General features: G+C 64.0%; 54 protein-coding genes and 3 tRNA genes (2 of these 57 cut by a window edge). 40 read left to right on the forward strand and 17 right to left on the reverse strand.

The features are described from left to right. The 6 genes from AC097O_RS08255 to AC097O_RS08280 all read right to left on the reverse strand — a co-directional run. Positions 1–385 carry the beginning of a BPSS1780 family membrane protein gene (locus AC097O_RS08255; RefSeq protein WP_479592329.1) on the reverse strand. The gene continues 413 nt to the left of window position 1, outside the view, so 385 of the gene's 798 nt are visible here — the first part of the coding sequence; the start codon lies at positions 383–385; its stop codon lies beyond the left edge, outside the window. A gap of 14 nt (positions 386–399) precedes the next feature. Continuing rightward, positions 400–1,365, reverse strand: coding sequence for a homoserine kinase (locus AC097O_RS08260; protein WP_479592330.1), 966 nt, complete (start codon positions 1,363–1,365; stop codon positions 400–402). A gap of 2 nt (positions 1,366–1,367) precedes the next feature. Continuing rightward, entirely contained in the window at positions 1,368–1,673 is a 306-nt protein-coding gene (locus tag AC097O_RS08265; RefSeq protein ID WP_479592331.1) for a hypothetical protein, read from the reverse strand. Positions 1,674–1,702: 29 nt separating this feature from the next. Then, on the reverse strand, positions 1,703–2,548 hold the full coding sequence (locus tag AC097O_RS08270; protein ID WP_479592332.1) for a sulfurtransferase: 846 nt from the start codon (positions 2,546–2,548) through the stop codon (positions 1,703–1,705). A gap of 7 nt (positions 2,549–2,555) precedes the next feature. After that, positions 2,556–3,467, reverse strand: coding sequence for a DMT family transporter (locus AC097O_RS08275; RefSeq protein ID WP_479592333.1), 912 nt, complete (start codon positions 3,465–3,467; stop codon positions 2,556–2,558). A gap of 72 nt (positions 3,468–3,539) precedes the next feature. Continuing rightward, positions 3,540–4,682 (reverse strand): aromatic ring-hydroxylating oxygenase subunit alpha, encoded by a 1,143-nt coding sequence (locus AC097O_RS08280; protein WP_479592334.1) that lies wholly within the window; start codon positions 4,680–4,682, stop codon positions 3,540–3,542. 212 nt (positions 4,683–4,894) lie between these two features. Between AC097O_RS08280 and AC097O_RS08285 the strand changes: the two genes are divergently transcribed. From AC097O_RS08285 to AC097O_RS08310, 6 genes are all read left to right on the forward strand, one after another. Further along, a complete protein-coding gene (locus AC097O_RS08285) occupies positions 4,895–5,149 on the forward strand; it encodes an exodeoxyribonuclease VII small subunit (protein WP_479592335.1) in 255 nt (84 codons plus the stop codon). Further along, complete coding sequence (locus AC097O_RS08290) at positions 5,146–6,099, forward strand: polyprenyl synthetase family protein (protein ID WP_479592336.1); 954 nt, start codon at positions 5,146–5,148, stop codon at positions 6,097–6,099. Before AC097O_RS08285 ends, AC097O_RS08290 begins: the two co-directional genes overlap by 4 nt. 26 nt (positions 6,100–6,125) lie before the next feature. Further along, positions 6,126–8,033 (forward strand): 1-deoxy-D-xylulose-5-phosphate synthase, encoded by a 1,908-nt coding sequence (gene dxs / locus AC097O_RS08295; RefSeq protein ID WP_479592337.1) that lies wholly within the window; start codon positions 6,126–6,128, stop codon positions 8,031–8,033. 96 nt (positions 8,034–8,129) lie between these two features. Beyond that, positions 8,130–8,930, forward strand: coding sequence for a hypothetical protein (locus AC097O_RS08300; RefSeq protein ID WP_479592338.1), 801 nt, complete (start codon positions 8,130–8,132; stop codon positions 8,928–8,930). Positions 8,931–8,968: 38 nt separating this feature from the next. Then, positions 8,969–9,589: a sigma-70 family RNA polymerase sigma factor gene (locus tag AC097O_RS08305; RefSeq protein ID WP_479592339.1), complete on the forward strand. Its 621-nt coding sequence runs from the start codon at positions 8,969–8,971 to the stop codon at positions 9,587–9,589. Then, entirely contained in the window at positions 9,586–10,461 is an 876-nt protein-coding gene (locus tag AC097O_RS08310) for an ankyrin repeat domain-containing protein (RefSeq protein WP_479592340.1), read from the forward strand. The genes AC097O_RS08305 and AC097O_RS08310 overlap by 4 nt, the downstream gene beginning before the upstream one ends. 40 nt (positions 10,462–10,501) lie before the next feature. Here the strand turns inward: AC097O_RS08310 and AC097O_RS08315 are convergent, their stop codons facing one another. Continuing rightward, entirely contained in the window at positions 10,502–11,392 is an 891-nt protein-coding gene (locus tag AC097O_RS08315) for a TauD/TfdA dioxygenase family protein (RefSeq protein ID WP_479592341.1), read from the reverse strand. Positions 11,393–11,715: 323 nt separating this feature from the next. On the opposite strand from AC097O_RS08315, the gene AC097O_RS08320 reads away from it, so the two are divergent. Continuing rightward, on the forward strand, positions 11,716–12,798 hold the full coding sequence (locus AC097O_RS08320; RefSeq protein WP_315186141.1) for a TRAP transporter substrate-binding protein DctP: 1,083 nt from the start codon (positions 11,716–11,718) through the stop codon (positions 12,796–12,798). Positions 12,799–12,859: 61 nt separating this feature from the next. On the opposite strand, the gene AC097O_RS08325 is transcribed toward AC097O_RS08320, so the two are convergent. From AC097O_RS08325 to AC097O_RS08335, 3 genes are read right to left on the reverse strand one after another with little or no spacing between them, the layout of a single operon-like run. Next, positions 12,860–13,330, reverse strand: coding sequence for a hypothetical protein (locus AC097O_RS08325; RefSeq protein ID WP_479592342.1), 471 nt, complete (start codon positions 13,328–13,330; stop codon positions 12,860–12,862). A gap of 2 nt (positions 13,331–13,332) precedes the next feature. Then, positions 13,333–14,862: a TRAP transporter large permease gene (locus AC097O_RS08330; protein WP_479592343.1), complete on the reverse strand. Its 1,530-nt coding sequence runs from the start codon at positions 14,860–14,862 to the stop codon at positions 13,333–13,335. A gap of 43 nt (positions 14,863–14,905) precedes the next feature. Next, complete coding sequence (locus tag AC097O_RS08335; RefSeq protein ID WP_315186152.1) at positions 14,906–15,445, reverse strand: TRAP transporter small permease subunit; 540 nt, start codon at positions 15,443–15,445, stop codon at positions 14,906–14,908. 402 nt (positions 15,446–15,847) lie between these two features. On the opposite strand from AC097O_RS08335, the gene AC097O_RS08340 reads away from it, so the two are divergent. The 7 genes from AC097O_RS08340 (at position 15,848) to rimO (ending at position 23,838) form a co-directional block, all read left to right on the forward strand. After that, on the forward strand, positions 15,848–16,996 hold the full coding sequence (locus AC097O_RS08340; RefSeq protein ID WP_479592344.1) for a carboxylate-amine ligase: 1,149 nt from the start codon (positions 15,848–15,850) through the stop codon (positions 16,994–16,996). 41 nt (positions 16,997–17,037) lie between these two features. Then, entirely contained in the window at positions 17,038–18,264 is a 1,227-nt protein-coding gene (locus tag AC097O_RS08345; RefSeq protein ID WP_479592345.1) for an SUMF1/EgtB/PvdO family nonheme iron enzyme, read from the forward strand. Between the two features lie 146 nt (positions 18,265–18,410). After that, positions 18,411–19,331 carry an alpha/beta fold hydrolase gene (locus AC097O_RS08350; RefSeq protein ID WP_479592346.1) on the forward strand — a complete coding sequence of 307 codons (921 nt, stop codon included), beginning with the start codon at positions 18,411–18,413 and terminating at the stop codon, positions 19,329–19,331. A gap of 13 nt (positions 19,332–19,344) precedes the next feature. Further along, complete coding sequence (locus AC097O_RS08355; RefSeq protein ID WP_479592347.1) at positions 19,345–21,588, forward strand: RelA/SpoT family protein; 2,244 nt, start codon at positions 19,345–19,347, stop codon at positions 21,586–21,588. 50 nt (positions 21,589–21,638) lie between these two features. Then, positions 21,639–21,715 (forward strand) — tRNA-Val (locus tag AC097O_RS08360). A gap of 166 nt (positions 21,716–21,881) precedes the next feature. Beyond that, entirely contained in the window at positions 21,882–22,418 is a 537-nt protein-coding gene (gene phaR, locus AC097O_RS08365) for a polyhydroxyalkanoate synthesis repressor PhaR (protein WP_315186167.1), read from the forward strand. A gap of 28 nt (positions 22,419–22,446) precedes the next feature. Beyond that, complete coding sequence (gene rimO / locus AC097O_RS08370; protein WP_479592348.1) at positions 22,447–23,838, forward strand: 30S ribosomal protein S12 methylthiotransferase RimO; 1,392 nt, start codon at positions 22,447–22,449, stop codon at positions 23,836–23,838. Between the two features lie 93 nt (positions 23,839–23,931). On the opposite strand, the gene AC097O_RS08375 is transcribed toward rimO, so the two are convergent. The 3 genes from AC097O_RS08375 to AC097O_RS08385 form a co-directional block, all read right to left on the reverse strand. Next, positions 23,932–24,016 (reverse strand) — tRNA-Leu (locus tag AC097O_RS08375). Between the two features lie 93 nt (positions 24,017–24,109). Next, a tRNA-Leu gene (locus AC097O_RS08380) sits at positions 24,110–24,194 on the reverse strand. 7 nt (positions 24,195–24,201) lie between these two features. After that, positions 24,202–24,480 (reverse strand): hypothetical protein, encoded by a 279-nt coding sequence (locus AC097O_RS08385; RefSeq protein ID WP_479592403.1) that lies wholly within the window; start codon positions 24,478–24,480, stop codon positions 24,202–24,204. Here AC097O_RS08385 and rnr point away from each other — a divergent pair. Both rnr and AC097O_RS08395 read left to right on the forward strand, forming a co-directional pair. Continuing rightward, complete coding sequence (rnr, locus tag AC097O_RS08390; protein WP_479592401.1) at positions 24,361–26,628, forward strand: ribonuclease R; 2,268 nt, start codon at positions 24,361–24,363, stop codon at positions 26,626–26,628. The genes AC097O_RS08385 and rnr overlap by 120 nt on opposite strands. A gap of 13 nt (positions 26,629–26,641) precedes the next feature. Then, positions 26,642–27,397 (forward strand): SDR family oxidoreductase, encoded by a 756-nt coding sequence (locus AC097O_RS08395; RefSeq protein ID WP_479592349.1) that lies wholly within the window; start codon positions 26,642–26,644, stop codon positions 27,395–27,397. On the opposite strand, the gene AC097O_RS08400 is transcribed toward AC097O_RS08395, so the two are convergent. From AC097O_RS08400 to AC097O_RS08410, 3 genes are all read right to left on the reverse strand, one after another. Continuing rightward, entirely contained in the window at positions 27,394–28,872 is a 1,479-nt protein-coding gene (locus AC097O_RS08400) for an NAD(P)H-hydrate dehydratase (RefSeq protein WP_479592350.1), read from the reverse strand. The genes AC097O_RS08395 and AC097O_RS08400 overlap by 4 nt on opposite strands. 17 nt (positions 28,873–28,889) lie before the next feature. Beyond that, positions 28,890–30,143 carry an FAD-dependent oxidoreductase gene (locus AC097O_RS08405; RefSeq protein ID WP_479592351.1) on the reverse strand — a complete coding sequence of 418 codons (1,254 nt, stop codon included), beginning with the start codon at positions 30,141–30,143 and terminating at the stop codon, positions 28,890–28,892. Positions 30,144–30,236: 93 nt separating this feature from the next. After that, on the reverse strand, positions 30,237–31,604 hold the full coding sequence (locus AC097O_RS08410) for an amidase (protein ID WP_479592352.1): 1,368 nt from the start codon (positions 31,602–31,604) through the stop codon (positions 30,237–30,239). Positions 31,605–31,781: 177 nt separating this feature from the next. Here AC097O_RS08410 and rpsB point away from each other — a divergent pair, with 177 nt between their 5' ends. From rpsB to AC097O_RS08510, 20 genes are all read left to right on the forward strand, one after another. Beyond that, entirely contained in the window at positions 31,782–32,540 is a 759-nt protein-coding gene (gene rpsB, locus AC097O_RS08415) for a 30S ribosomal protein S2 (RefSeq protein ID WP_315186185.1), read from the forward strand. A 92-nt stretch (positions 32,541–32,632) separates the two neighbouring features. Next, positions 32,633–33,556 carry a translation elongation factor Ts gene (gene tsf, locus AC097O_RS08420; RefSeq protein ID WP_315238140.1) on the forward strand — a complete coding sequence of 308 codons (924 nt, stop codon included), beginning with the start codon at positions 32,633–32,635 and terminating at the stop codon, positions 33,554–33,556. Positions 33,557–33,698: 142 nt separating this feature from the next. Further along, positions 33,699–34,421 carry a UMP kinase gene (gene pyrH / locus AC097O_RS08425; RefSeq protein ID WP_315186191.1) on the forward strand — a complete coding sequence of 241 codons (723 nt, stop codon included), beginning with the start codon at positions 33,699–33,701 and terminating at the stop codon, positions 34,419–34,421. A gap of 24 nt (positions 34,422–34,445) precedes the next feature. Next, positions 34,446–35,006, forward strand: a complete 561-nt coding sequence (gene frr, locus AC097O_RS08430; RefSeq protein WP_367849125.1) for a ribosome recycling factor — start codon at positions 34,446–34,448, stop codon at positions 35,004–35,006. A 14-nt stretch (positions 35,007–35,020) separates the two neighbouring features. Beyond that, on the forward strand, positions 35,021–35,743 hold the full coding sequence (gene uppS / locus AC097O_RS08435; RefSeq protein ID WP_479592353.1) for a polyprenyl diphosphate synthase: 723 nt from the start codon (positions 35,021–35,023) through the stop codon (positions 35,741–35,743). Positions 35,744–35,752: 9 nt separating this feature from the next. Further along, the gene (locus AC097O_RS08440) at positions 35,753–36,604 is read left to right on the forward strand and encodes a phosphatidate cytidylyltransferase (protein ID WP_479592354.1); all 852 of its coding nucleotides are present in this window, start codon (positions 35,753–35,755) and stop codon (positions 36,602–36,604) included. A 9-nt stretch (positions 36,605–36,613) separates the two neighbouring features. After that, complete coding sequence (gene ispC, locus AC097O_RS08445) at positions 36,614–37,792, forward strand: 1-deoxy-D-xylulose-5-phosphate reductoisomerase (RefSeq protein WP_479592355.1); 1,179 nt, start codon at positions 36,614–36,616, stop codon at positions 37,790–37,792. 13 nt (positions 37,793–37,805) lie between these two features. After that, the gene (rseP, locus tag AC097O_RS08450) at positions 37,806–39,167 is read left to right on the forward strand and encodes an RIP metalloprotease RseP (RefSeq protein WP_479592356.1); all 1,362 of its coding nucleotides are present in this window, start codon (positions 37,806–37,808) and stop codon (positions 39,165–39,167) included. Positions 39,168–39,215: 48 nt separating this feature from the next. Then, positions 39,216–41,513: an outer membrane protein assembly factor BamA gene (bamA, locus tag AC097O_RS08455; RefSeq protein WP_479592357.1), complete on the forward strand. Its 2,298-nt coding sequence runs from the start codon at positions 39,216–39,218 to the stop codon at positions 41,511–41,513. Continuing rightward, entirely contained in the window at positions 41,513–42,031 is a 519-nt protein-coding gene (locus tag AC097O_RS08460) for an OmpH/Skp family outer membrane protein (RefSeq protein ID WP_479592358.1), read from the forward strand. Before bamA ends, AC097O_RS08460 begins: the two co-directional genes overlap by 1 nt. 20 nt (positions 42,032–42,051) lie before the next feature. Beyond that, the gene (gene lpxD / locus AC097O_RS08465; RefSeq protein ID WP_479592359.1) at positions 42,052–43,050 is read left to right on the forward strand and encodes a UDP-3-O-(3-hydroxymyristoyl)glucosamine N-acyltransferase; all 999 of its coding nucleotides are present in this window, start codon (positions 42,052–42,054) and stop codon (positions 43,048–43,050) included. Beyond that, entirely contained in the window at positions 43,047–43,487 is a 441-nt protein-coding gene (gene fabZ, locus AC097O_RS08470) for a 3-hydroxyacyl-ACP dehydratase FabZ (RefSeq protein ID WP_295957720.1), read from the forward strand. The genes lpxD and fabZ overlap by 4 nt, the downstream gene beginning before the upstream one ends. A gap of 11 nt (positions 43,488–43,498) precedes the next feature. Further along, positions 43,499–44,281, forward strand: a complete 783-nt coding sequence (lpxA, locus tag AC097O_RS08475; RefSeq protein WP_479592360.1) for an acyl-ACP--UDP-N-acetylglucosamine O-acyltransferase — start codon at positions 43,499–43,501, stop codon at positions 44,279–44,281. Continuing rightward, entirely contained in the window at positions 44,281–45,438 is a 1,158-nt protein-coding gene (gene lpxB / locus AC097O_RS08480; RefSeq protein WP_479592361.1) for a lipid-A-disaccharide synthase, read from the forward strand. Before lpxA ends, lpxB begins: the two co-directional genes overlap by 1 nt. Next, positions 45,401–46,018, forward strand: coding sequence for a ribonuclease HII (rnhB, locus tag AC097O_RS08485; RefSeq protein WP_479592362.1), 618 nt, complete (start codon positions 45,401–45,403; stop codon positions 46,016–46,018). The genes lpxB and rnhB overlap by 38 nt, the downstream gene beginning before the upstream one ends. Beyond that, complete coding sequence (locus AC097O_RS08490; RefSeq protein ID WP_479592363.1) at positions 46,015–46,788, forward strand: TrmH family RNA methyltransferase; 774 nt, start codon at positions 46,015–46,017, stop codon at positions 46,786–46,788. The genes rnhB and AC097O_RS08490 overlap by 4 nt, the downstream gene beginning before the upstream one ends. Before the next feature lie 191 nt (positions 46,789–46,979). Beyond that, positions 46,980–48,143, forward strand: coding sequence for a glutamine-hydrolyzing carbamoyl-phosphate synthase small subunit (gene carA, locus AC097O_RS08495; RefSeq protein WP_479592364.1), 1,164 nt, complete (start codon positions 46,980–46,982; stop codon positions 48,141–48,143). After that, positions 48,143–51,394: a carbamoyl-phosphate synthase large subunit gene (gene carB / locus AC097O_RS08500; RefSeq protein WP_479592365.1), complete on the forward strand. Its 3,252-nt coding sequence runs from the start codon at positions 48,143–48,145 to the stop codon at positions 51,392–51,394. The genes carA and carB overlap by 1 nt, the downstream gene beginning before the upstream one ends. Positions 51,395–51,415: 21 nt before the next feature. Then, complete coding sequence (gene greA / locus AC097O_RS08505; protein WP_315238110.1) at positions 51,416–51,892, forward strand: transcription elongation factor GreA; 477 nt, start codon at positions 51,416–51,418, stop codon at positions 51,890–51,892. A gap of 5 nt (positions 51,893–51,897) precedes the next feature. Next, the gene (locus AC097O_RS08510) at positions 51,898–52,311 is read left to right on the forward strand and encodes a DUF4149 domain-containing protein (RefSeq protein WP_479592366.1); all 414 of its coding nucleotides are present in this window, start codon (positions 51,898–51,900) and stop codon (positions 52,309–52,311) included. Between the two features lies 1 nt (position 52,312). Here the strand turns inward: AC097O_RS08510 and AC097O_RS08515 are convergent, their stop codons facing one another. Next, entirely contained in the window at positions 52,313–52,795 is a 483-nt protein-coding gene (locus AC097O_RS08515) for a YhbY family RNA-binding protein (protein WP_367849140.1), read from the reverse strand. A gap of 21 nt (positions 52,796–52,816) precedes the next feature. On the opposite strand from AC097O_RS08515, the gene AC097O_RS08520 reads away from it, so the two are divergent. The 4 genes from AC097O_RS08520 to glmM form a co-directional block, all read left to right on the forward strand. Next, positions 52,817–53,536, forward strand: coding sequence for an RlmE family RNA methyltransferase (locus AC097O_RS08520; RefSeq protein ID WP_479592367.1), 720 nt, complete (start codon positions 52,817–52,819; stop codon positions 53,534–53,536). Positions 53,537–53,643: 107 nt separating this feature from the next. Beyond that, positions 53,644–55,569: an ATP-dependent zinc metalloprotease FtsH gene (gene ftsH / locus AC097O_RS08525; RefSeq protein WP_479592368.1), complete on the forward strand. Its 1,926-nt coding sequence runs from the start codon at positions 53,644–53,646 to the stop codon at positions 55,567–55,569. A gap of 100 nt (positions 55,570–55,669) precedes the next feature. Further along, entirely contained in the window at positions 55,670–56,518 is an 849-nt protein-coding gene (gene folP, locus AC097O_RS08530; RefSeq protein WP_479592369.1) for a dihydropteroate synthase, read from the forward strand. 99 nt (positions 56,519–56,617) lie between these two features. Further along, a protein-coding gene (gene glmM, locus AC097O_RS08535) for a phosphoglucosamine mutase (RefSeq protein WP_479592370.1) crosses the window boundary here: on the forward strand, positions 56,618–57,061 show its 5' end (the start). Its footprint extends 912 nt past the window's final position; the window shows 444 of its 1,356 coding nt (coding positions 1–444); the start codon lies at positions 56,618–56,620; its stop codon lies beyond the right edge, outside the window.

The raw sequence follows: 57,061 nt of genomic DNA on the forward strand, positions 1-57,061 counted from the left end.
CCAGGAAGACGCGGGCGAATTCGCCGCCATCGGTCAGCGCCGAGATGGCCAGCACAGCCATGAAACCCGCCGCGTACATCGCGCCCAGCACCAGCATCGGGCGGATGCCTTGTTGTCCGGCGCGCAGGGCGCTGAGCAGGATGCTGGGGGTGGGGAACTTGCCCTTGGCGGCCTCTTGGCTGGCGGCCATCATGGCCAGCGCCATGGTGGGCAGGAGCACCATGGCGGCGATGCTGCCCAAAATGGGCACCAGGCTGATGATGCTGAGTGTGGCCATGCACATGAAGAACAGCCCGGTCAGCGCCAGCGGCTGCTGGAAGAAGGTCTGGATGCCCAGCCGCACCCACAGGGTGCCTGTGCGCGCGGGGACGATTTGGAGTTTCATGGGGGTTTAAAGATTCACGATAGGGTGACGGGGTGGGCTATGCGTTGGCGCAGCACACGCTCAAAGTGCGTCGGGTCGTGGGCCTGCAGCAGCGCGGCTTCGCGGGGCAGGTGGAAGTCCCACAGGCGTGAAATCCAGAAGCGCAAGGCCCCGGCGCGTAGCAGGGCGGGCAGCAACTGGCGCTCGGCGGCGGCCAGCGGGCGCACTGCCTGGTAGGCGGCCAAAAAGGCATCGTAGCGGGCCGCGTCGTGGGCCCCGCTGGGCAGGGCTATGCACCAGTCGTTCAGGCACACGGCGATGTCGAACAGCCAGGCATCCGTGCCCGCAAAGTAAAAGTCGAAAAAGCCGCTTAGCTGGGGCTTGCCGTCTACCGTGTCGAACATCACGTTGTCGCGGAACAGGTCGGCGTGGATGGCTCCCTGGGGCAGGGCGGCGTAGGCGCTGGAGGCGGCGATGTGGTTCTGGTAGGCCAACTCACTCTGCAGCAACTGGGCCTGGGCGGGCTCCAGAAACGGCAGCACCACGGGGGTGGTATCAACCCACCAGGCCAGGCTGCGCAGATTGGGTTGGTCCATGGCGAAGTCGCGCCCGGCGAGGTGCATGCGCGCCAGCATGTCGCCCACGGAGGCGCAATGCGGCACACCGGGGGCCAGCTCGCTTTTGCCGCGCAGCTTGGTGACCACCGAGGCAGGCTTTTTCTTGACCGTGTGCAGGATGTTGCCCGCCTTGTTGCCCATGGGGTCGGGCACCGGAATGCCGCGCTGGGCCAGGTGCTTCATCAGATGCAGGTAGTAGGGCAACTGCTCGAAGCCCAGGCGCTCGAACAGGGTGAGCACGTACTCGCCGCTGTCGGTGGTGGCGAAGTAGTTGGTGTTCTCGATGCCGCCCTGGATGCCGCGCAGCGCGGTGACATCCCCTAAATCCAGCTGGCGCAGCAGCGCTGTGGCCTCTTTCAAAGAGACATTTGTATAAACCGCCATGCTCAGAAGTTGATCAGTTTCCAGACCCGCGTGCCCACGCTGCCCTGGCCGCCGTCGCGCCCGTCGATGGTGCGGTTGCGGGCCGCATTGGCGGGCACCACTTCATACGCGGGCAGGCCGTTGCTGGGTTTGACGGTGATGGTTTGCGTCTCGCCGCCCACGCGCAGCTCGTTGATGCGGGCACCCGCGTCCTGCACTTCAATGTGCTGGATGCGCTGGTCGATCGGTGGTGTGGGGGCCGCAGGGGTGGCGGCCCAGGCTGGGGATAGACCGAGCAGGAAAAAGGGGAGGATGTGGTAAGCGCGCATAAACGGATTGTAGAGGGCTAGCCTTGAGCCTAACCTTGGGCAAAGGGGCGTGTGGGGTCGCTGCACCAGTCGCTCCAGCTCCCGGCGTACAGGCCGGTGCGGCCCAGTCCGGCGATTTCCATGGCGATCAGGTTGGGGTTGGCGCTGACACCGCTGCCGCAGTGGTGTACCACGCTGGCCGGGTCGCGGCTGCCCAGCAGGGCGGTGAATTCGGCGTGCAGCACTTCGGCAGGCTTGAACTTGCCGTCTGGCCCCAGGTTGTGGCTGAACGGGCGGTTGAGTGCACCGGGGATGTGGCCCGCCACCGGGTCTAGCGGCTCGACCTCGCCCTTGAAGCGCGGCGTGGCCCGGGCATCGACGATGGTCTGGCTGGCGCGGCCCAACTGGTTTACTACGGTTTCTGTAGCTACCAAGCTAGACAGCGTGGGCGCTAGCATGAAATTTGTTGGGGTTTTTGTGGGCTCGGCCCCAGCGCTCACCGCACCGCCCGCCGCCTGCCAGGCCTGCAGGCCACCGTCCAGCACGGCCACGGCCTCCACGCCCACCCAGCGCAGCATCCACCACAGGCGGCCCGCGTAGTTGACACCGTTGCGGTCGTACACCACGGCCTGCATGCCGTTGGCAAAGCCCACGCTGCCCAGCCAGGCGGCAAAGGCTTCCTGTGTGGGCAGCGGGTGGCGGCCGCCGGACATCGCCGGGCCGGTTTTGGCGCTCAAGGCCGTGTCCAGGTGCGCGTACACCGCGCCGGGGATGTGGGCGGCCCGATAGGCCTGCTGGCCTGCGTCGGGCTGCATCAGATCGAAAGTGCAGTCGAACACCATGTGCGGCGTGGCCAGCGACTGGAGTTGCTCTACGGAAATGAGGGGTGTGTACATGGTCATCCTAGTGTTCTTCGGCCGGGGCGTTGGGTGCCGCGCGGGCGCGCAATACCGTGGCGGCAATGCCGCTGGCGGTGATCAGCGCCATGCCCGCCCAGCCCATGGTGGTAATGCGGTCGCCAAACAGCACCAGGCTGTAGATGGCCGCAAACACAATGCCCGAATACTGCAGGCTGGCCACGGTGAGCATCGCGCCCTCGGTCTTGGCACCCGAGTAGGCGCGGGTCATGAACAACTGGCCCAGGGCCGCCAGCAGGCCGATGGGCAGCAGCCACAGGGCGGCCATCCAGTCCCAGGTGGACTGCTGGCCCACCAGCAGCATGCCGATGCCGCCCGCAATGGCCGAGCCCATGGCAAAGTAAAACACGGTGCGGGCCTCGGGCTCGCCAATGCGTGACAAGGCCATCACCTGCATATAGGCAAAGGCCGCGCCCAGGCCGGAGAGCAGGCCGATCAGCCCGGCAAACATCTCGTTCTGGTCCAGGCTGGGGCGCAGCACCATCACCACGCCCACAAACCCGGCCATCACGGTGAGCACCAGCGGGCCTTGCTGCAGCGGGCCTGCGCCCTGGCCGGGCCGCCAGGCCAGCAGCGCGCCGCCCACCAGAAAGGCGGCAATCCACACGCTGCTCATGTAGTTCAGCGTCATGGCGGTGGCCAGCGGCAGGTGGGCGATGGCATAGAACCACGCGCCCAGCGAGGCCACGCCGATGGTGCTGCGCCAGGCGTGCATGCCGGGGTAGGCGGTTTTCAGGGCCACGCCCTGGGCCCGGGCCAGCACGGCCAGCAGCGCCATGCCGATCAGCCCCCGGTAGAACACCAGCTCGGCCGAGTTGAAGTGGGCCGAGGCAATCTTCACGCAGACCCCCATGCTGGCAAATACAAACGCCGCCAACACCATCCAAAGTGCCTGCATGGGCTGCTTTCTAGAAATTTATAGGAAAAATGCCACTAGCGCCCATTCCATGAGCGCAAGCAGCTACTATTTTTATAGTGTTTCGCCGGTCATTGCCTTGCGGTACCACTCGTGGAAGTGCTGCATGCCGTCTTCCATGGGGCTTTGGTAGGGGCCGACTTCGTTGTCGCCGCGCTGCAGCAGGGCCTTGCGGCCCGCGTCCATGCGCAGGGCGATTTCGTCGTCTTCCACACAGGTTTCCATGTAGGCGGCCTGCTGGGCCTCGACGAAGTCGCGCTCGAAGCAGGCGATTTCTTCGGGGTAGAAGAACTCCACCATGTTCAGCGTCTTGTTCGGGCCGATCGGGTGCAGGGTGGACACGGTGAGCACGTGCGGATACCACTCGACCATCACGTTGGGGTAGTAGGTGAGCCAGATCGCACCGTGCTTGGGCGGCGTGCCCTGGTTGTAGGTTTTGAGCGCATCCTGCCAACGCTGGTAGGCCGGGCTGCCTGCCACGCCCAGGCGCTGCGCCAGGCCTACGGTTTGCACCGAATACTGTTCCTTGAACTCCCATTGCAGGTCGTCGCAGGTGACAAAGCCGCCCAGTCCGGGGTGGAAGGGGCCGACGTGGTAGTCCTCCAGATAGACCTCGATGAAGGTCTTCCAGTTGTAGTCGCACACGTGCATCTCCACGTGGTCGAGCACGTGGCCGCTGAAGTCCAGGTCGGCCAGCGGGCCCATGTGGGCCAGGTCGGCTTTGACATCGCGGCTGCCTTCAAACAGCAGCCCATTCCACTCTTGCAGCGGGTACTGGTTCAGGTTCAGGCAAGGGTCCTGGGCGAAATGCGGCGCGCCCAGCAAGGTGCCGGTGGGGGCATGCGCACCGCCGCTATAGGTCCAGCGGTGCAGCGGGCAGACGATATTGCCGCCCGCGCTGCCCTGCTGGGTGGTGTTCAGCGAACCCCGGCCCTTGAGCATCACCGCCTGGCGGTGGCGGCAGACGTTGGACACCAGCTCCACGCCGCGCGGCGTGCGGGTGAGCACGCGGCCCTCGCCCTCCTGTGGCAGGGCGTAGTAGTCGCCCACTTCGGGCACGGCCAGTGTGTGGCCGACATAGCGTGGCCCCCGCTGGAACAGGGTGGCGACTTCGCGCTGGAACAGCGCTTCGTCAAAGTAGCTTGAAACTGGTAGTTGGCTTGCGGCCTGCTGCAGTTGAAGACTTAAATCAGACATGGGTTGTCCTGACAAGACTCCCCCTATGAAGGGGCAGGGTAGGCGCGAGAAACTCGCGCGGAAGAGGCTCCGGCAGGGTTGGAGGGGCTCCAGCCGTTGGCGAAAAGAGGGGCGATTGTAACCGGCGGGGTGGTTTTTGCCGGGCCACGCCGCCGTGCCGTGCCTGCCCGTAAAATCGGCCCTTCTTTACCTATCCATCCTTCTGCCCCTCCATGCCCAAGGCCGCTGCCCCAACCGATAAAAACGCACCTTCCCAGGCCCTGCCTGCCAGCTACGAGGCTGCGCAGACGGAGCTGGAGCAACTGGTCGGCCAACTCGAATCGGGCCAGATGCCGTTGGAGCAGCTGCTGGGCGGTTACCAGCGCGGTGCCCAGTTGTTACAGTTTTGCCGCGACAAGCTCGATGCGGTGGAGCAGCAGATCAAGGTGCTGGACCAGGGTGTACTCAAACCCTGGGCCCTGGAATGAGCGCGGCGGCTTTTGATTTGCAGGCCTGGAGCACCCAGGCGCTGGCGGTGGTGGAGCAGGCGCTGAGCGACTGGGTGGCCGCCGGTGGCGTGGTCGATGCCGAGCATCCCGCCCCCGCCGCCTTGCGCGAAGGCATGCGCTACGCCGTGCTGGACGGTGGCAAACGCCTGCGCCCGCTGCTGGTGCTGGCTGCCCGCGAAGCCGTGGCCAGCTTTGATCCTGCGGGTGTGGCCGCCGGGCTGGATGACGCCGCCTTGCGCGCCGCCTGTGCCGCCGAGCTGATCCACGCCTACTCCCTGGTGCACGACGACATGCCGTGCATGGACAACGACATCTTGCGCCGCGGCAAGCCCACGGTGCATGTGCAGTTTGGCGAAGCCCAGGCCCTGCTGGCGGGCGATGCCCTGCAGGCGCTGGCCTTTGAAATACTCACCCCTGAAGCGGCCGAGGCCCCGGCCAGCGTGCAGGCCACGCTGTGCCGCCTGCTGGCCCAGGCTGCGGGCTACCAGGGCATGGCGGGCGGGCAGGCGATTGATCTGGCCAGCATCGGCATGGCCTTGACGGAAGAAGAATTGCGCTGCATGCACCGCCTGAAAACCGGTGCCCTGCTGCAAGGCAGCGTGATGATGGGCGCGGCCTGCAGCGCCCGCCCGCTGCCCCCGGCCACCCGCAACGCCTTGAACACCTACGGCGCGGCCCTGGGCCTGGCCTTCCAGGTGGTAGACGACATCCTGGACGTGACCGCCGACTCGGCCACGCTGGGCAAAACGGCGGGCAAGGATGCCGCCCAGGACAAACCCACTTACGTCTCCTTGCTGGGGCTGGACCGCTCCCTGGCCTATGCCCAGGAACTGCTGGCCCAGGCCCTGACCGCGCTGGATGCCAGCGACTTGCCCAACACCCGGGCCCTGCGCGCTTTGGCGGATATGGTTGTGAACCGCTCCAGCTGAGACCGCGCCCGCCCCAGAAAAAAATTATGAACCCTGCGTCCTACCCACTGCTGGAAACCATCAACGACCCGGCCGACCTGCGCCGTTTGCCGCGGGCCGATCTGAAGCCGCTGGCCGACGAGCTGCGCGCCTTCGTGATCGACAGCGTGTCCAGAACCGGCGGCCACCTGAGCTCCAACCTGGGTACGGTGGAGTTGACCGTGGCGCTGCATTACGTGTTCAACACCCCCGAAGACCGGCTGGTGTGGGACGTGGGCCACCAGACCTATCCGCACAAAATCCTCACCGGGCGGCGCGACCGCATGGCCAGCCTGCGCCAGTTGGGCGGCCTGTCGGGCTTTCCCACGCGGGCCGAGAGCAAATTTGACGCGTTTGGCACGGCGCACTCCAGCACCTCCATCTCGGCCGCCCTGGGCATGGCCATGGCCGCCAAGCAAAAGGGTGACAAGCGGCACAGCGTGGCCATCATCGGCGACGGTGCCATGAGCGCAGGCATGGCGTTTGAGGCGCTGAACAACGCCGGTGTGTGCGACTGCAACCTGCTGGTCATCCTGAACGACAACGACATGAGCATCAGCCCGCCCGTGGGCGCGCTGAACCGCTACCTGGCGCAGCTGATGAGCGGCCAGTTCTACGCCGCGGCCAAAAACGTGGGCAAACAGGTGCTCAAGGGCGCGCCGCCGCTGTTCGAGCTGGCCCGCCGCCTGGAACAGCACGCCAAGGGCATGGTGGTGCCCGCCACGCTGTTCGAGCAGTTTGGCTTCAACTACATCGGCCCCATCGACGGCCACGACCTCGAATCGCTGATCCCCACGCTGGAAAACATCAAGCACCTCACCGGCCCACAGTTCTTGCATGTGGTCACCAAAAAAGGCCAGGGCTACCAGTTGGCCGAGGCCGACCCCGTGGCATACCACGGCCCGGGCAAGTTCGACCCTGCCGTGGGCCTGCAAAAAGCCGCTGCGCCGGGCAAAGCCACCTTCACCCAGGTGTTTGGCACCTGGCTGTGCGACATGGCCGCGCAAGACAACCGCCTGGTCGGCATCACGCCCGCCATGCGCGAAGGTTCGGGCCTGGTGGAGTTTGAAAAGCGCTTTCCCCAGCGCTACTTTGATGTGGGCATTGCCGAGCAGCACGCGGTGACCTTCGCCGCCGGCATGGCCTGCGAAGGCCTGAAGCCGGTGGTCGCCATCTATTCCACCTTTTTGCAGCGCGCCTACGACCAATTGATCCACGACGTGGCCCTGCAAAACCTGCCCGTCGTGTTTGCCCTGGACCGCGCCGGGCTGGTGGGGGCCGACGGTGCCACCCACGCCGGGGCCTACGACATTCCTTTCCTGCGCTGCATCCCCAATATGGGCGTGGCCTGCCCGGCCGACGAGAACGAATGCCGCCGCCTGCTGAGCAGCGCCTTTGCCCAAGACAACCCGGTGGCCGTGCGCTACCCGCGCGGTGCTGGGGCCGGTGCGGCGATGGAGCTAGGCCTGCAGCCGCTGTCCTACGGCAAGGGCGAAATCCGCCGCAGCTCCAGCCAGGCTTCGGGCATCGCGATTCTGGCCTTCGGTACCCTGCTGTACCCCGCGCTGGCCGTGGCCAACAAGCTGGATGCCACCGTGGCCAATATGCGCTGGGCTAAGCCGCTGGATGTGGAGCTGCTGCTGAAAATCGCCGCCACGCATTCCGCTCTGGTCACGGTAGAAGACGGTGCCGCCCTGGGCGGTGCGGGCAGCGCGGTGCAAGAGGCCTTGCAGGCCGCGGGCATTACCCTGCCGGTGCTGACGCTGGGCCTGTCCGATGTGTTTATCGAACACGGCGACCCGGCGGTGCTGATGGCCCAGCAAGGGCTGGACGCGGCGGGTATCGAAAAATCTATAGAAAAACGCTTCCCCGCGCTTGTACATCAAGCACAAGCAGCTCTTAAATTAGTAGCATAAGGCGGTTGCAGGCTCCCTATTTTTAGCCTGCTTTAACCCCATCGCCGCGTCGGCAACGTTTCAGTCAGCTCCAACACTTATTTCTGGAGCTGACCAATGAAACTCACATCGCTGGGTCTTTCCGTCCTGCTGGCCTGCGCCAGCCTGCACGCGCAAGCAGTAGGCCGTCTCGCCGACATCACCATCGTGGACCGTGACTCCGGCGCCAGGCTGCCGGTGTACGCGCATCGCGGTGAATACTGGGTGGCGGGCAGGCCGGGTGCGCGTTACGCGGTGTCGGTGCGCAACCGGCTGGCGGGGCGCGTGCTGGCCGTGGCGTCGGTCGATGGCGTGAACGTTCTCAGCGACGAAACCGCCTCCTGGGAGCAGACCGGCTATGTTTTTTCGGCACGCCAAAACTACCAAATCACCGGCTGGCGCAAGAGCGACCAGGAAGTGGCGGCCTTCGAGTTTGCCGATGCCCGCGACTCGTATGCCGGGCGCACCGGTCGGCCGGGCCAGGTCGGCGTCATCGGCGTGGCGCTGTTCCGTGAACAGGTGCCCGAGCAGGTCGCTGTTCCCCAGACGCGCCGCAACGCCGAATCCAAGGATGAAAACGCGGACAGCACCACTGCGGGAGCCGCTGAAAAACGCGCAGCCGCCCCCGCCGCCGCCGCCAAGTTGGGCACGGCCCATGGCGCGCGTGAAAGCTCGGTGGTGTCGCACACCACGTTCGAGCGCCAGCAAGCGCGGCCGGACGAAATTGTGCGTATCCGGTATGACAGCCGCGAAAACCTGCTGGCCAGCGGCGTGATTCCCCAGCCGCTGGCACGCGCGCCGGTGCCCAATCCATTGCCCAATCCGTTTCCGGGCTCGGTGGACACGGCGTATGTGCCCGATCCGCCTGCACACCGCTAGCGTTTTACCGAGGTGCACCGCATCGGATAATCCAGCGCATGCCCGGCGCGTCCCCACCGACCCCACCCGCAGAAGAGCCCGATGAAGCGCTCATGCTGCGTTATGCGGCGGGCGACATCGCCGCCTTCGACCTGCTGTACACCCGCCACGTCTTGGGCGTGTGGCGCTATCTGTTGCGCAGCGTCAGGGTGGCGGCGCTGGCCGACGACTTGCTGCAGGACGTGTGGTTCTCCGTGGCACGCCAGGGCGGTGCCATGCAGGACACGCCCGGCACCGCTTACCAGCCCAGTGCGCGTTTCAAGACATGGTTGTTCACCATCGCGCACCACCGGCTGGTGGACCATTTCCGCAGCGTCAAAAACCATGTCCGGCTGGACGATGCAGGCAGCGATGGCCACGACCGGCTGGCCGATACCCTGGCGGCGGACTCGGGTTTCGGCCCGGTGCGGCAGCTGCAGTCGCGCCAGCAAGCCGCCGCCCTGATCGAAGCGGTGGAGCAATTGCCCGGCGAACAACGCGAAGCTTTTTTGCTCCAGGCCGAGGGTGGGTTGCGTGTGGAAGAAATTGCCAGTGCGACCGGCGTGAGTTTCGAGACCGCCAAGAGCCGCTTGCGTTACGCCCGCAACAGCCTGCGCCAGCAGCTACAGGAGTTCGCATGACCGAGACCCGCCCCCCCCAAGAGCCTGGGCCGGAGCCCGAGCGCCCCGTCGATGAGTTGCTGCTGCGTTACCGCCAGGCCAGTGACGCCGACACCCGCCGACCCGCCAGCCGGGTCGGCGAGGCCGTGCGTGCCCATGCCCAATCGGTGCTGGCGGCCCGGCAGACGGTTTCGGCTGTGCCCGCTGTGCCTGCGGCCAACCAGCCGCGCTGGAAACTGTCGTTGCTGGCCAGCGTGGCGCTGGCCAGTCTGACCAGCTTGCTGGTGCTGCAGTTCGACCGCGGACCCGCAGATGAACGGGAACGGGTATTGGGCGACGCTGCGCCACCCGCCAAAGCGGCCACCGATGCCACTGATCCTGGAGGGCAGGAGAAAGCGGCACCTGCAGCGCCTGCCATGGCTGTACCCGCAAAACGGACGCAGAGTAATGCGCCGACACAGTCCAAAGACAAATCGGTGGCCTTTGAGAATAGCCAACCGCCAGCACCAGCATCGTCCAGCCCGGCACAAGAGATGGATTCGCCTGCAACGCCCACGCCGCCCGCGGCAGAGATGCGCCGTGCCGAAGAGGGCGGGGCCAACGCCACCGCGACCCTGCCCTCGGCCCGTGCTTTGCAGGAGGCCGCGCGCAAAGGCCGTACATCGCAGCTGAACGACCTGCTGGCGCGTGGCGCACCCCTCGACGCAGCAGATTCCGAAGGCCGTACGCCGCTGATGCTGGCCACGATCCACAACCACCCGGAGATGGTGCAGCGCCTGCTGGCCGCTGGCGCCGATGTCACGCTGGTAGACCGCAGTGGTTCGACCGCCCTGGCGCATGCGCGGCGGCTGGGGCGTGGGCGTATTGCGGAACTGATCGAAGAAGCGTCTTGAGGCCGCCAGGGTGGCTGCGCCATTGAATGGCATGGGGCTCCTAAAACGGCGCGTCACCTTCGATGGTGGTGCGGTAGAGCTTGCGGCGCAGGTGGTCGGGGGTACCGGCTGCCAGGTGGGTCACCGAGCGGTTGTCCCAGAACACCATGTCGTGCGGCTGCCAGGCGTGGCGGTACACCAGCTCGGCGCGCGAGGTGTGGGCAAACAGCTCGTCCAGCAAAGCGCGGCTTTCGTCCTCGGGAATGCCGACGATGCGGGTGGTGAAATGCTCGCTGACAAACAGCGCCTTGCGGCCGTTCTCGGGGTGGGTGCGCACGACGGGGTGCACGGCAGGCTGTACCTCGTCTAGCTGGGCCTGCGTGAGCTTGGGGCGCCAGGGGTTGCGGGCGCGCAGCTCTTCGTATTTGGCCAGGTAAGAGTGTTCGGCGCGCAGGCTGGCCACGGCGATTTGCAGTGCGGCGGGCAGGGTGTCCCAGGCGCGGTGCTGGTTGGCAAACAAGGTGTCGCCGCCTTCGCTGGGCAGCTCCTGCGCATGCAGCATCGAGCCCAGGCTGGGCTTTTCCTTGTACGACAGATCGGAGTGCCAGTAGGCACCAGCGTCGCCCAGGCCGATGGGTTCGCCGTTTTCCTTGATGTTGGAAACAACCAGTATTTCTGGGTGGTGTTGCAGCTGAAAGCTCTTCAACACATGGATCTGCAGCGGGCCGAAACGTGCGCTGAAGTCCACCTGCTGCCGGGGCGTGATGCGCTGGTCGCGGAACACCAGCACGTGGTGCGCCAGGTGGGCGCGGTGGATACGCGCAAAGTCGTCTGCAGCCAGCGGGCGCGACAGGTCCAGGCCCCGCACTTCGGCACCCAGCGGGGCATCGAAGGGGCGGATTTCCAGGGCTTGCACCGCTCGGGGTGTGTCTACATCCATCAAAGTTGCCATCGTTTCACTTTCTTGGGAGGTCGGTCAATGTAGTGGGGGTGGGGCGCAAAGGGAACGATGGATTCGGAGTTTGTTAACTACGAACAAATATGAAGCGGCAACGCGGTGCCGGAAATACGCCGTGTGGTTTAGAAGAAAAAGCCGTTTTACGCAGAAGGCATAAGCGCAACAAGCTACTAAAAAAGTAGCAATAGACTGGCTTGTGCGCAGGGGAAAACCCGCACGAATTCGGCAATTGCGACTTCATACAATCGGCCCTGACTTGCAGTCTCCGCCGTTCTTTCCGAATGGTGGATTTCAATCTATTACGGGAGTTATTTCAAATGGACCGTCGTTCCCTTATCAAACACTCGGGCATCGCTGGTGTGCTCGCCGCGGGTATGGCACCCGCAGTGCACGCCCAGGCCGCGATCCGCTGGCGTTTGGCCTCCAGCTTTCCCAAGCCGCTGGACACGATCTACGGCGCTGCCGAGGTGTTTGCCAATGCGGTCAAGGCCATGTCGGGTGGCAAGTTTGAAATTTCGGTGCACGCAGGCGGCGAGCTCATGCCCCCCTTCGGTGTGGTCGACGGCGTGCAGCAAGGCTCGGTCGAGATGTGCCACACCGTGCCGTACTACTTCTACGGCAAGAACCCCGCGTTCGCCATCGGTGCCGCCATTCCGTTTGGCATGAACGCGCGCCAGATGAACGCCTGGATGCTGCACGGCAATGGCCGCAAGCTGATGAATGAGTTTTACGGCAACTACGGCATGGTCAGCTACGCAGGTGGCAACACCGGTACGCAGATGGGCGGCTGGTTCCGCAAGGAAGTCAAGACCGTGGCCGACCTGAAGGGCCTGAAGATGCGCCTGGGCGGCGGTCTGGTGGGCGAGGTGATGGCCAAGATGGGCGTGGTGCCGCAGAGCATTCCCGGTGGCGAAATCTACCAGGCGCTGGAAAAGGGCACGATCGATGCCGCCGAATGGGTGGGCCCCTACGACGACCAGAAGCTCGGTTTTGCCAAAGTGGCACCGCACTACTACTACCCTGGCTGGTGGGAGGGCGGCCCCGAGGTGGATTTCTTCATCAACCGCAAGGCCATGGATGCCCTGTCGCCCGAGAACAAGGCGATTGTGGAAGCCGCCACCACCGTGGCTGCGGTGGACATGCTGGCCAAGTACGATGCCCGCAACCCCACGGCGCTGAAGCAGTTGATCGGTGCCAAGGTCAAGCTGTTGCCGTTCTCCAAGGAAATTCTGGACGCATCCTTCAAGGCGGCGCAGGCGGTGTACGCCGAAAACGATGCCAAGAGCCCAGAGTGGAAGAAGATCTTCGCCGACTTCCGCACCTTCCAGCGCGACCAGGTGGCCTGGTTCCGCGTGGCCGAAGGCCGGTTTGACAGCTACATGCAAAGCGTCAAGCTGTAAGCCACGCCACCCACAAAAAACCGCGCCTTGGCGCGGTTTTTTCGTTTACAGATTCAAAAGTTCAAAGCTGGCGAAAGGCTTTCAGTTCTTTGACGATGCGCTCGAACTCGGCCACCAGCGCGGGCGTGGCACCGTAGAACACCGTGAACTTGCCCATTAGCGTGCGCACATACAGGCGGGGCGCGATCAGCCAGTCCAGGCCGGGGATACGGATCAGCTTGGCGTAGGCCAGGTCGTCAAACGGCATCTGCTTGTCCCAGATCCAGGCCTGGTACAGGCCCTCGGTGCTGACGCGGGTGCGGCTGCGCAGGATGTGCCACCAGGTCCAGGCCATCATCGCCAGCCCGGCGGCAAACCACACCACGCCGGTGGTGCGGCTGCTGGCCAGCACGCCGCTGGTCAGCAACTGCGCCAGCCAGACGGCGCAACTGCCGACGATGGCCGTGCCCAGCAGCTTGAACAGCGGCGAGTACGCAGCGCCTTCCACCGGGCCGCCGCCGCCCGGTACAAAGCGAAAAGGAGCGGGGCCCACGATCAGGGCTTCGCCGCTTCGGGCGCGGGTGCGTCCGGCGGGGCATCGGCCGGTGCGTCCGCCGGTGCATCGCCAAACGGGTTCTCGCCGCTGGCCTCGCCAGACGGTTGCATGTCGTTGTCGGGCACATCGATCTGGATGGTGGAGGTATCCACCACCACCTCTTTGGGCAGGAACATGGTGACGGTTTGCGGCACAAAGATCACGATGGCCACCAACAGCACCTGCATCACCACCCATGGGATGGCACCCATGTAGATGTCGCTGGACAGAATGGGCTTTTCAATCCGCTTTTCCTTGAACAGCGTGTCGGCAATGCCGCGCAGGTAAAACAGCGCAAAGCCGAATGGCGGGTGCATGAAGCTGGTTTGCATGTTTACGCACAGCAGCACGCCAAACCACACCAGGTCGATGCCCAGCGTGGCCGCCACCGGCCCCAGCATGGGCAAGATGATGAAGGCGATCTCGAAGAAGTCCAGGAAGAAGGCCAGGAAGAAGATGAACAGGTTGACCACGATCAGAAAGCCGATCTGGCCGCCGGGCAGGCCGGTCAGCAGATGCTCCACCCACTTGGCTCCGTCCACGCCCTGGAACACCATGGAGAACACCCGCGCGCCAATCAAAATGAACACCACCATGGCGGTGAGCCGCATGGTGCCCACCATGGCCTCCCAGACCAGGGCCATGGTCAGCCGCTTGTGGATGCCCGCCAGAATCAGCGCGCCCACCACGCCCATGGCACCGGCCTCGGTGGGGGTGGCAATGGCGGTGTCGATGCCCGGCAGGCCGCCCATCGAACCCAGCACCGCAAAGATCAGAATCGCCGACGGGATGATGCCGCGCAGGCACTTCGCCCACAGCTTGGTACCGCTGAGCGTGCGGGCGGTTTTGGGAATGCCCGGCACATGGTGCGGCTTGAAAACCCCCAGCATGAAGGTGTAGGCGGCAAAGATCAGCACCTGCAGGATCGACGGGCCCCAGGCCCCCCGGTACATGTCGCCCACCGAGCGGCCCAGCTGGTCGGCCATCACGATCAGCACCAGCGAGGGCGGTACCAGCTGGGTGATGGTGCCCGAGGCCGCCAATACGCCGGTGGCGTAGCGCATGTTGTAGCCGTAGCGGATCATTACCGGCAGCGAAATCATGGCCATGGCAATCACCTGGCCCGCCACCGTGCCGGTAATCGCGCCCAGGATGAAGCCGACGATGATCACCGAATAGCCCAGGCCGCCCTTGACGGTGCCAAACAACTGGCCCATCGAATCCAGCATGTCTTCGGCCAGGCCGCATTTCTCCAGGATTGCGCCCATGAAGGTGAAGAACGGAATTGCCAGCAGCAAATCGTTCGACAAGATGCCGAAGATGTTGATCGGCAGGTTCTCCATGAACACCGCCGGAAACCAGCCCATGTGGATCGCAAACAGGCCCGAAGCCATGCCCAGCGCCGACAGCGAGAAGGCCACCGGAAAGCCGATCAGCATGATCAGCACCAGCCCGCCGAACATCATCGGCGCAAAATTTTCCATCAGCATGTTGTATCCCGAAAAGCGTTAAATCGTGGTGGCTGGAGCGGGTTCATTGCACGGGCTTCTCGTAGTGCATGTCCATCTGGAACTTGCCTTGCAGGTAGGCGATGCGCTTGATGACTTCGGCCAGGCCTTGCAGGAACATCAGTGCAAAGCCCAGGGGCAGCAGCATCATGGCGGGCCAGCGGATCAGGCCACCGGCGTTGTTGGACATCTCGCCCGAGCGGAACATGCCGATGAACAGCGGCCAGCTCAGCCAGGCAATGGTGGCCATGACCGGCAGCAAAAACACCAGCAGGCCGAACAGGTCCACATACACCGGGCCATTGCCCTTGAGGCGGCCATAAAAAATGTCCACCCGCACATGTTCGTTGAGCTTGAGCACGAGGGGCGCGCCCAACATCACCGTGGTGGCAAACATGTACCACTGGATTTCGAGCCAGCCGTTGGAGCTGATGTCCAGGCCATAGCGCACAAAGGCATTGCCCGCCGAGATCAGGGCAGCGGCCAGCACGGCCCAGGCGGCGATGCGGCCCAATTGCTGGCTGATCCAATCCATGCCGAGAGCGAGTTTGAGGAGTACGGACAAGGGTGTCTCCGGTAGTGCCAGGATGGACGCAAGACCCTGGTCGGGGCGTTGAAAGCGCCCGATGATACCTTTGCACACCTGTGTTCAGCGGCCTGACAGGCTAGTGATTACGCGTACGGCTGCGCCGCAATCCCCACGTTTGGCGGGCGGTTTTAGGGGCCATGGTTTGCGGTTGAGCGGTTTTAGGGTACGGTACGGCGCGCAAACCTGGGTCCTACCCACCCACAGGTTGTGCGTGCCCTGTGCGCGCTGCGCAGGTCCGGTCCTACATCCGGACGGCACGTCATCGGTGGAGCAAAGGGGCCGTAACGCGGCATCCTGTTGCATTCCCACCGCCCATGGGCGGCTCTCCCATCCCGGCGGAGAAGCCCCTCAATCCCATTGCATCCAAGGAGACAAGGCATGGATTTCAAACAATCAAAAGCACTCACATTCGGCATGGAGCTGGAACTGCAACTGGTAGACGAAGATACCGGCCAGCTCTCGCCCTGCAGCGCCGAACTCTGGACCGAGCTGGAGGTGCTACCCGAGCACGAGCGCTTTTCGCTGGAAGCCACCCGCTCCACCATGGAGGTCACCAGCTCCATCCACGAAGATGCCGATGCGCTGGAGGCCGAAACCCGCGAGAACGTGCTGACCCTGAAAAAAATCGCCCGCCGCCAGGGGGCCGATGTGCGCGGCGGCGGCACCCACATCCTGCAGTTCTGGAACGAGCGCGAATTCACCGAAACCGACCGTGCCGCCGAGCTACAGGCCAAATACGGCTTCTTGCCCAAGCGCTTTTCCACCTATGGCATGCACGTCCACATCGGCGTGCCCGGCAAGGAAGAAGCCATCCAGCTGGGCAATGTGCTGCAAAGTCTGGGGCCGCTGTTTATCGCCCTGTCGGCCGCGTCGCCGTTCCAGCAAGGGGTGGACACCGGCTTTTGCGCCGCGCGGCCCCTGGAGCCCCTGGTGTACCCCTACGGCGGCCCCATGCCGCGCACCACCAGCTGGGCCGAATTCGAGGCCCTCGCCCAGGAAGTGTTCGACCTGGGCCTGGCCAAAAGCCTGAAAGACATCTACTGGGACGTGCGGCCCAAGCCCGAATTCGGTACCGTCGAAGTGCGGGTGTTCGATACGCCCCTGAGCGTGCGCAAGGCCGTGGCCCTGGCCGCCTTCACCCGGGCCTGCGCGGCCCTGGCCCTGCGCGGGCAACTGGGCTACGCCCCGGTGGCGATCCCTTTCAACACCGAGCGCGTGAGCCGTTTCATGGCCTGCCGCGACGGCATGCATGCCCGGCTGTTCAACCCGGCGGTAGGCGAATGGATGCCGGCCCGACAGTGGCTGGCGATGTTGGTCGAGCGCATCGAGCAGTACCCGACCTGCGATGCCGACATGTGCAAGATCCGCCATCTGCACCAAATGGCTGAAACCGAGCAAGACTGCGACACCATGCGCGAGACCTGGGGCAACATCCTCAGCGGTTCGCCCAACATGGCGCACTGGGAACCCGGCCCGCTGGAGTACGCGGTGAATTCGCGCGAACACTGCGCGCGTTTGCTGGCCTGACCTGGGGTTGGGATTCGCCACATCCCAGGCAATAATGGCCCATGTCTACCCGCACACCACATGTGCTGCCCCAGCACCTGGATTCGCCCACCATGCGCCAGGCGGGGCGCGACCTGCTGTCGCTGGCGCTGATGGACGCGCGCAACCACACCCTGCACCTGCTCGACCAGTTTGAGTCGGCCCCCGCCATCGATGCCAGCAGCCTGCAGCCGCGCTGGCTAGCCGGCCACATCGGCTGGATGGCCGAGGCCTGGCTGGGCCGCAACACCCAGCGCGGGCGCGGCACGGCCTGCCCGTTCCAGCCCACCCGGCTGGCCTCCATCGAGCCCGAGGCCGACCGCTGGTGGAACCCCGAGCAGATGGACCGCCGCGCGCCCCCGGCCTTGCCTGGCCTGGCCACCACCAAAAACTTTTTGCTCAACACCCTGGAGAGCACGCTGGAGCTACTGGAGAAAACCGCCGAGAGCGACGACGCGCTGTATTTCTACCGCCTGGCCCTGTTCCACGAAGACCTGCGCAGCGAGCAGCTCATCACCTTGGCCCAGGTGCATGGCGTGCCCTTGCAGGTGCCCTCGCCGGGCAGCCCGCAGCCGCGCGACCCGCTGGCCCTGCCCGCCATGGAGTGGACCCTGGGCTCGCCCCCCGGAGGCTTTGTGTTTGACAACGAAAAATGGGCCCACCCGGTAGCCGTACCGGCTTTTGAGATCGATGCGCAGCCCGTCACCTGGGCCCAGTTCGTCGAGTTTGTAATAGACGGCGGCTACGACAACGCCGCCTGGTGGTTGCCCGAAGGCTGGGCCTGGCTGCAGGCCCTGGCCGAGGGGGAGGGGCGGCGCGGCCCGCGCTATGTGGACCAGATCGGCGTGGCCAGTGGCGCGGTGCTGCAAACCCGCTTTGGCCAGCGCCTGCGCGTGGCCGGTACCCAGCCCGCCATGCACGTGAGCTGGTGGGAAGCCGATGCCTGGTGCCGCTGGGCCGGGCGGCGTTTGCCCAGCGAGGTGGAATGGGAGCGCGCCGCCATGGGGGCTGCAGGCCAGGGCTTTCGCTGGGGCGACGTGCACGAGTGGACGGCCAACACCTTCCGCCCCTGGCCCGGCTTCAGTGCCGATCCGTGGATGGCCTATTCCGTGCCCTGGTTCGGCCAGGCCAAGGCGCTGCGCGGCGCGGCATTTGCCACCCGCGCCCGCATGAAACACCCCAGGTTCCGTGGCTTTGCCTTGCCCGGCGATGACGTGCGCTTCGTGGGCTTTCGTTCGTGTGCACTGTGATGCTACATAAAAAGTAGCTTGTCACGCTTATGGAATAAGCGCTGGAGGCACTTTTTACTTAAATTTTCAGAGAAGGCCTTGTGGGCAGTTGTGGCCGCAGTTTGGATTAGGATGGACCCATCCTCTTGCCTGGAACGCCCTCCGCCATGACCGAACCCCGCCTCTGCTATGTTCCCTGCCCCGGTGCCGCCGCCAACACCCATACCCCCGACCAGACCGGTCACCGCATGGCCTATTGGCAGTGGGGCGACCCGGCGAACCCGCACGTGGTGGTTTGCGTACACGGCCTGACCCGCCAGGGCCGTGACTTCGACGTGCTGGCCCGGTCGCTGAGCCGATTTGCCCGCGTCATCTGCCCCGACGTGGTGGGCCGGGGCCAGAGCGACTGGCTGCAAGACCCCCAGGCCTACCAGTTGTCCACCTACGCCGTGGACATGCTGGCCCTGCTGGCCCAGGTGCACGCGGAATCCCCCATCACCACGCTGGACTGGCTGGGCACCAGCATGGGCGGGCTGATCGGCATGGTGCTGCTGGGCGCGCCCGACCTGCCGCTGCCCGTGCCGGTGCGCCGCCTGGTGTTGAACGACATTGGCCCCAGCTTGGACCTGGTCGCTCTGCAGCGCATCGCCAGCTACCTGGGTAAGACCGGCCGCTTCGATACGCTGCAGCAGGCCGCCGACGCGATGTGGTCCATTTCCAGCAGCTTTGGCCCGCATACACCCGCCCAGTGGCTGGCGCTCTCGGCGCACATGGTGCGCCCGCTGGTGGCCGGTGAGCCTGCGCTGACCCTGCATTACGACCCGGCGCTGGCGCTGGCCTTTGGCAGTTTCACCGCCGAGTCTGCGGCTGCAGGCGAGGCCGGGCTGTGGTCGCTGTACGAGCAGATCCGGGCCCAGACCTTGCTGCTGCGCGGGGCCGAGTCCGATTTGCTGTCGGCCGCCACCGCCCAGGCCATGGCCCAGCGCGGCCCGAAAGCCCGGCTGGTGGAATTTGCAGGTGTAGGCCATGCGCCGACCTTTGTGGTGGATGACCAGGTGGCCGTCGTGGTCGATTTTTTACAGCCTTGAGAAGGTTCGCTGGATGAAAAGTTTGCAGACCGCGCATCCCGTCGCGGCAACGCTGGAGGAACGTGTCCCCGACCTGGTGGCCGCTACCGCCCAGACCCTGCCCGAGCAGGTCAACGCCCTGGCCCGTGCGCGTAATTTCGCCGAGCCGCTGATCGCCAACGAAGTGCTGGACACCGGCGAAAACACCCTGGCCCACGCCGATGCCGTGGCCGCCATCCTGCGCGCCGTGGGCGGCTCCGAGGCCATGCAGGCCGCCAGCTACCTGGTCCACGCCTGCGTGCACCTGAACAAGCCGCAGGAAGTGATTGCCAAGGCCTTCGGGGCCAATTTTGCCGCCCTGGCGGTAGAAACCACCCAGTTGATGCGGGTGCAGCGCCTGTCGCGCGGGGCGGAAACCTCGGCCCACCTGGTGGACGACCCCGCGGTGCAGACCGAAAACGTGCGCAAGATGCTGTTGGCCTTCTCGCGCGACCTGCGGGTGGTGATGCTGCGCCTGGCCTCGCGCCTGCAAACCCTGCGCTATTGCGCCGCCAGCAAAACCCCGGTATCGCCCGGCCTGGCGCGCGAATCGCTGCAGGTGTTTGCGCCGCTGGCCAACCGCCTGGGCATCTGGCAGATCAAGTGGGAGATGGAAGACCTGTCGTTTCGCTTCACCGAGCCCGACACCTACAAACAGGTGGCCCGCCTGCTGGACGAAAAACGGGTCGAGCGCGAAGCCAATATGGAGCATCTGCGCGCCAGCCTGGAGGCCGAGCTGGCCAGCCAGGGCATCAAGGCCACCGTGCAGGGACGGCCCAAGCACATCTACAGCATCGTCAAAAAGATGCGTGGCAAGTCTCTGGGCTTCGAGCAGTTGTTCGACATCCGCGCCCTGCGCGTGATCGTACCCAGCGTGCCCGACTGTTACGCCGCTTTGGGCTGGGTACATTCGCGCTTCGTGCCCATGGCCGAAGAGTTCGACGACTACATCGCCAAGCCCAAAGGCAACGGCTACCAGTCGCTGCACACCGTGGTGCAGCAACTGGTGGATGGCGTGGCCTGCCTGCCGATCGAGATCCAGATCCGTACCCAGGCCATGCACGACCATGCCGAGCACGGCGTGGCCGCCCACTGGGCCTACAAAGAGGCAGGCACCAAGGGCTACGCCGGTGTCTCGGCCAGCGGCGAATACGACGCAAAAATTGCCGTGCTGCGCCAGTTGCTGGCTTGGGAGCGTGACCTGTCGGGGGCTGCGCCCCAAAGCGGCGGTGTGGATTTGCTCAGCGACCGCATTTACGTGCTGACTCCCGATGCCGCCGTGGTCGAACTGCCCGCCGGTGCTACGGCCGTGGACTTTGCCTACAGCGTGCACACCAACCTGGGCCACCGCTGCCGGGGTGCCAAGGTAGACGGCGTACAGGTGCCGCTGAACACCCCGCTGCAAAACGGCCAGACGGTGGAGATCACCGCCGCCAAAGAGGGCGGCCCGTCGCGCGACTGGCTCAACACCGAGCTGGGCTACCTGGTCAGCCACCGCGCCCGGGCCAAAGCCCGCGCCTGGTTCAACGCCGCCGCCATGCACACCACGGTGGCGCGTGGCCGCGAGGCGGTCGAAAAGCTGCTGCAACGTGAGGGCAAAACCGCCATCAAACTCGACGACCTGGCCGCCCGGCTGGGCTTCAAGTCAGCCGACGACTTGTTCGAGGTGGTGGGCAAGGACGAGTTCTCGCTGCGCACCATCGAAAATCTGCTGCGCCCGCCCGAGCCGGTGCTGGCCCCCGACGACTATCTGCTGCTCAAAAAAGCCCGCGCGCCCGAGAGTTCACCCAAGGGCGGTGTGCTGGTGGTGGGCGTGGAGTCGCTGATGACGCAACTGGCCAAATGTTGCAAGCCCGCGCCACCGGATGCGATTCTGGGCTTCATCACCCGGGGTAAGGGGGTCAGCATCCACCGCGCCGACTGCAGCAATTTCCGCGAAATGTCGGTGCGCAATGGCGAGCGCGTGATCGAGGTGGAATGGGGTAGCGGCAAAAAAGAAGGGGCTTCGGTCTACCCGGTGGACGTGTCGGTGCAGGCCGCTGACCGCCAGGGCCTGCTGCGCGACATTTCCGAAGTCTTTACCAAGGAAAAAATGAACGTCATCGGCGTGCAGACCCAGTCGGTCAAAGGCACAGCCTGGATGACTTTCACCGTGGAAGTGGCCGATGCGGCCCGCCTCACCAAGGTGCTGGGCATCGTGTCGGATGTGGCGGGCGTGCGTTCAGCCCGGCGGCGGTAAAAAGGGCTAAAAAACCATGCTATACTAGCGCTCTAAAGTAGTTTAGCTTTAGGCGCGTAGCTCAGCTGGTTAGAGCACCACCTTGACATGGTGGGGGTCGATGGTTCGAGTCCATTCGCGCCTACCAAATTCAAGCCCTGTACATCGGTGATGTACAGGGCTTTTGGTTTTGTGGCCGCTACTTTTAGGGTAATCCTTGAAGGCTTCTGCGCAATGGATTTCTAAAATATGTTGCAGTGCAGTAAAGTGTTCACTCACACCGCCAAAGCCACGAACACCCCGAAAGACAAGTAGTGCCCAGCCATTCTCCGAACAGCGCGCCTGACGACACCCACCGCGTCATCAAGAAGTACCCGAACCGTCGGCTCTACGACACGGATACCTCGACCTACATCACCCTGGCCGAAGTCAAGAAGCTCGTCATGGAGCGCGAGCCGGTCCGGGTGCTGGATGCCAAAACCGGTGACGACCTCACCCGTGCCATCCTGCTGCAAATCATCCTGGAAGAAGAGGCCGGTGGCGCACCCATGTTCACCGAGCAGGCGCTGGCCAACATGATCCGCTTCTACGGCAACACCATGCAAAGCTTTCTGGGCCCGTACCTGGAAAAGAACGTACAAACCTTTGTCGATCTGCAGTCCACCATGGGCGAGCAGGCCAAGGGCATGACCCCCGAGGCCTGGGCGCAAATGCTCAAACTGCAATCGCCCGCCATGCAAGGCATGCTGGGCACCTACGTTGAGCAGTCCCGGAATGTTTTTGTGCAAATGCAGGAGCAAATGCAGAAACAAACCGCCCAAATGCTGGGCAGCTTTGGCCTGAAACCCTGAAATTTTCGAGGGCGGCGACAATACGGGGATGATCGAAGCAATTTCCCCTACCAAAATACCCAAAGTCGGGTTCGTCAGCCTGGGTTGCCCCAAGGCCTTGACCGACTCCGAGCTGATCCTCACCCAGCTCAGCGCCGAAGGCTACCAAACCTCCAAGACCTTTGAAGGTGCTGACCTGGTGATCGTCAATACCTGCGGTTTCATCGACGATGCCGTCAAGGAAAGCCTGGACACCATCGGCGAAGCCCTGGCCACCAATGGCCGTGTCATCGTCACCGGCTGCCTGGGTGCCAAGGCAGGCGATGCGGGCGGCAACCTGGTGCGGCAAATGCACCCCAGCGTGCTGGCCGTGACCGGCCCGCATGCCACCCAAGAAGTGATGGATGCCGTCCACGCCAACCTGCCCAAGCCGCACGATCCGTTTCTGGATCTGGTGCCCAACGCATTTGGCACCGCTGGTATCAAGCTTACGCCCCGGCACTACGCGTATTTGAAGATCAGCGAAGGCTGCAACCACCGTTGCACCTTCTGCATCATCCCGTCGATGCGCGGCGATTTGGTGTCGCGCAATATCGGCGACGTGCTCAGCGATGCCAAGGCCTTGTTCGAAGGCGGCGTGAAAGAGCTGCTGGTGATCAGCCAGGACACCTCGGCCTATGGCGTGGATGTGAAGTACCGCACCGGCTTCTGGGATGGCAAGCCTGTCAAAACCCGCATGCTGGAGCTGGTGCAAACCCTGGCCGATATCGCCGAGCCCTACGGTGCCTGGGTGCGCCTGCACTATGTGTACCCGTACCCCAGCGTGGACGAGATCATCCCGCTGATGGCCACGGGCCGCGTGCTGCCATATCTGGACGTGCCTTTGCAGCACAGCCACCCCGATGTACTCAAGCGCATGAAGCGCCCGGCCAGCGGCGAGAAAAACCTGGAGCGCATCCAGCGCTGGCGCGAAGCCTGCCCCTCGCTGGTGATCCGCAGTACCTTCATCGCCGGTTTTCCCGGCGAAACCGAAGAAGAATTCGCGCATTTGCTGGATTTCATGCGCGAAGCCCAGATCGACCGCGCAGGCTGCTTTGCCTACAGCCCGGTGGACGGCGCGGCCGCCAACGACATTCCCGGCATGCTGCCGTTCGAACTGCGCGAAGAGCGCCGCGCCCGCTTCATGGCCGTGGCCGAAGAAGTTTCAGCGGCCAAGTTGCTCAAGCGCGTGGGTGCGACCATGCAGGTGCTGGTGGATTCCGCGCCCGGCATGGGCAAGAAGGGTGGTATTGGCCGCAGCTACGCCGACGCGCCCGAGATCGATGGCATCGTGCGCCTGCTGCCGCCCGAGAAAATCAGCAAAACCTTGAAGGTGGGTGAGTTCACCAAGGCCCGCATTGTGGGTACGCAAGGCCACGATCTGGTGGCGCTGCCGATCTAGGTTGTGCCTGGCTTGCCCGATGCGCATCGGGCAAGCCAAAAAACGGGCAAAAAAAAGCCGCTAACTTCTTAGCGGCTTTTTCTTTGAAAGGTGTGGTGCCCAGAACTGGACTCGAACCAGCACGCCTTGCGGCGCTGCGACCTGAACACAGTGCGTCTACCAATTTCGCCATCTGGGCCCACGAAACTCTCACGGTCTGCAATTGGTATTTTGCAGATTTTTAACCATAAAAAAACCGCCAAATAACCAGCGGTTTTTTCAAGATAAGGTGTGGTGCCCAGAACTGGACTCGAACCAGCACGCCTTGCGGCGCTGCGACCTGAACACAGTGCGTCTACCAATTTCGCCATCTGGGCCCACGAGTTAAAGTATAACATGGGAAAAACGGTGGTTTTGAACCGCAGGCCGAAGGCTTGCTAAATCATCGGATTTTTCTGGGCTACGCTGCGGCTCTGCTACCCTTTGGGCATTCCAGTCTGTAAAGAGAGAAACCTTATCAAAACGACCAGCCACACCAGCGGCCTGCTGGACGAGATCGAAGGCACCATCCAGGGTCACCGCGATGGACACGGGTTTGTACTGCGCGACGACGGCGAGTCTGACATTTACCTGCCTTCTAACGAAATGCGTGCTGTGCTGCATAAAGACCGGGTCAAGGTCAACATTGTGCGCAGCGACCGCAAAGGCCGCCCCGAAGGCCGGGTTCTGGAAATTGTCGAACGGCCCCCCCAGCCCATCATTGGCCGCCTGCTACAAGAAAGTGGCATCTGGCTGGTCGCCCCGGAAGACAAGCGCTACGGCCAGGATGTGTTGATTCCCAAGGCGGGTATCGGCAGCGCCAAGGCCGGGCAGGTGGTGGTGGTCGAGTTGACCGAGCCGCCCGCGCTGTTTGGCCAGCCCGTGGGCCGCGTCAAAGAGGTGCTGGGCGAGGTGGACGACCCCGGCATGGAAATCGAAATCGCGGTGCGCAAATACGATGTGCCGCATATCTTCTCCGATGCCTGCATCGCCCTGGCCCGCAGTCTGCCCGACAAGGTGCGCCCCCAGGACAAAAAGAACCGCGTCGATCTGACCGACGTGCCCCTGGTCACCATCGACGGCGAAGATGCCCGCGACTTTGACGATGCCGTTTACTGCGAACCCGCCAAGGTGGGCCGCGGCAAGGGCTGGCGCCTGTTGGTGGCCATTGCCGACGTGAGCAACTATGTAGACACCGGCTCGGCTATCGACGTGGATGCCTACGACCGCGCCACCAGCGTGTACTTTCCGCGCCGCGTGATTCCCATGCTGCCCGAGAAGCTGTCCAACGGCCTGTGCTCGCTGAACCCCGATGTGGAACGTCTGTGCATGGTCTGCGACATGCTGGTCACCGCCAAGGGCGATGTGCACGCCTACCAGTTCTACCCGGCGGTGATGTTCAGCCACGCGCGCTTCACCTACACCGAAGTGGCGGCGATTCTGGGCAACACCCGCGGCCCGGAAGCCACGCGCCGCAAAGACCGCGTGAACGACCTGCTGAACCTGCAAGATGTCTACCACGCCTTGCTGGTGGCCCGCAAGGTGCGCGGCGCGGTGGACTTTGAAACCGTGGAGACGCAAATCGTCTGCGATGAAGGTGGCCGCATCGAGAAAATCGTGCCTCGCACCCGCAACGAGGCCCACAAGCTGATCGAAGAGGCCATGCTGGCCGCCAACGTCTGCAGCGCCGACTTCATCGCCCAAGGCAAGCACCCTGGCCTGTTCCGCGTGCACGAAGGCCCCACGCCCGAAAAAATCGAAATGCTGCGCAACTACCTGAAGGCCACCGGCGTGGGTATGTCGATCAGCGACGACCCTAAAACCGGCGAATTCCAGGCCATTGCCAACGCCACCAAAGACCGGCCCGACGCGCAGCAAATCCACTCCATGCTGCTGCGCTCCATGCAGCAGGCGATTTACACGCCCACGAATGGCGGGCATTTCGGGCTGGCGTTTGATGCCTACACCCACTTCACCAGCCCGATCCGGCGCTACCCCGACTTGCTGGTGCACCGCGTCATCAAGGCCATTCTGGCGCACCGCAAGTACCAGTTGCCCACCTTGCCGACCCCCGGCGAGGCACATGCCAAGCTGGCCAAACGCTTGAGCAAGGGCGCGGCCTCCAAGCTGCAAGGCAAGGTCGGCGAGCCCGACATGAAGATCAAGAAGGTCAGCCCCGAAACGCTGGCCTGGCAGGCGGCGGGCCTGCACTGCAGTGCCAACGAGCGCCGTGCCGACGAGGCCAGCCGCGACGTGGAAGCCTGGCTGAAGTGCAAATACATGCGCGAGCACCTGGGCGAGGAGTTCGGTGGCACGGTCACCGCCGCCACTGGCTTCGGCATCTTCGTTACCTTGGACGCGATGTACGTTGAAGGCCTGGTGCACATCACCGAGCTGGGTGGCGAGTACTTCAAGTTCGACGAAGCCCGCCAGGAGCTGCGCGGCGAGCGCACCGGCATCCGCTACGCCATCGGCACCCGCGTGCAGGTCCAGGTGAGCCGCGTGGACCTGGATGGCCGCAAGATCGACTTCCGCTTGATCCGCGAAGGCGAAGAGCTGGTCAACCGCGCCATGAAAGACAAGGGCTTGCAGCGCGAAGGCCCTGGCCGCTCCGAGCCCGCCCCGGCCAAGCGTTCTGGCCGCAAGGCCGGTGGTGGTGGTGCCCCGCGCGACCGCGACCACGCCGAGCGCGGCCCCATCCAGGCCCCCGCCGCAGGCAAGCCTCCCACCAAGGGCGGCGCGGCCAAGAAGAAAACCCGTACCCGCCGCTAAAGGAAGCCAGACCATGCAGACCCCTTCCAAAGTCGCCATCGTCACTGGCGCAGGCAGCGGTATTGGCCGCGCCGTCGCCCTGGCGCTGCTGGCCGATGGCTACCGCGTTGCATTGGCGGGCCGCCGTGCCGAAGCCTTGCAAGCGGTGGCGCTGGAGTCCGGTGCCGCCGAGCGTGCGCTGGCCGTGCCCACCGACGTGACCGACCCCGCCGCCGTACAGGCCTTGTTCGAAGCGGCGGTGGCCCGGTTTGGCCGGGTCGATCTGCTGTTCAACAACGCTGGCACGGGCACGCCCGCCGTGCTGCTGGAAGACCTGACTTTGGCCCAGTGGCAGAGCGTGGTGAACGTGAACTTCACCGGCATGTTTTTGTGCATCCAGCAGGCGTTTCGGGTGATGAAGGCGCAAAGCCCGCAGGGCGGTCGCATCATCAATAACGGCTCCATCTCCAGCACCACGCCGCGCCCCAATTCGATTGCCTACACCTCCACCAAGCATGGCGTTCGCGGCATGACCAAGGCCGCGGCGCTGGATGGCCGCAAATACAACATCGCCGTGGGCCAGATCGACATTGGCAACGCCGCCACCGATATGACCCAGCGCATGCGCACCGGCGTTCTGCAGCCCAATGGCGAACTGGTGGTGGAGCCGGTGATGGACGTGGCCATCGTCGGCAAGTCGGTGCTCTATATGGACAGCCTGCCGCCGGAGGCCAACGTGCTGTTCCACACGGTGATGGCCACCAAGATGCCCTTCGTCGGTCGGGGTTAGGTTCGCGCCAGCGCGCTGGCCGTCAGCGGCTGGCCCGCGGGCCAATCGTCTGCCGCCTGGCCGTGTGCAAACACCGCCTCGCAGGCGGCCACCACCGCGTACTGGCCCATCGCCAGCCGGGCACCGACCATCCCGGCCAACACATCTCCCGTTCCCGCGGTTGCCAGCCGTCCATTGCCCGTCGGGTTGATGCAAGGCACCTGGCTAGGCGCGGCGATGACCGTGCCCGAACCTTTCAGCACCGCCACGCAGGCGAAACGGTCGGCCAGTTGCTGAGCGGCTGTGAGCCGGTCGGCCTGGACCTGGGTGGTGCTGCAGCCCAGCAGGCGGGCGGCTTCCAGCGGATGCGGGGTGAGCACCGTGGGTAGGCCCTGGGCGGCGCGGGTGCGCAACTGGGCTTGCAGGGCGGTGTCGGCGGCGATGGCGTTCAACGCGTCGGCATCCAGCACCAGCCGGGCCGCCTCGGCCAGCACCCGGGGCAGCAGGGCGCGCACCGCTTCGCCGCCGCCACAGCCGCAGACGACGGCCAGCGCGTGCAAGGCCAGGGCGCTGGGGGCGCGGAACATTAGCTCGGGCTGCTGCGGGTGTACGCCCAGGCTGCCGCCGTCCAGCAGGCCCACAAACACGCGCCCGGCCCCCGTGTGCAGTGCGGCGCTGGCGGCCAGCAGGGCGGCACCGGCCATGCCCGGCGCGCCGCCGAGGATGGCCACATCGCCATAGCTACCTTTGTGACTGGCATGGGTGCGGCTGGCCGACACCGGTGCGCCGACCAGCTGGGCGGTGGGTGCATGGGCCGTGGTGATGCCCAGGTCGTCCAACCACACCTGGCCTGCGGTGTCGCGGCCATGGCCGGTGAACAGGCCGGGCTTCAGGCTAAGAAGGCATAAAGTATTTTGGGCATCAATTATGCTGCTGGCGCTTATTCCATCGGCGCTACCAGCTACGGATTGAATAGCAAAACTGCCTGTATCGGCCTGCAGCCCGGTGGGCAGGTCGATGGCTAACGTCTGGGCGGAGCTGGCGTTCATGGTGCTGATCCACGCGGCCATGGTGCCCGCCGGGGCGCGGCTGCTGCCAATGCCCAGAAGTGCGTCGATGCACAGGTCCTGGGCAGTCAGACCGGTGGGCGGCGCATCGGCGAAAGGCACGCCTGCCGCCCGGGCGCGGGCCAGGGCGGCCAGGCTGTCGGTGGGGGCGCTGGCCTCTGTGCCCAGCCAGGTTACTACTACAGATTTCCCGCGCAGATGCAGCTGGGTGGCGGCCTCCAGCCCGTCGCCGCCGTTGTTGCCGGGGCCGCAGGCGATCCACACGGTACGCGCATGCGGGGCCAGTGCCATAGCCAGCCGGGCCACGGCCAGCCCGGCGCGCTGCATCAGCGTGTGGGGCGGCAGGCTGGCCATGGCGGCCTGCTCGGTGCGACGCGTGGCGGCGGTGTCGAACAGGGGGTGGGCGCGGTCAGGAGTGATGCGGTGCATGGCCCGATTGTGCGGTTTTAGTGCCGCAGGCGCTCCAGCCCCAGGCCTTCCATGTCCACCTCGGGCACGCGGCCTGCCACCAGGTCGGCGGTGGCGCGGGCGCTGCCGCTGGCCAGAGCCCAGCCGTACGCGCCATGGCCCAGGTTCAGCCAGATACCGGGCTGGCCGCTGGGGCCGATCAGCGGGCTGCCGTCGGGCAGGGTGGGGCGGGTGCCTTTCCAGATCTGTACGTTGCTGGCGAGCTGGGCTGCGCCGGGGAACCAGTCGTACAGCACTTTGTAGAGGCGGGCGATGGTGGCAGGGTCTTTGGTGTCGGTGCGGCTGCCGATGGCCATGCCACCCGCCACGCGCACGCGCTGGCCCATGCGGGCAATGGAGATCTGGTGCTGGCCATCCACTACTGCGCTGACCGGGGCGTTCAGGGGTTCACGGATGGCGGCGGATAGCGAGTAGCCCGCCACCGCCGCAAGCGGAATCTGCACGCCCAGCGGCCGCAGCAGCGCCGCCGAGGCGACGCCAGCGCAGACCACCACCGCGTCAAAGCGGCGCGGCGTGGACTCATTTGCTATAGATACCGTAGCTGCTGGCGCTGGTTCTATAAGCGCTACCGTGCGATTGAACTCAAATGCCACGCCGAGCTGCTGGGCCACCGCTTTGAGCTGCATGGTGAACTGGCGGCAGTTGCCCACGGCATCGCCGGGCAGGTGGATGGCGGCGGCCAGCGGGGTGTCGGCGTTCAGGGCGGGCTCGTGCCGCTGGGCGGCTTCGGCATCGAGTTGCTGCCAGGCCACACCCGCTTCGCGCAGCCATTGCAGGCCGGGCTGGGCCTGGGCCAACTCTTTGGCGGTGCGCAGCAGCAGCAGGCTGCCCTCGCTGCGGTCGTAATCCAGGTGCAGGTGGTGGGTCAGGGCTTGCAGGCGTTCTGCGCTGTACCCGGCCAGGCGCTGCAGCCGGGCGTGGTGCTCCTGGTAGGTGGCGGGTTGTTGCGCGCGCCGCTGCTTCCACAGCCACGCCAGTTCGCTGCCGGTCAGGCCCCAGCCGAGTTGGATGGGGGCGTTGCGGCTGAACAGGCCTTGCAGCAGGGTGCCGAGCATGCCGGAGGCCGGGCCGGGCAGGGCGGTGCCCAGGGTGAGCAGGCCCGCGTTGGCAAAGCTGGCTTCTTCGGCGGCCGCGCTGCGGCGCTCAAAAACGGTGACCTGGTGGCCGTCGGCGGCCAGCTCGTACGCGGTGCTGACACCCACCACACCTGCGCCAATGACAGCGACCTTCATGCGGCAAACACCCGCATCTTCTCAAACAACATGCAAACCCTAGATTTATAAGAAAAATGCCGCCCGTGCTCATGGAGTGAGCGTGAGCAGCTATTAAAACTGTAGTGTAGCCTCGGCGTGCAAAGCCAGGTTCAACAGGGTGTCGTCGTGCATTGCAGCGTGCCAGAGCATCAGGCCAACAGGCAATTCATCGGCGGTGTGGCAGGGCACGGAAATGGCGCAGCCGTCCAGCATGTTGACGACGCTGGGGTTGCGCAACAGCAGGCCGTTGGTGTGGAAGAAGGCATCGTCGCGCTCCACGCCCGGCGCCACATTGGCGATGGGCGCGGCAACGGTGGGCACCGTGGGGGACAGCACGGCATCAAAGCCTTGCAGCGCGGCTTCCATTTTGGTGACCCATGCGGCGCGGGCAGCAACCAGTTCGGCGTACTCAAAGGCGCGCATGTGCGCACCGCGATCGATGCGGGCCAGCACGCGCGGATCGTATGCGGCGCGCACATGGGGGCCGCGCGCCAGCAGCGGACGGTGCCAGATGTAGGCCTCGACTGCCGAAAAGCCGCCGGTGGCCTGGATGGCATGCAGTTCGCGCACTTCTTCCAGCGGGATATCCACCAGGGTTGCGCCCGCATCGCGCAGGCGCTGCAGGCTGCGCTCGAAGGCGTGGGCCACGGTATGGTCCATGCTGTCCAGAAAGCCGCTGCGCGCCACCGCCAGCCGGTAGCTGGACAGCGGCGCGGCGCTGCGCACCACCTGGCGCTGGGCCAGGATTTCATGCGCCAGCACCGCGTCGCGCACGCTGCGGGTCAGGGCGCAGGCCGTGTCCAGCGTGGTAGACAGCGGCACCGCGCCGGATGTGGGCACCAGGCGGGCGGTGCTTTTGAAGCCGACGATGCCGTTCAGCGCCGCCGGGATGCGGATCGAGCCGCCCGTGTCCGAACCCAGCGCTATGAAGGCTGCCCCGGTGGCCACCGACACCGCCGCGCCGGATGACGAGCCGCCCGGAATCCGGGGCACCGCGCCATAGATGCGCGCACCGGCGGCCTGGTCGTAGCGCCCATCCCAGGCGGCAGGGGTGCCGAAATGCGGGTTCACGCCCACACCCGAGAAGGCAAACTCCGTCATATTGGTGCGGCCCAGGATGCCGCCACCGGCCGCCCGCAACCGGGACACGGCCGGGCTGTCCGCCCCGGCGGGCGCATGGCTGGCCAGGACCTGCGAGCCAGCGGTAGTTATTTCACCGGCCACGTCGAACAGGTCTTTTACCGACACCGCCAGGCCACCCAGCGGGCTGGCCGGGTTGGCCTGCGTTGCCTGGGCTTGGGCCGTGTCGAATCGGGTTTGCAAAAAGGCATTGCGGCAGGCGGACGACTGGGCGATGGCGATGGATCGGGCCATCTCTGCCGCCGAAGTGGTGTGCCCGGCGTGCAGGGACTGGAGAGTGGAGGTCAGGTCTGGGCGCATGCTGGTGGGTAGGAGTGTGCTAGACTCCTTGGGTTTTGCTGATCGGTCAAACGGCGTTTTGACTGCTCTGGTAGAACAAATCGCAAACCAGTCCATTCAAGGTGTTGCCCTGTCGTATTTTTTACATACCAGCGGCAAATCGGACTGAATTTTAGACGCAACCTTAAGGAAAATACCATGTCCGTCAACATGCGCGAAATGCTCGAAGCCGGTGTCCATTTTGGTCACCAAACCCGTTTCTGGAACCCCAAGATGGCCCCGTTCATCTTCGGTCACCGTAACAAGATCCACATCATCAACCTGGAAAAATCGCTGCCGATGTTCCAGGAAGCGGCCAAGTTTGCCAAGCAACTGACCGCCAACCGTGGCACTATTTTGATGGTCGGCACCAAGCGCCAAGCCCGCGAAATCGTCGCCGGTGAAGCTGCCCGCGCCGGTGTGCCGTACGTCGACCAGCGCTGGCTCGGCGGTATGCTGACCAACTTCAAGACCGTCAAGACCTCGATCAAGCGTCTGAAAGACATGAAGATCCAGCAAGAAGCCGGTCTGGACGCGATGAGCAAGAAAGAACAGCTGATGTTCGCCCGCGAAATGGTCAAGCTGGAAAAAGACATCGGTGGCATCCAGGATATGGTCACCCTGCCTGACGCGATCTTCGTGATCGACGTGGGCTTCCACAAGATCGCCATCCTCGAAGCCCGCAAGCTGGGCATCCCGCTGATCGGCGTGGTCGACACCAACCATTCCCCAGAAGGCATCGACTACGTGATCCCTGGCAACGACGACTCCTCCAAGGCTGTCGCTCTGTACGCCCGTGGCATCGCCGACGCGATCATCGAAGGCCGCAACAGCGCTGGCAATGACGTGGTCAAGGCTGTGGCTGCTGCTGAAAGCGCCGACGAATTCGTGGAAGTGAACGAGGCTGCTGCAGCCTAAGCGTTCCCCATGGCGCGGCGCACTGCCGCGATCAAAGAGGGGCGCAAGCCCCCTTTTTTTTACTAATTTAAGACGTTAAGACGGAGAAAAATATGGCTGCAATTACCGCAAGCATGGTCGCTGAACTGCGTGGCAAGACCGACGCCCCCATGATGGAGTGCAAAAAAGCACTGACCGAAGCCGAAGGCGACATGGGCAAGGCCGAAGAGCTGCTGCGCGTCAAGCTGGGTAGCAAGGCGGGCAAGGCCGCTTCGCGCATCACCGCCGAAGGCGTGGTCACCAGCTACTTTGACGGCACCACCGGAGCTCTGCTCGAAGTCAACTGCGAAACCGACTTCGTGACCAAGAACGACAGCTTCCTGGCACTGGCCCAGGGCGCGGTTGAACTGATCGCCAAGAACAACCCTGCCGACGTGGCCGCCCTGAGCGCCCTGGCTTATGCCCAGGACGGTTTCGGCCCCACCCTGGAAGATGTGCGCAAGGGCCTGATCGGCAAGATCGGCGAAAACATGACCTTCCGCCGCTTCAAGCAGTTCAGCAGCGGTGCCAAGCTGGCCGGTTACCTGCACGGCACGCGCATTGGCGTGGTGGTCGAGTTTGAAGGCGACGACGTGGCTGCCAAAGACGTGGCCATGCATATTGCTGCCATGAAGCCCGTGGCCTTGTCCAGCGCCGACGTGCCTGCCGACCTGATCGCCAAAGAGCGCTCGGTGGCAACCGCCAAGGCCGCCGAAGACGCAGCCGTGGCTGTGGCCGCTGGCAAGCCGGTGCAGTCCGACGAAATCGTTGCCAAGCGCATCGAAGGCGGCGTCCAAAAGTACCTGAAGGAAGTCTCCTTGTTCAACCAGTCTTTCGTCAAGAACGACAAGCAAACGGTAGAGCAGATGCTCAAGGCCACCAGCACCACCGTGAAGGCATTCACGATGTTTGTGGTGGGTGAAGGCATCGAGAAGAAGGTCGACGATTTCGCTGCCGAAGTAGCTGCCCAAGTGGCCGCTGCCAAGGCTACGGCCTGATCCATCTGACGCAGTACTGATAGGACTTACGCATCGCCCCTGTATCGCCCTTTGGGCTTACAGGGGGAACTTGCGTAAGTCCTAACTGACCTATTTTGCCCCTACCATTAGCCACTTTTCCACCATTACGAGGACCTCTCCCATGACCCAAGCCCAACCAGCCTACAAGCGCATTTTGCTCAAGCTGTCGGGGGAGGCGTTGATGGGTGACGACCAGTTCGGTATCAACCGCGACACCATCGTGCGCATGGTCGAAGAGGTTGCCGAGATCACCCGTTTGGGGGTGCAGGTGGCGGTGGTGATTGGCGGCGGCAATATTTTTCGCGGCGTGGCGGGCGGCTCGGTCGGTATGGACCGCGCCACCGCTGACTACATGGGCATGCTGGCCACGGTGATGAACGCGCTGGCCCTGGCCGATGCCATGAACAAGGCCGGCCTGACCGCCCGCGTCATGTCGGCCATTGCCATCGACCAGGTGGTCGAGCCCTATGTGCGCCCCAAGGCCTTGCAGTACCTGGAAGAGGGCAAGGTGGTGGTGTTTGCCGCCGGTACCGGCAACCCGTTTTTCACCACCGACACGGCTGCGGCCCTGCGCGGTGCCGAGATCGGTGCCGAGATCGTGCTCAAGGCCACCAAGGTCGATGGTGTCTACACCGCCGACCCCAAGAAAGACCCCAGCGCGACCCGTTACACCACGCTGACGTTCGATGAGGCGATGTCGCAGAATCTGGGCATCATGGACGCGACCGCTTTTGCGCTGTGCCGCGACCAGAAGCTGCCGATCAAGGTGTTCTCGATCTTCAAACACGGTGCGCTGAAACGCGTGGTGATGGGTGAAGACGAAGGTACCCTGGTCCACGCTTGATACGGACTACTGAGGAGCATCCAAATGACTATCGCCGACGTTAAAACCAATTTGCAGGCCCGGATGGAACAGTCCATCGTGGCTTTCAAAAACAACCTGTCCAAGATCCGCACCGGCCGCGCCAATCCCGGTTTGCTCGACACCGTGCATGTCGATTACTACGGCTCCATGGTGCCCATCAGCCAGGTGGCCAACGTGTCGCTGATCGACTCGCGCACCATCGGCGTGCAGCCCTGGGAAAAGAGCATGGCGGCCAAGGTCGAAAAGGCCATCCGCGACAGCCACCTGGGCCTGAACCCCGCCTCCATGGGCGACCTGATCCGCGTGCCCATGCCCGCCATGAGCGAAGAGCGCCGCAAGGAACTCACCAAGCTGGCCCGCACCGAAGGCGAAAGCGCCAAGATCATCGTGCGCAACGTGCGCCGTGATGCCAACGAAGCCATCAAAAAGTTGGTGAAAGACAAACTGGCTTCGGAAGACGACCAAAAGCGCGCCGAAGCCGAAGTCCAAAAGATCACCGACCGTCACATCGCCGAAGTCGATCAACTGGTCGTCGCGAAAGAAGCCGACATCATGGCCGTCTAGGCCTGTCTGCGCCGATGGCTACCCCCGTTCCGCACCACATCGCTATCGTCATGGATGGCAATGGCCGTTGGGCCAACCGGCGCTTCATGCCGCGCCTGGCCGGGCACCACCAGGGCGTGGATGCGTTGCGCCGCTGCGTGCAGGCCTGCCTGGACCGGGATGTAGGCGTATTGACCGTGTTTGCGTTCTCGTCCGAAAACTGGGACCGGCCGGCGGACGAGGTTTCGGGCCTGATGTCGCTGATGGTCAGCGTGTTGGCCAAAGAGGTGGTCAAGCTCAAGGCCAATGGCGCGCAACTGCATTTCGTGGGCAATCTGTCGGCCCTGTCCGACAAGGTGCGCAACGGCCTGCTCGAAGCCGAAAAAGAAACCTCGGGTAACCGCAAGCTGGTGCTCAACATCTGCTTCAACTACGGTGGCCGCTGGGACATCACCCAGGCGGCGCAAAAACTGGCGGCCAGCGGCGAGCCCATCACCGAAAAAAGCATGGACCGCGCCATGGCCCTGGCCCATTCGCCCGACCCGGACCTGCTGATCCGCACCGGCGGCGAGTTCCGCATCAGCAACTTCCTGCTCTGGCAAACGGCCTATTCCGAGCTGGTGTTCAGCGACAAGCTCTGGCCCGAATTTGACGAAGCCGCGCTGGACGAGGCGATTGCCGTCTACAACAGCCGCGAGCGCCGATTTGGCAAAACCTCGGCCCAGGTCGCACCTGCCGCCGCCGACCCGTCCTCCTGAGGCTTATCCATGCTGCTGCAACGCGTTATCACGGCCCTGGTTTTGCTGGCCATACTTTTGCCTGCGTTGTTCTATCCCGCCCCCGAGCCGCTGTGCCTGCTGGCCATCATCGCGATTGCTGCCGCCACCTGGGAGTGGGGCCGCATGAACGGCATGTCGCAGCCCAAGTCGGTGGCGCTGGCCATGGCCATGGTGTTTGCCTGCCTGTTGTCGTGGATCATGGGCCTGCTGACGGCCCGCACGCCCACGCTGTGGACCATCGCCGGTGCAGCCTGGGTGCTGGTCGGCGGCTGGCTGCTGCGCAACGGTGTGAGCGGCTGGGCGAACATCGACAAGATCGTGCGCGGACTGGTCGGCTTTGCCGCCTTGTGGCTGGCGTGGTTGGCGATTTGCCAGGCTCGGGTGATTGGCACCAACTTTTTGCTGTCGGTGCTGCTGCTGGTGTGGGTGGCCGACATCGGGGCCTACTTCGCGGGCCGGGCTTTCGGCACGAAGTTCTTCAAAAACAAGCTCGCCCCCGCCATCAGCCCCGGTAAAAGCTGGGAAGGTGTGTGCGGCGGCATGCTGGGCGTGCTGGTGCTGGCGGGTGCGTGGGTCTGGGCCGATGCGGCCTGGGCCTCCCCTGTCGCCAGCCTGTACACCCGGCTGGCGCAGCACAGCGGTATTTTGCTGCTGGTGGCCGCGCTGTTCATGGCGGCCATGAGTGTGGTGGGGGATTTGGTGGAGTCACTGATCAAGCGCAGCGCCGGGGTCAAAGACAGCAGCGGCCTGCTGCCCGGCCATGGTGGCGTGCTGGACCGGGTGGATGCGCTGTTGCCCACCCTGCCGCTGGCCATGATGCTGGTATCCATCGTCGGCTAGGCTGCAAGCATGAAACAGAATTTGACGATTTTGGGATCCACTGGCTCGGTGGGCACCAGCACGCTGGACGTGGTGTCGCGCCACCCGGACCGGTTTGCGGTGTTCGCCCTGACCGCCGCCACCCAGGTAGACCTGATGCTGCAGCAATGCGCGCAGTTCAAGCCCCGTTTCGCGGTGATGGCCAGCCCGCAGCATGCCGAACTGCTGGCCGAAAAAATTAAGCAAAATAGCCTTTCCACGCTTGTTCTATCGGCGCAAGAAGCTATTGAAATGGTAGCGTCGCATCCCGAGGTCGATGCGGTCATGGCGGCCATCGTCGGCGCAGCGGGCCTGGCTCCGTGCCTGGCCGCGGCCCGTGCGGGCAAACGCCTGCTGCTGGCCAACAAAGAGGCGTTGGTGGTGGGTGGCGAGGTGTTTTTGGCGGCGGTGAAGCAGGGCGGGGCCTTGCTGTTACCCATCGACAGCGAGCATTCGGCGGTATTCCAGTCGCTGCCCGAAGACCCGGCGGTGTGGCCCCGGCGTATCGAGAAGATCATGCTGACCTCGTCGGGCGGCCCGTTCCGTACCCGCGACCCGGCCACGCTGCGCGACGTGACCCCCGAGCAGGCCTGCGCCCACCCCAACTTCGCCATGGGCCGCAAGATCTCGGTGGATTCGGCCACCATGATGAACAAGGCGCTGGAAGTGATCGAGGCCAAATACCTGTTTGGCGTGGCCCCCGAGCAGATCGAGGTGGTGATCCATCCGCAGCAAATCATCCATTCCATGGTGCAGTTCCACGACGCCTCGGTGATGGCCCAGTTGGGCACGCCCGACATGCGGGTGCCGATTGCCTACGGCCTGTCCTGGCCCGAGCGCATCGAGAGCGGCACGGCGCGGCTGGATTTTTCCCAAATGGCGGCCATGACCTTCGAGGTGCCGGATTTCCAGCGCTTTCCCTGCCTGCAACTGGCCTGGGAGAGCCTGCGTGCGCCTTCGGGCACCTGCGCGGTGCTGAACGCGGCCAACGAGGTGGCGGTGGCGGCCTTTTTGGACCGGCGTATCCGTTTTGACCAGATCCATGCGATCAATCTTGCAACTTTGGCGGCCGTCAGCCCCTCCAAGCCGCAGACGCTGGAAGATTTGCTGGCGTTGGATGCAGAATCCCGCGCCGTGGCGCAGCAGACCGCATCCCGTCTGACCCTTTGAACCAAGGACAGCCATGCTGACCATCGTCGCTTTCATCGTTGCACTGGCTTTGCTGATTGCGGTGCACGAGTACGGCCATTACCGGGTGGCCGTGGCCTGCGGGGTCAAGGTGCTGAAGTTCTCCATCGGCTTTGGCCAGACGGTATTGCGCTGGCAACCCAAGGGCTCGCCGACCGAATTTGTCATCAGCGCCTTTCCGCTGGGTGGCTTCGTGAAGATGCTGGACGAGCGCGAAGCGCCGGTGGCAGCCGAAGAGCGCCATCTGGCCTTCAACACCCAGTCTTTGCCCAAGCGCGCGGCCATCGTAGCGGCCGGCCCGGCGGCGAACCTGCTGCTGGCGGTGCTGCTGTACGCGCTGGTCAACTGGAGCGGGGTGGAGGAGCCCAAAGCCATTCTGGCCAGCCCCACCATCGGCTCGGTGGCCGAGGTCGCCGGTATCCAGGGTGGCGAGACCGTGACCCGTGCGGGCTGGGACGGTGAAGCATTGGAAGATGTGGCCTCGTTTGACGAATTGCGCTGGCTGCTGACCCGGGGCGCGCTGGACAACCGCGACGTGCGCCTGGAGCTGGCAACGTCCGCCCAGGGAGCCCGGCGCGAAGTGGTCATGGCCCTGGCCCCGCTGAACGTCCAGGAAGCCGATGCCCAGCTGTTTCGCACCATCGGTGTGCTCGGTCCCTGGACGCGCCCGGAGCTGGGCGAGGTCAAGCCTGAGGGCGCAGGTGCCCGTGCCGGTCTGCGCAGCGGCGACCTGGTGTTGCGGGTAGGCAATAAGCCCATCGTGGACGGCCAGCAGCTGCGCGACACCATCCGCGGCTCCTTGTCGGGCGGGCAGGCGCTGGCGCAGGTCTGGCAGATCGACCGCGGCGGCCAGCGGCTCGACCTGACCGTCACCCCGGATGTCATGCCCGACGGCCTGCAGTCGATTGGCCGGATCAACGCCTTTGTGGGGGCCATGCCCGAGATGCTGACCGTGCGCTACGGCCCGTGGGACGGCCTGTGGCGTGGCGTGGAGCGCACCTGGGAAGTGTCGGGCCTGACCCTGCGCATGATCGGCCGCATGGTGGTGGGCGAGGCTTCCATCAAGAATTTGAGCGGCCCCCTGTCGGTGGCCGAGTACGCAGGCAAGTCGGCCAGCCTGGGCTTTACCCAGTACCTGGTATTTTTGGCCCTGATCAGCGTTAGTCTTGGGGTCTTGAACCTGCTGCCGATCCCGATTTTGGACGGTGGGCACCTGTTGTATTATCTTTGGGAGGCTGTCACAGGCAAACGCGTATCCGATGCCTGGATGGAACGCTTGCAGCGCGGAGGCGGTGCAGTGCTGTTGTTGATGATGTCCATTGCACTGTTTAACGATGTCCACCGCCTGTTTGGCTAATATTCACCCGACTTGCCGCCTGGCGCGGTTCCAGTCCCACCACATTCCATGAAAAATCACTTTAATAGCTTTCGCCTGCGTACCTTGTCGGCTGCTGTGGCGCTGGTGCTGGCTGCCAACACGGCCTGGGCCGTCACTCCTTTCGCTGTGCGCGACATCCGTATCGAAGGTTTGCAGCGCGTGGAGCCGGGCACTGTCTTTGCGTCCTTGCCGTTCCGGGTGGGCGATACCTACAACGACGACCAGGGCTCTGCGGCCATCCGCACCCTGTTTGCCCTGGGCCTGTTCAAGGACGTGCGCCTGGAAGTCAGCGGCGACGTGCTGGTGGTGGTGGTGGAAGAGCGCCCCACGATTGCCGATGTCGAGTTTGTGGGCTCCAAAGAGTTCGACAAGGACGCGCTGAAGAAGTCCATGCGCGACGTGGGCCTCACCGATGGCCGCCCGTTCGACAAAGCCCTGGCCGACCGTGCCGAGCAAGAACTCAAGCGCCAGTACATCAACAAGAGCCTGTATGCCGCCGAAGTGCAAACCACGGTGACCCCGGTGGAGCGCAACCGCGTCAACCTGACCTTCACAATCACCGAGGGCGAGCCCGCCAAGATACAGGACATCCGCATCGTCGGTGCCAAGGCCTTCAGCGAATCCACGCTGCGCAACCAGTTCGAGCTGGACACCGGTGGTTGGCTCAGCTGGTACACCAAGTCCGACCGCTACACCCGCGCCAAGCTCAACGCCGACATCGAAACCCTGCGCTCCTACTACCTGTCGCGCGGCTACCTGGAGTTCAAGGTGGACTCCACCCAGGTGGCGATTTCGCCCGACAAGCAAAGCATGTCGGTCACCATCAACGTGACCGAAGGCGAGCGTTTCGTGGTGTCGGCGGTGCGTCTGGAAGGCAATTACCTGGGCAAGGACGACGAGTTCAAGTCGCTGGTCAGCATCAAGCCCGGCGAGGCCTACAACGCCGACCTGGTGGCCAAGACCACCAAGGCCTTCAAAGACAACTTCGGCAGCTTCGGCTTTGCCTTTGCCCAGGTCGAGGCCAAGCCCGAAATCGACCGCACCACCAACCGCGTAGCCCTGGTGATGCAGGCCGAGCCCTCGCGCCGCGCCTATGTGCGCAAGGTCAACGTGGCCGGCAACAGCCGCACCCGCGACGAAGTCATCCGCCGCGAATTCCGCCAACTGGAATCGTCCTGGTACGACGGTGACAAGATCAAGTTGTCGCGTGACCGGGTAGACCGCCTGGGCTTCTTCAAGGAAGTCAACGTGGAGACGCAGGACGTGGCCGGTTCGCCCGACCAGGTGGATGTGCAGGTGAACGTGGAAGAAAAATCCAGCGGCAGCATCCAGATAGGAGCCGGTTTTTCCAGCGCCGACAAGCTCTCGCTGTCGTTCAGCATCAAGCAGGAAAACGCCTTTGGTTCGGGCAATTACCTGGGCCTGGAAGTCAACACCAGCAAGTTCAACCAGGTGGTGGTGGTCAGCACGGTCGATCCGTACTTCACCGACGGCGGTATTTCGCGCTCGATCGACATCTTCCACCGCGCCACCAAGCCCTATAACGACCAGGGCGGCAACTACGAGCTGGTGACCCAGGGCGCAGGTCTGCGCTTTGGCGTGCCGTTCAGCGAGTTGGACACGGTGTATTTTGGTGGCAGCCTGGAGCGCACCACCATCAAGCCGGGCACCAACATCCCGGCCGCCTACCTGGCCTATGCCGAAGAGTTTGGCTACACCAGCCTGGCGGTTCCGTTGACCATCGGCTGGTCGCGCGACGACCGCGACAGCACCCTGGCCCCGAGCACGGGTGTCTACCAGCGCCTCAACACCGAAGCCGGGTTGTTTGGCGATGCGCATTACCTGCGCGCCAACTACCAGTACCAGCAGTACATTCCCCTGACCAAGCAGTTCACGCTGGCCTTCAACGGCGAAGTGGGTTTTGGCAAGGGCCTGGGCGGTCGGCCTTTCCCGGTTTTCAAGAACTTCTACGGCGGTGGTCTGGGTTCGGTGCGTGGCTTTGAGCAGGGCACCCTGGGCCCGCGCGACGTGACCGGCTCGGTGATTGGCGGCCCCAAGAAATTCACCCTGAACACCGAAATCCAGTCGCCATTCCCCGGTGCGGGCAACGACCGAACCCTGCGTATGTTTGCCTTCGCCGACGTAGGCAATGTGTACGGTGAAAATGAAAAAATCCGCTTCGGCGAAATGCGGGCCTCGGCCGGTGTGGGCCTGAGCTGGATTTCACCCGTCGGCCCCTTGCGTTTGGCCTATGCCAAGCCCATCCGCAAGTTTGCTGGCGATAGAATCCAATCCTTGCAATTCCAAATAGGTACGTCTTTCTAATGAAGAACTTTCTACGCCAATTCGGGTCCGGCATTTTGTTCGGAGCCATGCTCCTGTCTGCCCATGCGCAGGCGGACGAGTTCCGCGTCGGGTTCGTCAATACCGACCGTATCTTCCGTGAGTCTGCCGCTGCCAAGGCAGCCCAGGCCAAGTTGGAGCAGGAATTTGCCAAGCGTGAAAAAGAACTCAGCGATGCCGGAACGGTTTTGAAAACCGCCTCCGACAAGTTCGAACGCGAAGCTTCCACCCTGGCTGAAAGCCAGCGCACCTCGCGCCAGAAGGTGCTGGTCGACCAGGACCGCGACTTCCAGCGCAAGCGCCGTGAATTCCAGGAAGACCTGAATTCCCGCAAGAACGAAGAGCTGCAGCAGGTGCTGGACAAAGCCAACAAGGTGATCAAGCAAGTGGCTGAAACTGAAAAGTACGATGCTGTGCTGCAAGAAGCCGTGTACATCAATCCCAAGTACGACATCACAGACAAGGTCATCAAGGCCTTGAACGCCGTTCCCGCCAAGTAAACCCAGCAGAGGACTCCAGCATGGCGCTGCGTCTAGGCGCGATAGTGGAAGCCCTCGGGGGGGTGTTGCACGGAGATGCGGAGCTGTCGATCGACGGCATCGCCCCGCTGGAGTCGGCGGGTCCGTCGCAACTGGCTTTTCTCAGCAACCCTAAATACCAGCAGCAACTGGCCCACTCCCAGGCCGCTTGCGTGATCGTGGGCCCGGCCCAGGCCGAGATGGCCCTGGCGCGCGGTGCCTGCATCGTGGCCGATGCGCCCTACCTGTACTTTGCCAAAGTCACCCAGCTCTGGAAGCGCCAGCGGCCCGCACCTGGCGGCCCAGCCATCCACCCCAGTGCCGTGATAGACCCCAGTGCCCAGATAGCCCCCAGCGCCCGTATTGGCCCGCTGTGCGTGGTCGAACGTGGGGCGCACATCGGTGCCGACACGGTACTCAAGTCGCGTGTCACGGTGGGCGAGGACTGCCGCATCGGTGCGCGTTGCCTGCTGCACGCGGGCGTGGTGATCGGTGCCGACGGCTTTGGCTTTGCGCCCAACGCCGGGGCCTGGGAAAAAATCGAGCAACTCGGCGCGGTGCGCATCGGCAACGATGTGGAAATTGGTGCCAATACCTGCATCGACCGGGGCGCACTGGATGACACGGTGATCTCCGACGGCGTAAAGCTCGACAATCTGATCCAGATCGGCCACAACGTCTTCGTGGGTGCCCATACCGCCATGGCGGGCTGCGTCGGCGTGGCGGGCAGCGCCCACATCGGCGCGCACTGCACCGTGGGTGGTGGCGCGATTGTGCTGGGGCATTTGACCCTGGCCGACCACGTCAACATCTCGGCGGGCACCGTGGCCACCCGCTCCATCACCCAGCCCGGCCACTACACCGGCATGTTCCCGATTGACGACAACGCCAAGTGGGAAAAAAATGCCGCCTCCCTCAAGCAGTTGCACAGCCTGCGCGACCGTCTGAAAGCGGTCGAGAAAACTTTAGAACAACGCCAACAGAGCCCTGAAACACCATGATGGACATCCACCAAATCCTCAAGCAACTGCCGCACCGCTATCCCTTCCTGATGGTGGACCGGGTGCTGAGCATCGAAAAATCCAAGTCCATCCGGGCCTTCAAGAACGTCACCATCAACGAGCCGTTTTTCGAGGGCCACTTTCCGCGCCGCCCGGTCATGCCCGGTGTGCTGATGCTCGAAGCACTGGCCCAGGCCGCTGCCTTGCTGGCCTTTGATGCACTCGACAAATCGCCCAGCGACGACACCGTGTACTACTTTGCCGCCATCGACAATGCCCGTTTCAAGCGCCCGGTCGAACCCGGCGACCAGCTGATGCTGGACGTGGAGCTGGTGCGCATGAAGTCCGGCATCTTCAAGTTCAAGGGCAAGGGCACCGTGGGCGATGAGCTGGCGGTGGAGGCCGAGCTGACCTGTGCCATGCGCACCATTGCCTAAGGTTTGCGCTTGTGACCACCATCCACGCCACCGCCCTGGTTGATCCGTCCGCGCAGCTGGATGGATCGGTCAGCATAGGCCCTTACACGGTGGTGGGCCCGCACGTGAAAATCGGCGCGGGCACCACCGTGGGGCCGCACTGCGTCATCCAGGGCCACACCACCATTGGCCGGGATAACCGCATTTTCCAGTTCAACTCCCTCGGGGCCGACCCGCAGGACAAGAAGTTCGCGGGCGAGCCCACCGAGCTGGTGATTGGCGACCGCAACACCATCCGCGAGTTTTGCACTTTCAACCTGGGTACGGTGCAAGACGCGGGCGTAACCCGCATCGGCAGCGACAACTGGATCATGGCCTACGTGCACATTGCGCACGACTGCCTGCTGGGCGACCAGATCACCATGGCCAACAGCGTCACCCTGGCGGGCCACGTGCAGGTAGGCGACTGGGCGACCGTGGGCGGCCTGACCGGCGTGCTGCAGCGCATGCGCATCGGCGCGCATTCCATGGTGGGCTTTGCCAGCCACATCGGCAAGGACGTGCCGCCCTTCATGGTGGTGGACGGCAACCCGCTGGCGGTGCGTGCCGTGAATCTGGTGGGCCTGAAGCGGCGCGATTTTTCGGATGCCCGCCTCAAGGCCATCCGCGAAATGCACAAGCTGCTCTACCGCCAGGGCAAGACCCTGGACGAGGCGCGTACCGCCATCCAGGCCTTGGATGCTCCTGAGGCGGCAGCCGATATTGCCTTGATGGACGACTTCCTCGCCACTTCCGTCAGCGGCATCGCCCGCTGATGTCCGATCCCCGCGTCGCCATGGTGGCCGGAGAGGCCTCTGGCGACTTGCTCGCAGGCCTGGTGCTAGACGGCCTGCGGGCCCGCTGGCCCGCACTGCAGGCCAGCGGCATTGGCGGCCCGCAGATGGCCCGGCGCGGCTTCCAGGCGCTTTGGCCCAGCGAGCGGCTGGCGGTGCATGGCTACAACATGGATGTGTTTCGCCGCCTGTGGGAGCTGTTGGACATTCGCAAGCAACTGCGTGAACGGCTGCTGCGCGAGCGGCCCAGTGTGTTCATCGGTGTGGACGCACCCGACTTCAACCTGGGGCTGGAAGCGGCGCTGAAAGCGCAGGGCATCCCCACCGTGCACTTTGTCTGCCCGTCCATCTGGGCCTGGCGCGCGGACAGGGTGGAAAAAATCCGCCGCGCCGCCGACCACGTGCTGTGCATCTTCCCGTTCGAGCCTGAGCTGCTGGCCCAGCACGGCATTGCCGCCACCTACGTGGGCCATCCGCTGGCCAATGTGATCCCCTTGCAGCCCGACCGCGCCGCCGCACGGCAGACGCTGGGGCTGGCAGCGGAGGACACCGTGGTCGCCATCCTGCCCGGCAGCCGCCAGTCGGAAATCAAATACCTGGCTTTAAAGTTCTTTCAGGCTGCAGCGCTTATTCAACAAGCACGACTAGCTATTAAATTTGTAGTGCCCGCCGTGCCCACGCTGCGCACGCAGATCGAGGCCCTGGCGGTCGAGGCGGGCATGGCCGGGCGCATCCAGATCGTGGTGGGCCAGTCGCACACCGTGCTGGCCGCCTGCGATATGACGCTGATCGCCAGCGGCACGGCCACGCTGGAGGCGGCGCTGTTCAAGCGGCCCATGGTGATTGCCTACAACATGCACTGGTTTTCGTGGCGGCTGATGCAGCGCAAACAGCTCCAGCCCTGGGTGGGCCTGCCCAATATTCTGTGCCGCGACTTCGTGGTGCCCGAGTTGCTGCAGGACGCGGCCACGCCCCAGGCCCTGGCCGATGCCTGCCTGCAGTGGTTGGCGCCTGCAGCGTCTGCGAGAATCGCGGCCCTTGAAGCTACATTCACCGCGCTGCACCACAGCCTGCAGCGCGACACCGCCCAGTTAGCCACCGATGCCATCCAAAAAATTATCGCCACCCGTGCAAGCTGAGTTGACCTGGCCCATTCGGGGCCTGGTGGCCGGGGTGGACGAGGCCGGGCGCGGCCCGCTGGCCGGGCCGGTGGTGGCCGCCGCCGTGATCCTGGATGAGCGCCAGCCGATTGCGGGCCTGGCCGATTCCAAAAAGCTCACCGCCAAGCGCCGCGCCCAGCTGTATGACGAAATCCTCGCCAAAGCCCTGTGCTGCTCGATCGCCGAGGCCAGCGTGGAAGAAATCGAACGTTTGAATATCCTGCAAGCCACCATGCTGGCCATGCAGCGCGCCGTGCTGGGCCTGCGCCTCAAGCCCGGCCACGTGCTGGTGGACGGCAACCGCGTGCCGGTGCTGGCCATGACCAGCGAGGCCATCGTCCAGGGCGATGCCCTGGTACCGGCGATTTCCGCTGCGTCCATCCTGGCCAAGGTGACCCGCGACCGCTGGTGCGCCCAGGTGGATGCCGACTACCCGCAGTATGGGTTTGCCGGGCACAAGGGCTACGGCACGGCAGCGCACCTGGCGGCGCTGCAGGCGCATGGGGCTTGCCCGCTGCACCGCAAAACTTTCGCTCCTGTGACGGCGGTGCTGGCATGAGCTCCGACCCCATCACCCACATCCAGTCGCGCGACAACCCGCTGCTCAAGGAGCTGCGCCGCCTGTCGCAAGACAGCACTGCCTACCGCAAGCAGGGCCGCGTGTGGCTGGAAGGCGACCACCTGTGCCGGGCGGCGCTGGCCCGGGGCTGGAAGCCTGCCATGGCGATTTTTTCAGAGTCTTTTTGGCTTCTAGCGCCCATGGAATGGGCGAGAGCAGCTACTAAAACCATAGTCATCAAAGATGCGCTGTTGGCCGACCTCAGCAGCCTGGAGTCGCCCGCGCCCATGGGCTTTGTGGTCGATTTGCCCGCCACCGCTACGCTGGACCCGGCGGCGGCCAGCGTCATCCTCGACCGGGTGCAGGATGCCGGTAATGTGGGCTCCATCCTGCGCAGCGCTGGGGCGTTTGGGTTCAAGCAGATTATCGCCCTCAAAGGCACGGCAGCGCTGTGGAGTCCCAAGGTATTGCGCGCAGGCATGGGTGCGCATTTCGGCCTGCGCCTGATCGAAGGCCTAGAGCCGGATGCGCTGGATGCCCTGACCGTGCCGCTGGTCGTTACCAGCTCCCACCAGGGTGCGCTGCTGCAAGACCAGGTGCTGCCGTACCCCTGCGCCTGGGCCATGGGCCACGAAGGGCAGGGCGTGGGCGCGGCCCTGCTGGCGCGCGCCAAAGTGTCGGTACGCATTGGCCAGCCGGGCGGCGAAGAGTCGCTGAACGTGGCCGCCGCCGCTGCTATTTGCCTACACGCGTCGTCGGTAGGGCGCTGAGAGCGCTATACCCGGCCCAGGGTTTGCCCGTGGTTTGGGCCAGGATCTGCAACAGTGCTCGGCTATAATCGTGGGCTTTCCCGCATCCACGTACGCCTAGCGCCGGTCTTACCGAACCCCCTTCCAGAGCATTTGCAAGAGTTTTACTCTTGGACCGCTTGGGCGTACCCGTAACTATTTCGGAGAACCCAGTGCTTTTGTCTCTCAAGGGAACCTTCCCATCCGCCATCCTGGCGCTCGCAGACGGCACGGTCTTTGTTGGCAACTCCATTGGAGCCCCCGGCTCCACCGTGGGCGAGGTGGTGTTTAACACCGCCATGACCGGCTACCAGGAAATCCTCACCGACCCCAGCTACTGCCAGCAGATCGTCACCCTGACGTACCCGCACATCGGCAATACCGGTGTCAATGTGGAAGACGTGGAAGCCGCCCGCGTCCATGCCGCTGGCTTGGTCATCAAAGACCTGCCGTTGGTCGCCTCCAACTTCCGCAGCCACCTCACCTTGTCGGACTACCTGGTCCAGCAAAACACGGTCGCCATCGCCAACCTCGACACCCGCAAGCTGACCCGCCACCTGCGCACCCATGGCGCGCAAAACGGCTGCATCCTGGCGCTGCCCGCAGGCCAGAGCGTGAATGCCGAGAACACCGCCCAAGCCGTGGCCGCTGCTAAGGCTGCGCCCAGCATGGCCGGGCTGGACCTGGCCAAGGTGGTCTCCGCCAAGGAGTCCTACGCCTGGACCCAGACCGAGTGGAACCTGTTGGGCGGTTACGGCCAGCAAGACGCGCCGCGCTTCCACGTGGTGGCCTATGACTTTGGGGTCAAGTTCAACATCCTGCGCATGCTGGCCAGCCGTGGCTGCCGCATCACCGTGGTGCCCGCGCAAACCAGCGCCGCCGAGGTGCTGGCTCTGCAACCCGACGGCGTGTTCCTGTCCAACGGCCCCGGTGATCCGCAGCCTTGCGACTACGCGATTGCCGCCGCGGCCGCTTTGATCGAGTCCGGCATCCCCACCTTCGGCATCTGCCTGGGACACCAGATCATGGCCCTGGCCAGCGGTGCCAAGACCTTCAAGATGAAGTTCGGCCACCACGGTGCCAACCACCCGGTGAAAGACCTGGACGATGGCCGCGTCAGCATCACCAGCCAGAACCACGGTTTTGCGGTGGATGCAGCCACGCTGCCCGCCAACCTGCGCGCCACCCATATCAGCCTGTTCGACGGCACGCTGCAAGGCCTGGCCCGTACCGACAAGCCCGCGTTCTGCTTCCAGGGCCACCCCGAGGCTTCGCCCGGCCCGCACGACATCAGCTACCTGTTTGACCGCTTCATCGTGCTGATGGAGAAAAACTAATGCCTAAACGCCTAGACCTTCAATCCATCCTCATCATTGGCGCAGGCCCGATCATCATCGGCCAGGCCTGTGAGTTCGACTACTCCGGCGTGCAGGCCTGCAAGGCGCTGCGTGAGGAGGGCTACCGCGTCATTCTGATCAACAGCAACCCCGCCACGATCATGACCGACCCGGCCACGGCCGACGTGACCTACATCGAGCCCATCACCTGGCAGACGGTCGAGAAAATCATTGCCAAAGAGCGCCCCGATGCCATCCTGCCCACCATGGGCGGCCAGACCGCGCTGAACTGCGCACTCGACCTGTGGCACAACGGCGTGCTGGCCAAGTACACCGGCGCGGCCACCGGCAAGCCGGTGGAGCTGATCGGTGCCAAGCCCGAAGCCATCGACAAGGCCGAAGACCGCCTGAAGTTCAAGGACGCGATGACCAAGATCGGCCTGGGCTCGGCCCGTTCCGGCATTGCGCACAGCATGGAAGAGGCCTGGGTCGTGCAACGCCAGATGGGTTTCCCCACCGTCATCCGCCCCAGCTTCACCCTGGGCGGCACCGGCGGCGGCATTGCCTACAACCCGGAAGAGTTCGAAACCATCTGCAAGCGCGGCCTGGAAGCCTCGCCCACCAACGAGTTGCTGATCGAAGAGTCGTTGCTGGGCTGGAAAGAGTACGAGATGGAAGTGGTGCGCGACACCGCCGACAACTGCATCATCGTCTGCTCCATCGAAAACCTGGACCCGATGGGCGTGCACACCGGCGACTCGATCACCGTGGCCCCCGCCCAGACGCTGACCGACAAGGAATATCAGCTGCTGCGCAACGCCAGCCTGGCCGTGCTGCGCGAAATCGGCGTGGACACCGGCGGCTCCAACGTGCAGTTCTCGATCAACCCGGTCGATGGCCGCATGGTGGTGATCGAGATGAACCCGCGCGTGTCGCGCTCCTCGGCACTGGCTTCCAAGGCCACGGGTTTCCCGATTGCCAAGGTGGCGGCCAAGCTGGCCGTGGGCTACACGCTGGACGAGCTGCGCAACGAGATCACCAACGGTGCCACCCCGGCCAGCTTCGAGCCCAGCATCGACTATGTGGTCACCAAGATCCCGCGTTTTGCGTTCGAAAAGTTCCCCACCGCCGATTCGCGCCTGACCACGCAGATGAAGTCGGTTGGCGAAGTCATGGCCATGGGCCGCACCTTCCAGGAATCCTTCCAGAAAGCCCTGCGCGGCCTGGAAGTGGGCGTGGACGGCATGAACGAGAAAACCCAGGACCGCGAGTTGCTGGAAAAAGAACTCGGCGAGCCCGGCCCCGACCGCATCTGGTACGTGGGCGACGCGTTTGCCGCCGGTTGGACGGTGGACGAAGTGTTTGCCCTGACCAAGATTGACCCCTGGTTCCTGGTACAGATCGAGCAGATCGTGAAGATCGAGCTGGAGCTGGAAACCAAGAGCCTGGCCGACATCGACGCGGCCACCCTGCGCGCCCTGAAGCAAAAAGGCTTCTCCGACCGCCGCCTGGCCAAGCAGCTCAAGACCACCGACACCGCCGTGCGCAATGCCCGCCGTGCCCTGGGCGTGCGCCCTGTGTACAAACGCGTGGACACCTGCGCGGCCGAGTTCGCTACCGACACCGCCTACCTGTACTCGACCTACGAGGCCGAGGGTGCCGAGTGCGAAGCCGCGCCCACCGACAAAAAGAAGATCATGGTGCTGGGCGGTGGCCCGAACCGCATCGGCCAGGGCATCGAGTTCGACTACTGCTGCGTGCACGCCGCGCTGGCCATGCGCGAAGACGGGTATGAGACCATCATGGTCAACTGCAACCCCGAAACCGTGTCCACCGACTACGACACCAGCGACCGCCTGTACTTCGAGCCGCTGACGCTGGAAGACGTGCTGGAAATCGTCGACAAGGAAAAGCCTTTCGGCGTGATCGTGCAGTACGGCGGCCAAACCCCGTTGAAGCTGGCGCTGGACCTGGAAGCCAATGGCGTGCCCATCATCGGCACCAGCCCCGACATGATCGACGCGGCCGAAGACCGTGAGCGCTTCCAGAAGCTGCTGCACGAACTCGGCCTGCGCCAGCCGCCCAACGCCACGGCCCGTACCGAGCCCGAAGCGCTGGAAAAGGCCGCCGCCCTGGGCTATCCCCTGGTGGTACGTCCCAGCTACGTGCTGGGTGGCCGCGCCATGGAAATCGTCCACGAGCAGCGCGACCTGGAGCGCTACATGCGCGAGGCCGTCAAGGTCAGCCACGACTCGCCGGTGCTGCTGGACCGCTTCCTGAACGACGCGATTGAATGCGATGTGGACGCGATCTGCGACGGCCAGCGCGTGTTCATCGGCGGCGTGATGGAGCACATCGAGCAAGCGGGCGTGCACAGCGGCGACTCGGCCTGCTCGTTGCCTCCGTACTACCTGTCGGCGGAAACCGTCACCGAAATCAAACGCCAGACCACCGCCATGGCGCATGCCTTGAAGGTGGTGGGCCTGATGAACGTGCAGTTCGCCATCCAGAACGTGGACGGACGGGACGTGATCTACGTGCTGGAAGTGAACCCGCGTGCCTCCCGCACCGTGCCCTTCGTCAGCAAGGCCACCGGCATCCAGCTGGCCAAGGTGGCGGCACGCTGCATGGTCGGCCAGACGCTGGACGCCCAAGGCATCTTCAAGGAAGTGACCCCGCCGTATTTCAGCGTCAAGGAAGCCGTGTTCCCGTTCGTCAAGTTCCCCGGTGTGGACACGATTCTCGGCCCCGAGATGAAGTCCACCGGCGAGGTGATGGGCGTGGGCAAGACTTTTGGCGAAGCCTTTGTGAAGTCGCAAATTGGCGCGGGTACCAAGCTGCCGCGCTCGGGCAAGGCCTTTGTGTCGGTGAAGAACAACGACAAGGCGCGTGCCGTAGAAGTGGCGCGTGGGTTGAGCGCATTGGGCTTTGATTTGATCGCCACCAAGGGCACGTCGGCAGCTTTCCAGGCCGCGGGCATTGCCTGCACCACGGTCAACAAGGTCACCGAAGGCCGCCCGAACATCGTGGACATGATCAAGAACAACGAGATTGCCCTGGTCATCAACACCGTGGAAGAGCGCCGCAACGCGATTGCCGATTCGCGCCACATCCGCACTTCGGCTTTATTGGCCCGCGTCACCACCTTCACCACCATTTTTGGTGCCGAAGCGGCGGTGGAAGGCATGCAGTACCTGGACGACCTGGATGTCATCTCGGTACAGGAAATGCATGCGCAGTTGTTGGCTTAAGCCGTATTTGGAGTTGTAACCATGTCTACCCTACCCATTACCAAACGCGGCGCGGAATCCCTCAAAGCCGAACTGCACAAGCTCAAGACGGTGGAGCGCCCCTGGGTGATCAACGCCATCTCCGAGGCCCGTGCCCAGGGCGATTTGAGCGAAAACGCCGAATACGAAGCCGCCAAAGACCGCCAGGGCTTCATCGAAGGCCGCATCCAGGAGGTCGAAGGCAAGTTGTCGGTAGCCCAGATCATCGACCCCGCCACGCTGGATGCCGGTGGCCGTGTGGTCTTTGGTGCCACGGTCGATCTGGAAGACGAAGACAGCGGCCAGGCCGTGCAGTACCAGATCGTGGGTGAGGACGAGGCTGACCTCAAGCTGGGCCGCGTCAACGTCTCCAGCCCCATTGCCCGCGCCCTGATCGGCAAGGAAGTGGGCGACACCGCCGAGGTCAACGCACCCGGTGGCATCAAGCGCTATGAAGTGATGGCCGTCAGCTACATCTGATAGCGATGCGCGAACGCCTGCCCGTGTTTTTGGCGGCCCTCTGGTGGGGTAGCCTGAGCACGCTGGGCTTCATGGTGGTGCCGATGCTGTTTGCGGTACTGCCCACCCCGGCGATGGCCGGTGGCATGGCCGCCAAGCTGTTCACGGCGCAGACCTGGTTGTCCATGGCCTGCACGTTGATCCTGTTGATGCTTTCCAGGTCAAAACAGGGCTCTGTGCTTATCGGACAAGCGCAAGCAGCTATTATTTTTATAGCTTTTGGTTTTTTGGCGGCGGTGCTGGTGGAATTTGCCATCTCGCCGCACATCGTGGCGCGGGAGAATTTGAAGCTGTGGCACGGTCTGGGCAGTGCCCTGTATTTGCTGCAATGGCTGGCAGCGGGCGCGACACTGTGGAAAGTGTCGGCCCAGCGGAGCTAGATCAGGTCTGGCTGCGTTTCTTGAGGCTGGTCTTTGGCTTTGGCTTGGCGCGTTTCACCGTGCCGCCTGCCGTCAAACGCTGGTTGCCCAGCACGCGCAAAGTTTTCACTTCAGGGCGTTGGCCACCGCGGGTGCTGTGCTTGAGCACCTTGAAGTCGCGTGGACCGGCCATGCGGTCTTCGTCCACGCGGCGCTCCTTGATGATTTCGGGTTGCGGGCGCCACAGCACCAACAGTTTGCCGATGTGCTGGATGGGAGCCGCGCCAAGTTCGTCGGCCAGGGCCAGGAACATGGCTTCGCGGGCGACGCGGTCGTCCGAGAAAACGCGGACCTTGATCAGGCCATGGGAGTTCAACGCGAGGTTGATTTCTTTGGTAACAGCGGGGGTCAGGCCGTCGCTGCCCACCATCACCACAGGGTTTAAATGGTGGGCTTCGGCGCGGTGCACCTTGCGCTGGGCAGGGGTAAGTTGTATTTGAGACATGTGCGTATTATCAAGGCCAAGATGAAAGTTAAAACACAAAGTAAAAAAGTCAACAAGGCGTGGCTCAACGACCACGTCAACGACCCCTATGTCGTGTTGGCCAAACGCGAGGGCTACCGGGCCCGCGCGGCCTATAAATTGAAGGAGATTGACGAGACTTTCCACCTCATCAAGCCCGGCCATCTGGTGGTCGATCTGGGCTCCACGCCCGGGGCCTGGTGCCAGTATGTGCGCCGCAAGCTGTCGCCCAAGACGGCGGCGGGCGGCGGTGCAGCGGTGGGCGCGCTCAATGGCAGCATCATTGCCATCGACCTGCTGCCCATGGAGCCGGTGGAGGGTGTGGTGTTCTTCCAGGGCGACTTCCGCGAAGACGAGATGCTGGGCAAATTGACCCAGGCCATGGACGGGCGGCTGGCCGACGTGATCCTGTCTGACATGGCCCCCAACCTGTCGGGCATCCACGCCGCCGATGCCGCACGCATCGAGGGCCTGGTCGAGCTGGCGGTGGATTTTTGCCAAAGCCATTTGAAGCCGCAGGGTGCCCTGGTGGTCAAGCTGTTCCACGGCGGGGCTTACGATCCGCTGGTGAAGCTGTTCAAGCAGACCTTCCACATGGTCAAGCCCATCAAACCCAAAGCCTCGCGCGATAAGTCGACCGAAACCTTTCTGGTCGGCGTGGGCTTGAAAATAGCACCCAAAACCGCACAAATCGCGCCTGAAAACGGCCAGGGAAACCCCTAAACCCTTGTTGCTGCAATGGCCGCCATAGTCAAGAATTGCCGTGTCGGCCCTTGAAACGCCTAAAATAGTACGCACTTACGTTGAAGTCTTTCCTACCGGAGCCTTGCTTGAAAAATCCGTGGTTTTCCAAAATTGCCGTCTGGCTCGTCATTGCGATGGTGCTATTCACGGTTTTCAAACAGTTCGACACCCGCGCGGGTGTGAGTTCTGGTTATGTGGGCTATTCGGACTTTTTGGACGAAGTGCGCAACAAACAAATCAAATCCGTCTCCATCCAGGAAGGCCAGGGCGGTACCGAGATCGTCGCCATCACCAATGACGACCGCCGCATCCGCACCAACGCCACCTACCTCGACCGCGGTTTGGTGGGCGACCTGATCGCCAACAACATCAAGTTCGATGTCAAACCCCGCGAAGAAGGCTCCCTGCTCATGACTTTGCTGGTCAGCTGGGGCCCCATGCTGCTGTTGATCGGCGTGTGGGTCTACTTCATGCGCCAGATGCAGGGCGGCGGCAAGGGCGGGGCGTTCAGCTTCGGCAAGAGTAAAGCCCGCATGATGGATGAAAACAACAACGTGGTGACCTTTGCCGACGTGGCCGGTTGTGACGAAGCCAAGGAAGAGGTCAAGGAAGTCGTCGATTTCCTGAAAGACCCGGCCAAGTTCCAAAAACTCGGTGGCCGCATTCCGCGCGGCTTGCTGCTGGTCGGCCCCCCCGGTACCGGTAAAACCCTGCTGGCCAAGAGCATTGCAGGCGAGGCCAAAGTGCCTTTCTTCAGCATCAGCGGCTCCGACTTTGTGGAAATGTTCGTTGGCGTGGGCGCAGCCCGGGTCCGCGACATGTTCGAGAACGCCAAAAAGAACGCACCCTGCATCATCTTTATCGATGAAATCGATGCCGTGGGCCGCCAACGCGGTGCCGGCCTGGGTGGTGGCAACGACGAGCGCGAACAGACCCTGAACCAGATGCTGGTCGAGATGGACGGCTTTGAAACCAACCTGGGCGTGATCGTGGTGGCTGCCACCAACCGCCCCGACATCCTGGATGCGGCTCTGCTGCGCCCAGGCCGATTTGACCGCCAGGTCTACGTCACGTTGCCCGATATCCGGGGCCGCGAGCAGATTCTGGTGGTCCACATGCGCAAGATCCCGGTCAGCCAGGACGTGAACCCCAACGTGATTGCCCGCGGCACGCCCGGCATGTCGGGTGCCGATCTGGCCAACCTGTGCAACGAGGCCGCGCTGATGGCCGCCCGCCGCAGTGCCCGCGTGGTGGAAATGCAAGACTTCGAGAAGGCCAAGGACAAGATCCTGATGGGTCCCGAGCGCAAGAGCATGGTCATGCCCGAGGAAGAGCGCCGCAACACGGCCTACCACGAGTCCGGCCACGCCCTGATCGGCAAGCTGCTGCCCAAGTGCGACCCGGTGCACAAAGTCACCGTGATTCCCCGTGGCCGTGCCCTGGGCGTCACCATGAGCCTGCCCGCCCAAGACCGTTACAGCTACGACAGCGAATACATGCTGAGCCAGATCAGCATGCTGTTCGGTGGCCGTATCGCCGAAGAAGTGTTCATGAACCAGATGACCACCGGTGCCAGCAACGACTTCGAGCGCGCCACCTCCATCGCCCGCGACATGGTCACCCGCTACGGCATGACCGATGCGCTGGGCCCCATGGTGTATGCCGAGAACGAAGGCGAAGTGTTCCTGGGCCGATCGGTCACCAAGACCACCAACATGAGCGAGCAGACCATGCAAAAGGTCGACAGCGAAGTGCGCCGCATCATCGACCAGCAGTACGCCCTGGCGCGCAAGCTGATCGAAGACAACAGCGACAAAATGCACGCCATGGCCAAGGCCCTGCTCGAATGGGAAACCATCGACGTAGAGCAGATTGACGACATCATGGCAGGCCGCGAACCCCGTCCACCGAAAGACTGGACACCCCGCACGCCTACCGGCGGCGGTAGCAACGGTGGTAGTGGCGGTGCACCGGTCGTGCCGGCGGTAGAACCCGCACCTACGGCGGCGTAACAACGGTGTAAACCACTGCGCGTGTCAACGCGTTGATAGGTGATCTCGATCACGGGGCTTTTCAGGCCCCGTTTTCATTTCTGATAATTCCGCAACTCCCATGCTCTGGCAAACCACCCGCTTTCAGATTGATCTGGCCCAACCTCGGGTGATGGGCATCGTCAATGCCACCCCCGACTCGTTCTCCGATGGCGGCCAGCACGCCAACACCGCCGCCGTCCTGGCCCACTGCGAACAGTTGCTGCGCGACGGGGCCCACCTTCTGGACATCGGCGCGGAATCCACCCGCCCCGGTGCCCAACCGGTGCCGGTGGAGGAGGAACTGGCCCGTCTGCTCCCCGTGCTGCGGGCGGCCACCACACTGGGCGTGCCGATTTCGGTAGACACCTACAAGCCCCAGGTCATGCAGGCCGCTTTGGACGCTGGTGCAGACATCCTCAACGACATCTGGGCCCTACGCTGGACCGACCCGGCCCATCCGCTGGCTGCCACGGATGTGGTGGCAAGGCACCCGTCGTGCGGGGTGTGCCTGATGCACATGCACCGCGAACCGCAAACCATGCAGGCCGAGCCCATGCAAGGCGACGTGGTGGCACAGGTGCTACTATTTTTAGAGCGGCATGTACAGCTGCTATCAGCACAAGGCATAGAAAAGACCCGCATCGTGCTCGACCCCGGCATTGGCTTTGGCAAAACTGTGGCCCAAAACTTCGCCCTGCTGGCGCGGCAACAGGCGCTGCTGGCTTTGGGTTACCCGCTGCTGGTGGGCTGGTCGCGTAAATCTTCGCTGGCGGGTATGGCCGATGTTCCTCTTGGCCCCACCGAGCGCCTGGTGCCCAGCGTGGCAGCGGCCCTGCTGGCCGTGGAGCGGGGTGCGCGCATCGTGCGGGTACATGACGTGGCCGCCACCGCGCAGGCCCTCAAGGTGTGGGCTGCAGCGGGCGGGTAAGCTCACCATTTTTCAAAGTTGCCGCAAGCTGCGGTGTAACCTGTAGTCGGCCTTACCAGCGTGCGCTGTACGGGTCGTGTCCCCATAAAAAGGAAAACAATGTCCCGTCAATACTTCGGCACCGATGGCATCCGTGGCACCGTGGGCCAGGCCCCCATTACCCCCGATTTTGTGCTGCGCCTGGCCCATGCCGTAGGCCGCGTGCTCAAGCAAACCGAAGCCCGCCCCACCGTGCTGATCGGCAAAGACACCCGTATTTCCGGCTACATGCTGGAAAGCGCACTCGAATCCGGTTTCAACTCCGCCGGTGTGGATGTGGTGCTGCTCGGCCCCCTGCCCACGCCCGGCGTGGCCTACCTGACCCGTGCACAGCGCGCCAGCCTGGGCGTGGTCATCAGCGCCAGCCACAACCCATACCCCGACAACGGTATCAAGTTTTTCAGTGCCGAAGGGGCCAAGCTGCCCGATGCCTGGGAACTGGCGGTTGAAGCCGCGCTGGACACCCCGCCGGTATGGGCCGACTCTGCCTCGCTCGGCAAAACC

The sequence above is a fragment of the Rhodoferax sp. LS1P39 genome (assembly GCF_056521425.1).

Coding starts and splice junctions, on each gene's coding strand:
- AC097O_RS08260 (WP_479592330.1), bottom strand. CDS start 1,365: ATGGCGGTTTATACAAATGTCTCTTTGAAAGAGGCCACAGCGCTGCTG.
- AC097O_RS08265 (WP_479592331.1), bottom strand. CDS start 1,673: ATGCGCGCTTACCACATCCTCCCCTTTTTCCTGCTCGGTCTATCCCCA.
- AC097O_RS08270 (WP_479592332.1), bottom strand. CDS start 2,548: ATGTACACACCCCTCATTTCCGTAGAGCAACTCCAGTCGCTGGCCACG.
- AC097O_RS08275 (WP_479592333.1), bottom strand. CDS start 3,467: ATGCAGGCACTTTGGATGGTGTTGGCGGCGTTTGTATTTGCCAGCATG.
- AC097O_RS08280 (WP_479592334.1), bottom strand. CDS start 4,682: ATGTCTGATTTAAGTCTTCAACTGCAGCAGGCCGCAAGCCAACTACCA.
- AC097O_RS08285 (WP_479592335.1), top strand. CDS start 4,895: ATGCCCAAGGCCGCTGCCCCAACCGATAAAAACGCACCTTCCCAGGCC.
- AC097O_RS08290 (WP_479592336.1), top strand. CDS start 5,146: ATGAGCGCGGCGGCTTTTGATTTGCAGGCCTGGAGCACCCAGGCGCTG.
- dxs (WP_479592337.1), top strand. CDS start 6,126: ATGAACCCTGCGTCCTACCCACTGCTGGAAACCATCAACGACCCGGCC.
- AC097O_RS08300 (WP_479592338.1), top strand. CDS start 8,130: ATGAAACTCACATCGCTGGGTCTTTCCGTCCTGCTGGCCTGCGCCAGC.
- AC097O_RS08305 (WP_479592339.1), top strand. CDS start 8,969: ATGCCCGGCGCGTCCCCACCGACCCCACCCGCAGAAGAGCCCGATGAA.
- AC097O_RS08310 (WP_479592340.1), top strand. CDS start 9,586: ATGACCGAGACCCGCCCCCCCCAAGAGCCTGGGCCGGAGCCCGAGCGC.
- AC097O_RS08315 (WP_479592341.1), bottom strand. CDS start 11,392: ATGGCAACTTTGATGGATGTAGACACACCCCGAGCGGTGCAAGCCCTG.
- AC097O_RS08320 (WP_315186141.1), top strand. CDS start 11,716: ATGGACCGTCGTTCCCTTATCAAACACTCGGGCATCGCTGGTGTGCTC.
- AC097O_RS08330 (WP_479592343.1), bottom strand. CDS start 14,862: ATGCTGATGGAAAATTTTGCGCCGATGATGTTCGGCGGGCTGGTGCTG.
- AC097O_RS08340 (WP_479592344.1), top strand. CDS start 15,848: ATGGATTTCAAACAATCAAAAGCACTCACATTCGGCATGGAGCTGGAA.
- AC097O_RS08345 (WP_479592345.1), top strand. CDS start 17,038: ATGTCTACCCGCACACCACATGTGCTGCCCCAGCACCTGGATTCGCCC.
- AC097O_RS08350 (WP_479592346.1), top strand. CDS start 18,411: ATGACCGAACCCCGCCTCTGCTATGTTCCCTGCCCCGGTGCCGCCGCC.
- AC097O_RS08355 (WP_479592347.1), top strand. CDS start 19,345: ATGAAAAGTTTGCAGACCGCGCATCCCGTCGCGGCAACGCTGGAGGAA.
- rimO (WP_479592348.1), top strand. CDS start 22,447: ATGATCGAAGCAATTTCCCCTACCAAAATACCCAAAGTCGGGTTCGTC.
- AC097O_RS08385 (WP_479592403.1), bottom strand. CDS start 24,480: ATGCAGCACAGCACGCATTTCGTTAGAAGGCAGGTAAATGTCAGACTC.
- AC097O_RS08395 (WP_479592349.1), top strand. CDS start 26,642: ATGCAGACCCCTTCCAAAGTCGCCATCGTCACTGGCGCAGGCAGCGGT.
- AC097O_RS08400 (WP_479592350.1), bottom strand. CDS start 28,872: ATGCACCGCATCACTCCTGACCGCGCCCACCCCCTGTTCGACACCGCC.
- AC097O_RS08405 (WP_479592351.1), bottom strand. CDS start 30,143: ATGAAGGTCGCTGTCATTGGCGCAGGTGTGGTGGGTGTCAGCACCGCG.
- AC097O_RS08410 (WP_479592352.1), bottom strand. CDS start 31,604: ATGCGCCCAGACCTGACCTCCACTCTCCAGTCCCTGCACGCCGGGCAC.
- rpsB (WP_315186185.1), top strand. CDS start 31,782: ATGTCCGTCAACATGCGCGAAATGCTCGAAGCCGGTGTCCATTTTGGT.
- tsf (WP_315238140.1), top strand. CDS start 32,633: ATGGCTGCAATTACCGCAAGCATGGTCGCTGAACTGCGTGGCAAGACC.
- pyrH (WP_315186191.1), top strand. CDS start 33,699: ATGACCCAAGCCCAACCAGCCTACAAGCGCATTTTGCTCAAGCTGTCG.
- frr (WP_367849125.1), top strand. CDS start 34,446: ATGACTATCGCCGACGTTAAAACCAATTTGCAGGCCCGGATGGAACAG.
- uppS (WP_479592353.1), top strand. CDS start 35,021: ATGGCTACCCCCGTTCCGCACCACATCGCTATCGTCATGGATGGCAAT.
- AC097O_RS08440 (WP_479592354.1), top strand. CDS start 35,753: ATGCTGCTGCAACGCGTTATCACGGCCCTGGTTTTGCTGGCCATACTT.
- ispC (WP_479592355.1), top strand. CDS start 36,614: ATGAAACAGAATTTGACGATTTTGGGATCCACTGGCTCGGTGGGCACC.
- rseP (WP_479592356.1), top strand. CDS start 37,806: ATGCTGACCATCGTCGCTTTCATCGTTGCACTGGCTTTGCTGATTGCG.
- bamA (WP_479592357.1), top strand. CDS start 39,216: ATGAAAAATCACTTTAATAGCTTTCGCCTGCGTACCTTGTCGGCTGCT.
- AC097O_RS08460 (WP_479592358.1), top strand. CDS start 41,513: ATGAAGAACTTTCTACGCCAATTCGGGTCCGGCATTTTGTTCGGAGCC.
- lpxD (WP_479592359.1), top strand. CDS start 42,052: ATGGCGCTGCGTCTAGGCGCGATAGTGGAAGCCCTCGGGGGGGTGTTG.
- fabZ (WP_295957720.1), top strand. CDS start 43,047: ATGATGGACATCCACCAAATCCTCAAGCAACTGCCGCACCGCTATCCC.
- lpxB (WP_479592361.1), top strand. CDS start 44,281: ATGTCCGATCCCCGCGTCGCCATGGTGGCCGGAGAGGCCTCTGGCGAC.
- rnhB (WP_479592362.1), top strand. CDS start 45,401: ATGCCATCCAAAAAATTATCGCCACCCGTGCAAGCTGAGTTGACCTGG.
- AC097O_RS08490 (WP_479592363.1), top strand. CDS start 46,015: ATGAGCTCCGACCCCATCACCCACATCCAGTCGCGCGACAACCCGCTG.
- carB (WP_479592365.1), top strand. CDS start 48,143: ATGCCTAAACGCCTAGACCTTCAATCCATCCTCATCATTGGCGCAGGC.
- greA (WP_315238110.1), top strand. CDS start 51,416: ATGTCTACCCTACCCATTACCAAACGCGGCGCGGAATCCCTCAAAGCC.
- AC097O_RS08510 (WP_479592366.1), top strand. CDS start 51,898: ATGCGCGAACGCCTGCCCGTGTTTTTGGCGGCCCTCTGGTGGGGTAGC.
- AC097O_RS08515 (WP_367849140.1), bottom strand. CDS start 52,795: ATGTCTCAAATACAACTTACCCCTGCCCAGCGCAAGGTGCACCGCGCC.
- AC097O_RS08520 (WP_479592367.1), top strand. CDS start 52,817: ATGAAAGTTAAAACACAAAGTAAAAAAGTCAACAAGGCGTGGCTCAAC.
- folP (WP_479592369.1), top strand. CDS start 55,670: ATGCTCTGGCAAACCACCCGCTTTCAGATTGATCTGGCCCAACCTCGG.